The organism is Bacteroides sp. 14(A) (genome assembly GCF_000526555.1).
GTDB lineage: Bacteria > Bacteroidota > Bacteroidia > Bacteroidales > Bacteroidaceae > Bacteroides > Bacteroides cellulosilyticus.
In genome coordinates this window covers 865,072-922,742 of the sequence record NZ_JAGH01000002.1, presented here as the reverse complement: position 1 = coordinate 922,742, position 57,671 = coordinate 865,072, and the positions used below count along the sequence as shown (strand labels likewise).

General features: G+C 44.0%; 41 protein-coding genes and 2 pseudogenes (2 of these 43 only partly in view). 11 read left to right on the top strand and 32 right to left on the bottom strand.

Going from position 1 to position 57,671, the window contains the following annotated elements; all coding sequences use genetic code 11:
* The 14 genes from metK to K429_RS0110980 form a co-directional block, all read right to left on the bottom strand.
* On the bottom strand, positions 1–520 hold the beginning of the coding sequence (gene metK / locus K429_RS0111045) for a methionine adenosyltransferase (protein WP_026366965.1). It extends 773 nt beyond the left edge of the window; only the first 520 of its 1,293 coding nucleotides appear in the window; the start codon lies at positions 518–520; the stop codon falls past the left edge of the window.
* A 304-nt stretch (positions 521–824) separates the two neighbouring features.
* Entirely contained in the window at positions 825–2,102 is a 1,278-nt protein-coding gene (locus K429_RS0111040) for a histidine-type phosphatase (RefSeq protein ID WP_026366964.1), read from the bottom strand.
* A gap of 12 nt (positions 2,103–2,114) precedes the next feature.
* Positions 2,115–3,806, bottom strand: coding sequence for a RagB/SusD family nutrient uptake outer membrane protein (locus K429_RS0111035; protein ID WP_026366963.1), 1,692 nt, complete (start codon positions 3,804–3,806; stop codon positions 2,115–2,117).
* Between the two features lie 23 nt (positions 3,807–3,829).
* Positions 3,830–6,805 (bottom strand): TonB-dependent receptor, encoded by a 2,976-nt coding sequence (locus K429_RS0111030; RefSeq protein WP_026366962.1) that lies wholly within the window; start codon positions 6,803–6,805, stop codon positions 3,830–3,832.
* 212 nt (positions 6,806–7,017) lie between these two features.
* Positions 7,018–8,637 (bottom strand): DUF6377 domain-containing protein, encoded by a 1,620-nt coding sequence (locus tag K429_RS0111025; protein ID WP_026366961.1) that lies wholly within the window; start codon positions 8,635–8,637, stop codon positions 7,018–7,020.
* A 93-nt stretch (positions 8,638–8,730) separates the two neighbouring features.
* Complete coding sequence (locus K429_RS0111020) at positions 8,731–9,717, bottom strand: lysylphosphatidylglycerol synthase transmembrane domain-containing protein (RefSeq protein ID WP_026366960.1); 987 nt, start codon at positions 9,715–9,717, stop codon at positions 8,731–8,733.
* Positions 9,718–9,733: 16 nt separating this feature from the next.
* Complete coding sequence (gene folK, locus K429_RS0111015; protein WP_026366959.1) at positions 9,734–10,201, bottom strand: 2-amino-4-hydroxy-6-hydroxymethyldihydropteridine diphosphokinase; 468 nt, start codon at positions 10,199–10,201, stop codon at positions 9,734–9,736.
* Between the two features lie 7 nt (positions 10,202–10,208).
* Positions 10,209–10,544 carry a hypothetical protein gene (locus tag K429_RS0111010; RefSeq protein WP_026366958.1) on the bottom strand — a complete coding sequence of 112 codons (336 nt, stop codon included), beginning with the start codon at positions 10,542–10,544 and terminating at the stop codon, positions 10,209–10,211.
* 11 nt (positions 10,545–10,555) lie between these two features.
* Positions 10,556–11,614 (bottom strand): tRNA preQ1(34) S-adenosylmethionine ribosyltransferase-isomerase QueA, encoded by a 1,059-nt coding sequence (gene queA / locus K429_RS0111005; RefSeq protein ID WP_007211486.1) that lies wholly within the window; start codon positions 11,612–11,614, stop codon positions 10,556–10,558.
* An 18-nt stretch (positions 11,615–11,632) separates the two neighbouring features.
* On the bottom strand, positions 11,633–12,334 hold the full coding sequence (gene truB / locus K429_RS0111000; RefSeq protein WP_007211485.1) for a tRNA pseudouridine(55) synthase TruB: 702 nt from the start codon (positions 12,332–12,334) through the stop codon (positions 11,633–11,635).
* A 3-nt stretch (positions 12,335–12,337) separates the two neighbouring features.
* A complete protein-coding gene (locus tag K429_RS0110995) occupies positions 12,338–13,141 on the bottom strand; it encodes an undecaprenyl-diphosphate phosphatase (RefSeq protein ID WP_007211484.1) in 804 nt (267 codons plus the stop codon).
* A gap of 68 nt (positions 13,142–13,209) precedes the next feature.
* Positions 13,210–13,464 carry a DUF3098 domain-containing protein gene (locus K429_RS0110990; RefSeq protein ID WP_007211483.1) on the bottom strand — a complete coding sequence of 85 codons (255 nt, stop codon included), beginning with the start codon at positions 13,462–13,464 and terminating at the stop codon, positions 13,210–13,212.
* A gap of 90 nt (positions 13,465–13,554) precedes the next feature.
* Positions 13,555–14,436 (bottom strand): ABC transporter permease, encoded by an 882-nt coding sequence (locus tag K429_RS0110985; RefSeq protein ID WP_007216444.1) that lies wholly within the window; start codon positions 14,434–14,436, stop codon positions 13,555–13,557.
* Positions 14,437–14,478: 42 nt separating this feature from the next.
* Entirely contained in the window at positions 14,479–15,381 is a 903-nt protein-coding gene (locus K429_RS0110980; RefSeq protein ID WP_007211481.1) for a bifunctional 2-polyprenyl-6-hydroxyphenol methylase/3-demethylubiquinol 3-O-methyltransferase UbiG, read from the bottom strand.
* A 197-nt stretch (positions 15,382–15,578) separates the two neighbouring features.
* Between K429_RS0110980 and K429_RS0110975 the strand changes: the two genes are divergently transcribed.
* Both K429_RS0110975 and K429_RS0110970 read left to right on the top strand, forming a co-directional pair.
* A complete protein-coding gene (locus tag K429_RS0110975) occupies positions 15,579–17,564 on the top strand; it encodes a DUF3858 domain-containing protein (RefSeq protein ID WP_026366957.1) in 1,986 nt (661 codons plus the stop codon).
* Positions 17,565–17,574: 10 nt separating this feature from the next.
* Complete coding sequence (locus K429_RS0110970; RefSeq protein WP_026366956.1) at positions 17,575–19,464, top strand: DUF3857 domain-containing protein; 1,890 nt, start codon at positions 17,575–17,577, stop codon at positions 19,462–19,464.
* Positions 19,465–19,470: 6 nt separating this feature from the next.
* Here K429_RS0110970 and K429_RS0110965 read toward each other — a convergent pair whose 3' ends face one another.
* The gene (locus K429_RS0110965) at positions 19,471–21,738 is read right to left on the bottom strand and encodes an alpha-N-acetylglucosaminidase (RefSeq protein WP_007211478.1); all 2,268 of its coding nucleotides are present in this window, start codon (positions 21,736–21,738) and stop codon (positions 19,471–19,473) included.
* Between the two features lie 341 nt (positions 21,739–22,079).
* Here K429_RS0110965 and K429_RS0110960 point away from each other — a divergent pair, with 341 nt between their 5' ends.
* Positions 22,080–22,583, top strand: a complete 504-nt coding sequence (locus tag K429_RS0110960; RefSeq protein WP_007211476.1) for a DUF3836 domain-containing protein — start codon at positions 22,080–22,082, stop codon at positions 22,581–22,583.
* Positions 22,584–22,794: 211 nt separating this feature from the next.
* Here K429_RS0110960 and K429_RS0110955 read toward each other — a convergent pair whose 3' ends face one another.
* The 3 genes from K429_RS0110955 to K429_RS0110945 all read right to left on the bottom strand — a co-directional run bounded on the left by K429_RS0110955 (position 22,795) and on the right by K429_RS0110945 (position 26,584).
* Positions 22,795–24,327: a vitamin K epoxide reductase family protein gene (locus K429_RS0110955; protein WP_026366955.1), complete on the bottom strand. Its 1,533-nt coding sequence runs from the start codon at positions 24,325–24,327 to the stop codon at positions 22,795–22,797.
* Between the two features lie 27 nt (positions 24,328–24,354).
* A complete protein-coding gene (locus K429_RS0110950) occupies positions 24,355–24,765 on the bottom strand; it encodes a DUF3244 domain-containing protein (protein ID WP_007216450.1) in 411 nt (136 codons plus the stop codon).
* Positions 24,766–24,841: 76 nt separating this feature from the next.
* The gene (locus tag K429_RS0110945) at positions 24,842–26,584 is read right to left on the bottom strand and encodes a hypothetical protein (protein ID WP_026366954.1); all 1,743 of its coding nucleotides are present in this window, start codon (positions 26,582–26,584) and stop codon (positions 24,842–24,844) included.
* 529 nt (positions 26,585–27,113) lie between these two features.
* Here K429_RS0110945 and K429_RS0110940 point away from each other — a divergent pair.
* Positions 27,114–27,824, top strand: coding sequence for a DUF6266 family protein (locus tag K429_RS0110940; protein WP_026366953.1), 711 nt, complete (start codon positions 27,114–27,116; stop codon positions 27,822–27,824).
* Positions 27,825–27,927: 103 nt separating this feature from the next.
* Here the strand turns inward: K429_RS0110940 and miaB are convergent, their stop codons facing one another.
* On the bottom strand, positions 27,928–29,298 hold the full coding sequence (miaB, locus tag K429_RS0110935) for a tRNA (N6-isopentenyl adenosine(37)-C2)-methylthiotransferase MiaB (RefSeq protein WP_007216454.1): 1,371 nt from the start codon (positions 29,296–29,298) through the stop codon (positions 27,928–27,930).
* 435 nt (positions 29,299–29,733) lie between these two features.
* Here miaB and K429_RS0110930 point away from each other — a divergent pair, with 435 nt between their 5' ends.
* Together K429_RS0110930 and K429_RS0110925 are read left to right on the top strand one after the other, a co-directional pair.
* Positions 29,734–30,177 carry a hypothetical protein gene (locus K429_RS0110930; RefSeq protein WP_026366952.1) on the top strand — a complete coding sequence of 148 codons (444 nt, stop codon included), beginning with the start codon at positions 29,734–29,736 and terminating at the stop codon, positions 30,175–30,177.
* Positions 30,178–30,249: 72 nt separating this feature from the next.
* A complete protein-coding gene (locus K429_RS0110925; protein WP_026366951.1) occupies positions 30,250–31,746 on the top strand; it encodes an acetyl-CoA hydrolase/transferase family protein in 1,497 nt (498 codons plus the stop codon).
* A gap of 300 nt (positions 31,747–32,046) precedes the next feature.
* On the opposite strand, the gene K429_RS0110920 is transcribed toward K429_RS0110925, so the two are convergent.
* From K429_RS0110920 to K429_RS0110895, 6 genes are all read right to left on the bottom strand, one after another.
* A complete protein-coding gene (locus K429_RS0110920; protein ID WP_026366950.1) occupies positions 32,047–35,049 on the bottom strand; it encodes a glycosyl hydrolase family 28-related protein in 3,003 nt (1,000 codons plus the stop codon).
* Positions 35,050–35,057: 8 nt separating this feature from the next.
* Positions 35,058–38,075, bottom strand: a complete 3,018-nt coding sequence (locus tag K429_RS0110915; protein WP_026366949.1) for a glycosyl hydrolase family 28-related protein — start codon at positions 38,073–38,075, stop codon at positions 35,058–35,060.
* 136 nt (positions 38,076–38,211) lie between these two features.
* Positions 38,212–38,931: a DUF3823 domain-containing protein gene (locus K429_RS0110910; protein ID WP_026366948.1), complete on the bottom strand. Its 720-nt coding sequence runs from the start codon at positions 38,929–38,931 to the stop codon at positions 38,212–38,214.
* 20 nt (positions 38,932–38,951) lie between these two features.
* Entirely contained in the window at positions 38,952–40,916 is a 1,965-nt protein-coding gene (locus tag K429_RS0110905; RefSeq protein ID WP_026366947.1) for a RagB/SusD family nutrient uptake outer membrane protein, read from the bottom strand.
* A gap of 13 nt (positions 40,917–40,929) precedes the next feature.
* Positions 40,930–44,349, bottom strand: a complete 3,420-nt coding sequence (locus K429_RS0110900) for a TonB-dependent receptor (RefSeq protein ID WP_026366946.1) — start codon at positions 44,347–44,349, stop codon at positions 40,930–40,932.
* Positions 44,350–44,584: 235 nt separating this feature from the next.
* Positions 44,585–45,598: a FecR domain-containing protein gene (locus K429_RS0110895; RefSeq protein WP_026366945.1), complete on the bottom strand. Its 1,014-nt coding sequence runs from the start codon at positions 45,596–45,598 to the stop codon at positions 44,585–44,587.
* A gap of 134 nt (positions 45,599–45,732) precedes the next feature.
* Between K429_RS0110895 and K429_RS0110890 the strand changes: the two genes are divergently transcribed.
* The 4 genes from K429_RS0110890 (at position 45,733) to K429_RS0110875 (ending at position 50,459) form a co-directional block, all read left to right on the top strand.
* Positions 45,733–46,311: an RNA polymerase sigma-70 factor gene (locus tag K429_RS0110890; protein WP_026366944.1), complete on the top strand. Its 579-nt coding sequence runs from the start codon at positions 45,733–45,735 to the stop codon at positions 46,309–46,311.
* A gap of 307 nt (positions 46,312–46,618) precedes the next feature.
* Positions 46,619–47,113 carry a hypothetical protein gene (locus K429_RS0110885; RefSeq protein ID WP_026366943.1) on the top strand — a complete coding sequence of 165 codons (495 nt, stop codon included), beginning with the start codon at positions 46,619–46,621 and terminating at the stop codon, positions 47,111–47,113.
* Positions 47,110–48,039, top strand: a complete 930-nt coding sequence (locus K429_RS0110880; RefSeq protein ID WP_026366942.1) for a ThuA domain-containing protein — start codon at positions 47,110–47,112, stop codon at positions 48,037–48,039. The genes K429_RS0110885 and K429_RS0110880 overlap by 4 nt, the downstream gene beginning before the upstream one ends.
* 5 nt (positions 48,040–48,044) lie before the next feature.
* Positions 48,045–50,459, top strand: coding sequence for a glycoside hydrolase family 9 protein (locus tag K429_RS0110875; protein ID WP_026366941.1), 2,415 nt, complete (start codon positions 48,045–48,047; stop codon positions 50,457–50,459).
* Positions 50,460–50,693: 234 nt separating this feature from the next.
* On the opposite strand, the pseudogene K429_RS29850 reads toward K429_RS0110875, so the two are convergent.
* The 5 genes and pseudogenes from K429_RS29850 to K429_RS28655 form a co-directional block, all read right to left on the bottom strand.
* Positions 50,694–51,614: pseudogene (locus K429_RS29850) on the bottom strand (hypothetical protein).
* A 145-nt stretch (positions 51,615–51,759) separates the two neighbouring features.
* Positions 51,760–53,181, bottom strand: a complete 1,422-nt coding sequence (gene dacB, locus K429_RS0110860) for a D-alanyl-D-alanine carboxypeptidase/D-alanyl-D-alanine-endopeptidase (protein ID WP_026366939.1) — start codon at positions 53,179–53,181, stop codon at positions 51,760–51,762.
* A 23-nt stretch (positions 53,182–53,204) separates the two neighbouring features.
* Positions 53,205–53,630, bottom strand: a complete 426-nt coding sequence (locus K429_RS0110855; RefSeq protein WP_026366938.1) for a DUF2007 domain-containing protein — start codon at positions 53,628–53,630, stop codon at positions 53,205–53,207.
* 166 nt (positions 53,631–53,796) lie between these two features.
* Positions 53,797–55,155, bottom strand: coding sequence for a dihydrolipoyl dehydrogenase (lpdA, locus tag K429_RS0110850; protein WP_026366937.1), 1,359 nt, complete (start codon positions 55,153–55,155; stop codon positions 53,797–53,799).
* Between the two features lie 71 nt (positions 55,156–55,226).
* A pseudogene (locus K429_RS28655) lies at positions 55,227–55,794 on the bottom strand (ORF6N domain-containing protein).
* 171 nt (positions 55,795–55,965) lie between these two features.
* Here K429_RS28655 and K429_RS0110840 point away from each other — a divergent pair.
* A complete protein-coding gene (locus tag K429_RS0110840; RefSeq protein ID WP_026366936.1) occupies positions 55,966–56,919 on the top strand; it encodes a hypothetical protein in 954 nt (317 codons plus the stop codon).
* On the opposite strand, the gene K429_RS0110835 is transcribed toward K429_RS0110840, so the two are convergent.
* Complete coding sequence (locus K429_RS0110835) at positions 56,891–57,235, bottom strand: DUF4907 domain-containing protein (RefSeq protein ID WP_026366935.1); 345 nt, start codon at positions 57,233–57,235, stop codon at positions 56,891–56,893. The two genes, K429_RS0110840 and K429_RS0110835, sit on opposite strands and share 29 nt — an antisense overlap.
* Positions 57,236–57,257: 22 nt before the next feature.
* A protein-coding gene (locus tag K429_RS0110830) for a kelch repeat-containing protein (protein ID WP_026366934.1) crosses the window boundary here: on the bottom strand, positions 57,258–57,671 show its final stretch. The gene runs 642 nt beyond the window's last position; only the last 414 of its 1,056 coding nucleotides appear in the window; its start codon lies off the right edge, out of view; its stop codon occupies positions 57,258–57,260.

Sequence of the window (57,671 nt, the reverse complement as noted above, 5' to 3'; positions counted from 1 at the left end):
CGTATTCAATAGTTACCTGACTCTTGGCGTCCGGACGGAGATAAGTCATTTCTTTACCTTCGCGACGGATGTCGGCCAACACTTGCAAGATGCGATGTGCCAGGTCGAGCGAAAGAGGCATGTAGTTTTCTGTTTCGTTAGTAGCATAGCCGAACATCATGCCTTGGTCGCCTGCACCCTGCTCCATAGGGTCCTGACGTTCTACACCACGGTTAATGTCGGGGCTTTGCTCATGAATGGCGGACAATACACCGCACGAGTTACTTTCGAACATGTACTCGCCTTTGGTATAGCCGATTTTCTGAATTACTTCGCGCGCAATGAGTTGCAGATCAACGTACGCTTTGGTTTTCACTTCTCCAGCCAGTACCACCTGTCCGGTAGTTACCAGAGTTTCGCAAGCTACTTTCGAACTGGGGTCGTAAGCCAACAGTTTGTCAAGCACAGCGTCCGATATTTGATCGGCCACTTTGTCGGGGTGTCCTTCTGACACCGATTCGGATGTGAATAAATATCCCATACTTCTAAATTAAAGAATGAATAATTAAAGAATGAAAAGCGGGGATCTGGTGGTGAGTAGACATGCATATCCCGATGCTCGGAGCATCGTCAGAAAAGGATGTGTTTTAGCATTTTTTTCTGTGGTTGCAAGCTACTCAAATCTTTCCACATTTCATTTTCGGGTGCAAAGATAAAGGTTTTCTTATGAAATAGCATATAAACAGGAAAGCATTAACATTATATTAGCAAAAGAAGTGTACCGATATCCCATCGGCACACTTCCCATTTAGTAGTTTCAATATTGTTAACTTTAAAACTGTGCTTTATTTCAATAAGTTCCGGTAGTAACTCTCCACATCGCTCCATTTATAGAAAGGAAACTGGTCGGTCTGTACCGGAATATGTACTTCATGCTCATTATGCAGAATCTTAACCAGAATATCATCCGCACTTCCTTTTTCATTCCGGAAGAAGGCAATCTGCACATTAGCCGCCATAGGGACTACCTTAAAGTCACTCCACACTTTATACACCTCGTAAGGATCATCTACGGCAACATTACAATTCTCTATCTGCATCAATGCCACCAAAGGAATCACATTGCCATCATGCCCGAAGCGAAGGGTAGCGGCTATGCCACCTTTCTGAATAGCCTCATCGGCGCTATCCAGAATATTCCGTAACAATGATTTCGCATTGGCTACAACAATCCCTTTCCCGTCGGCATGATTTGCATTGCCCACATAAAAACGATAATTGATGCACTGCCACAAATCAAACAGCTCCTGGGGCTGAAACAGATCATAGAAGGAAACCTTCGTCTCTGCATTCTGCATATCACTCGCCACCCAGTACATACCCCACATCACTTCCTTCGGATTCACTTTCTTCAGTATGAAACGCTTGTCCTTAAATAAAGAAGCAATCAAGCGGTCGGGATTGGTGTGAACATCTTCAAACTTTCTGTATTCTTCAGCCCACGGACCGTCAGTGGAAGAAGTAAAGCGATTGGACTCGTCCGTATGGTAATTCAAGTAGTCCATATACTTATGGCTGGCTTCATAAGAAATGCGCAGATTGGGATTCAGTTCCTTCAAACGATCACCAAAAGCCACCATACTCATCGCACAACGCAGCACAACCGTAGAACGGGCAGAAATGGAAGGATTGCCCTTAAAGGCTTCGGGAAATGCGGCATACATTCTTTCTGCAATTCCACGATGCTGACGGACACCTAATGGGGTCAGATCACCTCCATGGCCTTCCGCTTCTTCCCACACCTTCAGCAAACGCTGCCGGGTATCTTCTCCCAAGTCGGAAAGTGCACCCTCACGATGTGCTTCTTCAAAAAGGTCGACCAGCCATTTATAATCACGGTCACCAATCAGATAACGGGAACCATGCCGTCCATAGTGGCTTACGTAGAATGGTTTATATCCTTTGGGAGCCCGGGTTTGCGGTGCAAAATCAAGTGGATAGGCCCAATAGACTCCACCCGTTTTCTCAATAGTAGAAAACATTTCTTCTTTGGATGTCTGCGCTCCAAGAGGAACACAGCACATCCACATCATACCACATAACAGTAATTGTTTCAGTCTCATTCTATTCTTCATTTATTGTTTATAACCGTCATTCTGATTCAACGCCGGGTTGTTGGTCAATTCGCTTTCCGGTATCGGGAACAGTTGATACTTGTCGTCCACATCTCCTCCCAGACGGATACCGTTCTTCCAGTCCCAGTTATTGCCTTTCGTATATTTACCGAAACGGATCAGGTCAGTGCGCCTGGTCAGCTCGGATGCCAGTTCTTTCTGACGCTCGCTCAGGATAAAGTTCAAAGAAAGTTCATTGAGGCCGATTTCTCCTGAAACATCCGAACGGACACCGCTCTTCGCGTATTTACCGGACATATACGCTCTGGACCGGACTTCATTGACGTAGCCTAATGCTTCCGTTTCCGTACCATTTGCGCCACGCAAGATAGCTTCGGCAGCCATCAGGTAGGCATCGGCGGTGCGGAACAACGGGAAATCAATAGAGGTATAAGCATCACCCGAAGTACAGAGCTGATCATCCTTGGTTACATTTCTCCATTTGATATAACCATAACCACAGGTAAAGGTGCTGGTCATATTCAGTTCCGAGTCCCAGGTTTCCTTCACCTGATTCGGAAGGGCGGTCATAAACTGGGCACGTTTATCTTTCTTTCCGTTACCCCAGGTATCATTGACATCAAACGCCACATCATCCGCATCAAAGGCGTCTACCAATGTCATCTTGGCACGAACATTACCCCAACCTCGCGAACCGACTCCTGTCTTATACAATTCGTCCATCGGACCATTCACGAAAGCTTTTACGTAGAAGTTTGTTCCGGCTGAACTTTGGGCACGCTGTCCGTCCTGCACCAACCCCCAGATGATCTCCTTGCAGGTTTTGTTATCCGCCAGGAAGATTTCACGATAGTCGGAAGCCAGCGGATAGTGTCCGTCTGTAATTACTTTCTTCGCATACGTATATGCCTCTTGGTATTTATTTTCATGAATCCAGGACTCGGCATTCAGATACATACGTGCCAGCAGGAACCAGTCGGCTACACGGTCAATCCGTCCGTATTCGTTTTCTCCCGGAGCTTTCAGTTCATTCTCAACAGCCAGTAATTCACTTTCCGCATATTCAAATATCTGCTTACGGGTATACTGAACCGGAATTTCCTTCACACCTGTATGTTCATCCACATAGGGCACGGAACCAAACAAATCACAAAGCATGGAATAGCAGTATGCGCGTATAAAACGTGCTTCGGCTCTGTAACCAATGTATTCGTCCTTCATTTCTTCCCAAAGTCCTCTATCCTGTAACTTCCCTTCGGTACATTCGCGCAGCAGCTCGTTACAGTAAGCAATGCTCATATAAAGCCGCTGGTAAGTCCAGGTGACAACAGAAGCATTGGAGGCATCCCATTGCAGGTTCAGGCACTTACGCAGACCGTTTGAGGAAGAAGGCATCAGGAAGTTATCCGTACTCATCTCCTGCAAGTAGAACAACAGACGCACATAACCGGAATATCCTTCATTGGCACCTTCCAAGTCGCCATTGCCGCCATCGCCACCCTGCTGTCCTGTCAGGATCAGAGATGAATAACACTTGGCCAGCACGCCTGTATAGCCGTCCTTGGTCTTATATACCTGGTCGCTCACTAACTGGTTATTATCCAGTGGCATGGTATCGAGGTCACCCAGGCACGAAGCCAGAAACGTGACCAAGAAAAGTAGATTGAATGAATAGGCAATTATCTTTTTCATATCGCATAGTTTTTTTTAATCCGTTAGAAAGTTAAATTAGCACTTAATGAGAATACTCGCGGACGGGGATATATCTCCTTGTCGATACCGCTGTAGATTTCCGGATCGATGCCCGAATAACCGGTAAAGGTAGCCACATTCTGAACACCGAAAGTCAGCCGCAAAGAGCTTGACTGATCCCACAGTTTCTTGAAAGTGTAACCCAATGAGATATTGTCAATCCGGAAGAAGTTTCCTTTCTCCAGGAAGTAGTCCGAATACAGTTGCTGGTTCTGGAAACCTGTAGCTTTGGTTCTGCTCAGGATATTCGAGAAGTTTCCCTGGTCGCTATAAACAGACTGCACATACTGGTCGGCAGCTATGTAGTTATAGACATAGTTGCCGAAAGCCCCGTGCCCGCTGATAGCGAAATCCCAGTTCTTATAGCTCAGTTGGGTATTGAAGCCCAGATAGGATTCCGGCAATGCACTCTTGTTGGTGGCATACTTTGTTTCTGTTGCCGATACGGAACCGTCCGGCTGTACATATTGGCCTTCTATCGGCTTGCCATTGTCGTCATAAGCTTGTTTTGCCAGATAGAAAGTATAAGGGCGTTCGCCTACCATGAATACCTGTACTGTTTTACCGGTGCCCGAAATGGCTCCGGTCTGTACAAAGTTGGCTTCCGAATCCACTACATTCAGTTTTGTGATCTTTGAATCGTTCCAGGTATAGTTCATGCCTACTGTCCATTTCCAGTCTTTGGTATGTACCGGCACTGCATTAATGGAAAATTCGAGTCCTTTATTATCCATTTCACCGATATTCGTGGTAATCACAGAAGAATAGTTGGTTCCCGAAATCACAGGAATCGTATTCAGCAAGTCCTTGGTGTGGCGTTGATAATAGTCCACAGAACCATAGATACGGTTATTAAGGAAGCCGTAATCCAATCCGATGTTATAAGTTTCGGTAGTCTCCCATTTAATGTCGGAGTCATAACCATTCGGACGATACGTATTATACCATTTATCTCCGAACTGATAGCAAGCTTCAGGATAGGATACTGTGAAAGTTGTCATATAAGGATAGTCGTTCAGAATATCCTGTTGTCCGGTCTGTCCGTAGCTCAGACGCAATTTCAGGTCAGACAGAATATCCGAATCTCTCAGGAAAGCTTCCTGGCTGATTTTCCACCCCAATGCCACGGAAGGGAACAATCCCCAACGATTGCCTTTTGCAAAACGGGATGAAGCATCCGAACGCAACGTAGCTGTAATCATATAGCGGTTATCATACGAATAGTTAAGACGACCGTAAAAAGAAAGCAGATAATATTCCGATTCATAATGATTGGGAGAGAAGAGTTCCTTGCCCTCCGGAGAAAAGGTAGTAGCATCAAACTTCTTCCAGAAATGCTGCCAGCCGTATCCGCCCATGGCACTGAAGTTATGCTTCTCATTGAAAACATGAGAATAGTTAGCGTATAAGTCCAGCAGATAATTCCGCTTGTTCTGCTTGGAGTCATAGACAAGACCTGTACCATCCTTCATGTTAGAGGTGTACATCATTCCCGCCAGTTCGGGCACTTCTTTCGAGTATTTACTGGTCAGGACATCGTATCCCAGGTTCATGTTCAGTTGCAAATCTTCCAAATGATGTACCTTATAGTTGAAGGATGCATTACCGATAGAGCGTGTCACTTTATTGCGGATATCCTGCAAGTCAAGCTGCGCCACCGGATTATCCGTCTGGATAGCCATCGGAGAATTACCGTTCATCCAGATAAAATATCCCAACCCCGGATCAGTAGCCGCAGTGGCACTTCCGGTCTTGACCGGACGTGTAGGATCATAGCGAAGCGCGTTATTTACGACGCTTTCATCGACTTTCTTATTATTCTCATAAGACACTTTCAGGTTCAGATCAACCGTGAGATGATTATCAAAAAACTTGGGCGAAATACCTCCGTTGAATGTAAATCTCTCGTAGTTATTGGTACGTATGACACCGTTCTGATTGGTATATCCAACCGAAAGGCGATAAGGAGCATTTTGCTTCACTTTACCCGATACAGAAAAGTTGTGTTCCTGTCCGAATGCCGTCCGATAGATTTCATCCTGCCAGTCAGTCGATGCCGTGCCTAAGGTCACAGAAGCCGGTACTCCGGATACAGTGGGAACAAACTGGCGAAATTCATCGGCAGAAAGAATATCCAGCGTTTCAGTAACTGTACTTACCGACAGGTTCGTTGAATAATTAAAGCGCAAATTGGTATCAGCCCCTTTCTTCGTAGTGATTACAATCACACCGTTCGAAGCCCGCGAACCATAAATAGCCGTAGCCGAGGCATCTTTCAACACCGTAAAGGTTTCTATATCATCGGGGTTAATACCACCAATCACATTGCCACCGCCTTCGATAGTAGAGTTATCAACCGGTACACCGTCAATCACAATCAACGGATCGTTGGAAGCGGAAAGCGAAGCACCGCTTCGGATGCGAATCGTGGCGCCTGTGCCCGGAGCACCGGAACTGGATACTACGTTTACTCCCGGTACTTTACCCACCAGGGCATCCTGAGCGGTTGTGCGCAGTCCTTTATTAAAATCATCCGGCTTAATGGCTGTTACCGAGCCTGTTGCATCCGACTTCTTTACGCTTCCGTAGCCGATGACAACCACATCTTCAAGCATCTCGCTATCTTCCGTCATCACGATCTTCATGTTGGCAGAAGCAGGCATCTCCACGTTTTTATACCCTATATAGGTAATCAGTAATGTAGCCTTAGGATTTGTGATCGAGAGAGTAAAGTTACCGTCCACATCACTGATCGTTCCGTTCGACGTTCCTTTCTCCAAAATATTAGCTCCAATAATAGGCAGATTATCCTTATCGAGGATATTGCCCTTTACAACCGTTTTCTGTGCGGCAACGCTCACACTGAAAACCAAAGCAAACAGTACCCAAACATACCGCCATCTACTTCCAAAAGTTTCCGGATTCTTCTTGTTTTTCATAATAGTTTTAAATTAGTTTATTATACGTGTAACAAAGGTATCGCGTGTCTCATACGATACGAAGCAAAAGTAATTTCAATGGTATAGCAGAACAACTACACGAAGTGGAAAAGTAAGTAAATAAAGAAGAGAACAGAAAGTAACATACTATTTATCAACATATTGACAAATAAGAGTAAAAGAGAAAAAGTAAGATCAAAGGAGATGTAAAACTACAGTTTCTGTACCTGAATTGCCAGATCCTTGCCCGGAATGATCGCTTTATTCCGCATTTTCATCCGGTAGTTGTAAACCGTTTGAAGTGAATAATGAAGGAAGTTGGCAATCTTGGAATTATCATTTATACCCAAACGTATGAGAGCATATATACGCAATTCAGGCGTCAGCAGTTCACCTTCCTTCAGCTGCACGCGCTCTTCTTCCTTCAACAGAGCATTAAACGACTCCACAAAATTAGGAAAGATGGAAAGGAATATAGTATCAAACTTACTGATGAAAAGCTTGAAATCATCGGAAGTGGAAGATTGTCCGCGGAGTGTCTTTGATATATCCGCCATAGAGCCTGTATTTGCAATCTTCAGTAATGCCTTGCGGTCGTTCTCCTGCTTATAGATATATTCGGAACATATATTGAACAGCAACCCGATATATTCTTCCTTGATATGATTTGATTCTTGAATCTGCTCATTCATCCGGGTGAGGTTCCCAGCCATTTCCTGCAAGTGCAGATTCTGTTCAGCCAGCGATTGCTTCACCTTCAGCAGTTTGGTATTCTTCTTACGGATAAAGAAGAAAGCGACAACCAGGGCTATTACCAATATCAGGAGTATCAGAAGGGAAAAGAGCACCCGATTCTCATCAGCCTTAATACGCGCATCATTAGCGGCCTGAATGATGGGGAGATATCCGGCAATGTCAATAAAGCGATAGCGGGCTTTCCCGAAGTTCACATCTTCCAGGGAACATGAAATATAATTATAAGCCCTTGCAATGTCTCCTTCCTGGAAGAGAAGTATTGCCAGATGCTGCAAAGACATATACACCTTCTTGGCATTGGCAATATCAGTCAATGAAGCCAGAATAAGATAATGCCTTGCCTGCAAAGTATCCTGTTTCCCCAAATACAATTCTGCCAGAAGATACTCCATTCTCGCTCTGTCCGAATTATCTTCTGCACTTTGCCCATAATAATCTTCCAGCAGCCGGATAGCCTCATCCCACTTTCCGGACATACTCAGCCGACCGCATTTATTGGTAACATAGCTGGAAGAGTGTGGTTCGCTAATCGCAATCAGCGTGTCTTTATAAGCCTTTATCTGCTGCCAGGCAAGTTGTTTGCCGGGATCATCTATGGCATCATTATAGCAGGATAAGTAAATGGTGTGGTATAGATAATAGAAATAAGTATCCTTTTTTACATCTTCCGTCCGTTTCACTTTGCCAAGCATAATCAACGCATTCTCATGCTTTCCCATTTTGTTCATTACATCGGCTATGTTCATCAGCCCCTGATTGATTAGCGTTTCATCCTTCAGACTTTCTGCCAGTTGCAGTCTCTCCTTTGCGATAATCATAGCCGTATCAATCCGAAATGAACGATATTTAGTGAACAGATTCCCTAATATATCAAACCTGAGTTTATCATCTTCCGCATAATCCAGCGTCCGGCGAATGTCTGCTATTTCCTTTTCCACTTTTTGCTGGTAAACCTCACGATGCTCGATCATCTTATCCAGTTTTAAAAGCAGGGCATCATCGTCCGCTTTGACCGCAGCCCACAGACCGGAACAAATAAAAAGACAAAATAAGATAGAAACAGAATATCTGGACATTAGACTACAGGTTATATACTTCAAGAGCAAAGATATAGATTTTTTCTCTATGATAATCCGTGTACTGCCTCTTTTTAGCAGATAAAAGGCAGCTTACTTCTTATTACCGATCTTTATCAAAGCCATTCCGATGGCTATCCATAATAATTCGCGTATGCGGGTAATCAGTCCCACATAAACGCCCAATGCCGGAGACATGTGCAACCCGTCCACAGCCAATGCCAAACCACCTTCGCGTGCGCCCAGCTGCATCGGAAAGAAGAATATCAGATTACTGAACAAAGAAGAGAAGGCCAGTATCAACACACAGTCCCACCCGTTAACGTCCGGTGTGAAAACGCTTAGAATAATGTATATTTCAAGACTGGAGAGTATACGTGCCGAAAGTTCCAATAGCAAAGAACTATAGAAAGTTATCTTATGCTGGCTATGCAGCAAGGCTATCTGACTATCAATCTGTTCCAGAGTATCTTTTTGCTTCACAACGAAACTATGCGCCCACTTCCTGATAAAGGGTACCTTCTGTAAGAACCGGAAAGTCTTCACCGCCATCCCATTTTTATATCCACGGGTAAAGAAATAGATAGCCAACAGACAAAATGCCCCTATTGCAGTGAGCAATATTGCCATAAAGGTATTCACAGGATACAGGAAGATATATAAGAATATGGAGAGAAACCAGAACCAAAAGTGAGAAAAGATGTGCATCATCACATATAGAATGACCGAAGACGTAGCTTTACTTACGCCTACATAGGGAGTCAGTTCCATAATCCGATACGGTTCACCGCCCATCAGTCCGCCGGGTGTAGCGTAATTTATGGCAAAACCTGTGATCGACAACTTACAGACCTTCCAGAAAGGGACGCTATATTGACGGTCGTCCCTGATTATCAGATACCATGAACAGGTATTTATCAGATAGACAAAGAACCACAACAACATGATTACAGGAAACCAAAAGCCTATGCGCTTCACGTTCTCCCAAATGTCGGAATAATCCATATCCATTGTACAAAGCATAATGACAATGGCGAGTATGCCGAAAAGCAAGAACAAGTTACGGTATTTATTCTTCATTGTAGGAAACCGGTTATTAATCAGTCAGATCACGATAGATATCCCCCAGTGTCTTTCCCAATACCGGGTGTATCACATCGGGCGCAATCTCCGCCAACGGCTCCATCACAAAGCGGCGTTCCTGCATCAGCGGATGAGGCAATTTCAGTGTAGGGGTATCCAGAATAAGATCATCATACAACAACAAATCGACATCTATCACACGGTCACTATACACACCGTTCACCGATTTATGGGTACGCCCCATCTCCTGTTCAACGGACTGGGCTATGGAAAGTATCTCCAACGGCGGAAGTGAAGTCTCCGCACAAACGGCAGCATTCAGGAAAGCATTATCAGAAATAAAACCCCACGGGGCAGTAGTATAAAAAGCGGACAGGGAAACAATCTTCCCTATCCGCTCTTCTATCTTGTGTACAGCAGTCCGGAGATTCTGCTCTTTATCTCCCAGATTAGTGCCGAGACCTATATACACTTTCGCCATCACCAGTCTATTCTATCTTAAATTCCCGTTCCCTATCCAAAGGAACAAAAAATTCTACTTTACCACATTTAGGACAGACATATAGGTCAAAGGCTTCGCGATTCTGGAATAACTCAAACAAGTTTCCCAAAACACCTGTGTTCATTCCTTCATGAAACTCATATTTTCCAGAATAAGCCATCTTGACCTGACAGCGTAAACAATCAATAGACAGGCCTCTACCATCGTTCTCTCCTGCCAGATTCATATCCAATATCTTATTATCCGGAAAGCTATAATTGCAGTTCCAGCAGATCTCAAAGCTATCTTCTACTTCTTCATGGCACTTAGGACATATTTTCACAACTGTACTTTTTACTTATCCGTAATCAACATCGCATCCCCATACGTACCGAAACGGTAACCTTCCTTCAAAGCCACATTATACGCCTCCATTACCTGATCGTAGCCACCGAAAGCGGCAACAATCATCAGCAACGTGGAAAGCGGCATATGGAAGTTGGAAATCATCGCATTGGCTACTGTAAAGTCATAGGGAGGGAAGATAAACTTGTTAGTCCATCCTTCGTATGCCTTCAGGTGACCGTCTGTACTTACGGTACTCTCAATGGCACGCATCACAGTGGTACCTACAGCGCAAACCTGTCTGTTCAGGTCTTTGGCACGATTCACAATGCCGACAGCTTCTTCGTTCACAATCATCTGTTCAGAATCTGTCTTGTGCTTCGTAAGGTCTTCCACATCAATATCACGGAAGTTACCCAAACCGGCATGTAGCGTGATATACGCAAAGTCGATACCTTTAATTTCAAGACGCTTCATCAACTCACGGCTGAAGTGCAGACTCGCAGTAGGAGCCGTCACCGCACCCTCATTACGGGCAAAGATAGATTGGAAACGCTCCGAATCTTCCGCCTCTACAGGACGGTTGATAATGCTGTGAGGCAGCGGAGTTTCGCCCAACGCATACAAAGCCTTCTTAAACTCATCGTGCGGACCGTCATAGAGGAAACGGAGCGTACGGCCACGAGACGTTGTATTGTCGATAACTTCAGCTACCATAGAGTCGTCATCACCGAAATACAGCTTATTACCGATACGGATCTTACGGGCAGGGTCTACCAACACATCCCACAGACGGAGTTCTTCATTCAACTCACGCAAAAGGAACACTTCAATACGGGCACCAGTCTTCTCCTTGTTGCCATACAAACGGGCAGGAAATACTTTCGTATCATTGAAAATGAACACATCCTTATCATCAAAGTAGTTCAAAACGTCTTTGAATTCTTTGTGCTCAATCTCACCTGTCTTTCTATGCAGCACCATAAGGCGCGACTCGTCTCTGTACTTTGTAGGGTGCAAAGCAATCTTCTCTTCCGGAAGCTTAAATTTAAATTGTGACAGTTTCATATCTATTCTTTCTTTAAGTTATTCTTCTGTTTCTATCTCTTGAGCGTCTATCCACTCTTTAAAATCCATCGGATCGAGGCAATCTTCCAGCCGGACATCACCTACACGGGTGCGTTCCAAAGCCGTAAGATGGGCGCCACTGTTCAGCGCTTCACCAATATCACGGGCCAAGGCACGGATATAAGTACCTTTACTGCATACCACACGGATCTTAATTTCCGGCAGATTACATTCCAGCAACTCTATCTCGTCAATCACCAGCAATTTCGGTTTCAACTCTACTTCTTCACCCTTACGTGCCAGGTCATAGGCGCGTTTGCCATTTACCATACAGGCCGAAAAGGCGGGGGGAACCTGTTGTATCTCGCCGATAAATGTCTTCAACGTTTCTTCCACCAACTCCCGCGTGATATGCTCAGTAGGGTAAGTGGCATCTATCTCGTGTTCCAAATCGTAAGAGGGGGTAGTGGCACCCAATTGAATGGTAGCGACATACTCCTTCGTATGATACTGGAACTCTTCTATTCTCTTCGTAGCCTTGCCCGTACAGACAATCATCACCCCTGTTGCCAAAGGATCGAGCGTACCGGCATGGCCTACTTTCAACTTCTTTACTTTCATCCGCCGGCAGATGTGATAACGCGCATGTCCCACAACCTTGAACGATGTCCATCCCAGCGGTTTATTGAAATATAATACTTCTCCTTCTTTAAACTTCATCCGTTATCCTTGCATTTGTGACAGTACGATGGTTACGATACCGGCTATTGCACAATAAACAGCGAAGTATACCAGTTTTCCTTTCTTCACAATATTAATCATCCACTTACAAGCCAGACAACCCGCCACAAAAGCTGCAATAAATCCTATCAGCAATGATAACGTTGAAATGCTTCCGGCAATGTCTTCTCCTTTCATCAACTTGATACCATCCAGCAGCCCTTCACCCAATATCGGAGGCATTACCATCAGGAAAGAGAATTGAGCCAGCTTTGCTTTATTGTCACCCAGCAACAATCCGGTTGCAATCGTGGTACCGGAACGTGAAAGTCCGGGAAGCACCGCACAAGCCTGAGCCAAACCTATAATGAACGCATCTTTCATGGAGATGTTCTCCTTCTGCTTCGGTTTATAGTAATAAGAGAATGACAGCAAAGCAGCCGTTACCAGCAACATGCAACCCACAATCAGCAGGCCTGAACCGAAAACTGCCTCCACCTCATCTTTAAAGAACACACCCACAATGCCGATAGGCACCATAGATATCAGGATATTGATTACATAACGTGTTTCATCATTCATCTGAAACTTAAACAGTCCCTTGAAAATCCATTCGATTTCTTTCCACAAGACCACCATTGTACTGAACACCGTAGCTACGTGCACTACCACCGTAAATGCCAAATTTTCCTCTCCCTGAATACCAAACAATGCCGAACCGATAGCCAAATGTCCGCTACTACTTACCGGCAAATACTCTGTCAATCCCTGGATCAAGCCCAGGATGAGCGCCTCAAACCATTCCATGTAGTTGATTTATAAATTATAATTTATGAATTATGATAGGGGACACATGCCCCTCTGCACATAGCTTTTTATTCTTTTATTCCTTCATTATTCATTTGCTTGTCACGCGGTTTGCGCAATACAGCGTATATCATGAGCAAAAAACCCACAAGACATACCACGGGAGCTACTTTAATACGTCTCGCACTAAAAATATCCGGTTCAAAGTGCGTCGGGGTAGACACCGGACCGGTCATCAGGATAAAACCGATAATCACCACCGCCATTGCAACGGCAAGCAGGATAAAGTTAGTTTTATCGAAAGCAAATTTCTCTTTACTCATCTCTTTATTTATGATTTAATTGTTTACAATTTAACTTCACTCAAAACATCTCTTATTCCTCTATTAACGTATAAGCTGTAATGTTCAATACTATATATAATAAAGCGTACTCGCCTTCATCCGCAGGAACTTATTGATGGACAGGTATGCACAGAACCACGTGATACACACTCCAAATACAAGCACCGATACGGAAACCAGCAACATAACATTGGGTGTGATAACACTGATCAGGTCAGGCTCATACACCACCAACCAATATGCCGCAGCCCACAGAACACCATCGGCAATGACAGCCGCCAACACACCGATCCAGAAGTTACGCCACAGGAACGGACGCCTGATAAAACTCCAACTTGCACCTACCAGCTTCATCGTATGAATCAGGAAGCGTTTAGAGTAAATAGTCAACCGGATGGTATTATTAATCAATGCAAAGGAAATGAAAGCCAGTAATACAGCCAATCCCAACAACATCAAACTGATATTACGGATATTCTCATTAACCATATTTATCAGGTCTTCCTGATAACGCACTTCCTGTACATTGGTATTCTTCTTTATCTCTTTTTCTATTTTGGCAATACTGTCGGTATTCGCATAATCGGAGTGCAGCTTCACTTCGATAGAAGCATGAAGAGGATTGTATCCCAGAAAATCCTGCGGATCTGTCCCCATCGCCTCAATCTGTTCACGAAGCGCCTGCTTCTTCGAAATATACTCCGTAGACCGTACGAATACTTCCTTATCCAGTCTTTTTTGTAACTTCAGAATATCCGTTTCCTTCATATCATCGCTGATGATAATAGAGAAATTGATATTCTCCTTTACATACACAGAAAGATTGTGAGCAGTCAGTACGAAAAACACCACCAATCCCAGCAGCAATAACACCAGCGTCGTACTGATGCTGGAAGTAATGAACTGCATATCAAAATAGGATACGGAATTATTCTTGCTTTTCGTCTTCATGCCTTATCATCTTACCATTTTATCATCTTACCACCTCATATCTTATTTCTGCTTCTTCCTGAATACATAAATCATCGAGCTGCTTCGCTCCTTGCTCGCCAACGTGCTGAACCACGCCAACGTACCACTGAGTATCCCCCGGAAGAAAGACATCGAATGTCCCATATACTTTTCGCTTAGCATCGACACATAGAATGCATCAAACGGCATCGGATGGCGTGCAGCCAATATAAATTCATGCTTTGCTCCCAATCTCTGAATAGTGCCGGGCGTAAAATGCCATAAATGACGGGGAACATCGTAGGCAGCCCAGTGCGCACCATATTTCTTCGCATCATACGAGGAGCAATTGGGCACGGCAATAATCAACACGCCTTTCTCCGTCAACAGGCTATTCAGTGTATCCCACGTTTCATTCAAATGTTCCAGATGTTCCATGACATGCCACAAAGTGATGACATCAAAACTTCCGGGAGCAAAATCCTGTAATGCGGTATCGGGTTTCACATCCAGACCGAAATGTTCTTTGGCAAAAGCACGCGCCTGCGCATTCTTCTCCACTGCTTCCACCTGCCAGCCCCGCCGCTTCATGGTATCGGCAAAATATCCTGTTCCCGTACCGATATCCAGCAAACGTCCTTCTTTCCGGTGTGCTTCACGAGCCACCAGACGTGCCTTGCGCCCCAACATATAACCACGCACCCAATGGTACGCCTTATTCATAAGACCCTTTTTCGTATCAGAATGGGAAATATAATCGGGAGTCTCATAATATTTGCCTATCTCAGCCTCCACAGGAAAATCTTGCGTAAAGAGAAAGTCGCAATCCTGACAGCGGCACAGATAAAATGCCTCGCTGGAAGCATAATGGTCTATGCAAGTCATAGCACGCTCTATATGCGCACTACCACATACCGGACAGACTTTTATGGTGAGTTTATTCATTGAACGTTCTGCAATAATGAAGTGCAGCCTGAACTGAACAGACCGCACTATACCCGAATTTGGTGCAAAATAACAAATAAAAAGTGACGCATCGGGCTTTCTTTAAGGAGATTTAATAAAAGAGAAGTTTAAACACTTGTTTTAAATAAAAAAAACATATATTTGTCGGTACAAGAACACTTCAATCACATACTATCATGAAAAACGCTTTACTCTCCTTACTTTTTTGCTTCTGCTGTTTTCAGCTATTCGCTGACGGACAAACTATTCTACCGAACCGGAAATTCGGCAAACCTACCATGGAAGAACTGAACATGGCTGTTTATGAACCCGACTCCAGCGCCACCGCCGTTATCCTGTGTAAGCTGACTGACATCAGTTATAAATGGGGAATAGAAAGCTTCCGGCTGGTTTCTGAGTATAAAGTAAAAATAAAGGTACTCAAACCGGAAGGAACCTCCTATGCCGATGTCATCATTCCCTACTACGAACTGCCTAATAACGCCATGAAAGAAAATATAATCGGACTGGATGCCAGCGCCTACAACCTGGAAAACGGAAAAATTGTACGTACCAAAATGAAGAAAGATGTAGTTTTCAAGGAGCGTGTGGGCGAAAGCCGGATGAACCTGAAATTCTCCATTCCGCAGGTGAAAGCCGGAACGCTGATAGAGTATGAATACCGGGTAGAGTCCGATTTCTTCTTCAGTATCGACAGTTGGAAAGCACAAAGTGATATTCCTATCTTATATACCGAATATAATGTCACCATACCCGAGTATTTCAAATTCAACATAGAGATGCACGGTGCAGAAAAGCTGGAAACCGTAAACGAAAACGCTTCCCTCAACTTATCCATCGGATCGCAATTGCTCCGATGCTCCGGGACGCATCTGAACTTCCAGGGCAACCAACTCCCCGCTCTGAAAGACGACAGTCATGTGTGGTGCGCGGATGACTACTGTACACAAGTAAACCTGGAATTGCAGGGAATTGATTTCCCCGGTTCCCTCTACAAATCGTTCACCCAAAGCTGGGAACAGATTGACGAAACATTACTGAAGGACTCGGACTTCGGTAGCAGACTGAAAATGAACAATCCGTTCAAAGAAGAAATGACTGCCCTGCATCTGGAACAAATGAAGGGAGCGGACGAAAAGATATGTGCCATCTACACGTTTCTGAAAAACAAAGTGAGATGGAATGAGAAATATGCCTTATATAGCAAATCACCCAAGCAAGTGCTGAAAGAAGGCACAGGCAGCAATGCCGACATTAACTTTATCCTTATCAGCATGCTGAAAGATGCCGGAATACCCGCCTATCCGGCAGTAATGAGCCGCCGGGATATGGGCATACTTCCTTATAGCCATCCCAGCATCCAGAAACTAAATACATTTGTCGTAGCCATCAGCCCTACAGACAGTACTCTGGTTTATCTGGACAGTTCCGTAGAAAATGGCTACCTTAATGTCCTCCCTCCTGTACTGATGACCAACCGTGCGCGTATTATCGCTCCGGACAATCACAGTCAGTGGGTCAGTCTGGAAAATGTAGGGGCAAACCTGCTGAGATCAAGCGTGAAGGCCGGAATTTCTTCTGAAGGAGTTGTTACAGGCACACGTGAAACTGTTTATATAGGTCAGTATGCCTCCCGTTTGCGTAACAAATACCGCACAGCCAAGGACAGTACCGAGTTTGCCAGCAAACTGGCTTCCGAAGAAAACATACAGGTGAAAAAACTCCAGATGGAAGGGAGAACCCACTTCTCACCGCAAGTGTATGAACTGGTAGAATTTGAAAAGCAGTACACTGTTAACGATCAGTTCATTTACGTCAATCCGCTTGTATTCCTGCATGTCTCCGAATCTCCCTTCAAACAGTCGGAACGGAAACTTCCTGTAGAATTTCCCTACACAGATCAGGTGTCCCTGACCATAAATCTGACCATTCCGGAAGGATACACAGTCGATGAAAAGCCGGAGAATCAGAGATTGCAGACAAGTGACGGACAAGTGCTTTGCCGATATATAATCACGCAACAGAATAATCAGGTCACACTCAGGTATTCTTTCCGGTTGCAGAAGCTGCTGTTCCTGCATACTGACTATCCTGAACTGCAACAATTATGGGAATTGATTGCCAAGAAGAATAATGAAATGATGGTTTTAAAAAAACTGTAACGCGGAAATTATGAAAATGAACAAATTATTTTTCGGTCTCCTGCTACAAGCCGCCTTTTACTCCGGCAGCCTGTACGCTCAAGCAGATTTGCGTACCGACGCATACTCTATCATACAAGATGCCGTAACGGATATCGTATGCAGTTCATCCACCGATGCCATCCAGAAAGAGAAACGTGTGATACAGGTATTGAATGAAAAAGGAAAAGAAGATGCCTCCTTTGTCTGTCTGTGCGACCGTTTTTCCTCTCTGAAAAAATTCTCCGGAGAAGTTCGGGACGCCTCCGGCAATGTGATCCGGAAAATTAAAAAGAGCGAACTGAAGATTACCGAATATTCAGACGGCCTTGTCAGCGACGACTATTACTATTTCTTCGAATATACCCCGTCACGATATCCTGTTACCATCACTTACGAATGGGAGATAAAGAACAGCGATGGACTGATCGGCTACCCCAGCTTCGTTCCGCAAAAGAGTTATAACCAATCCGTTGCGCAGGCAAGTTACCGTATTCTGACTCCGGCTGACAATCCTTGCCGTTACCGGGCCATCAATATGCAGGCAGAAGTCAGACAGCAACAGACAGCTGACGGAAACTGGCTGACAGAAGTCAAAGTCCAGTCTCTACCCGCTATCAAAAAAGAACCTTACAGCCCTTCCCTATCCGAATTGCTGCCCCGTATCTATTTCACTCCCCTGAATTTCTCTTTCGAAAGAACTAAAGGGAGTATGGAAAGCTGGCAATCGTATGGCGAATGGCAATATCAGTTATTGAGTGGAAGAGACCAACTGCCCCCGACACTAAAAGAGGAATTACAAAAACGGACGGCAAACTGCAATACCCCGTATGAAAAAATAGCCGCAATCTATCAGTATCTCGCATCCACTACCCGCTATGTCAGCATACAGCTAGGAATCGGAGGGTTGCAACCCATAGCCGCCGCCGATGTAAACCGCACCGGCTTCGGAGACTGCAAAGGACTATCCAACTATATGCGTGCCATGCTTACAGAACTGGGTATTCCATCCGTTTACACCGTAATCAGCACTACTAACAGGCGTTTATTAGCCGACTTTGCCAGTGCCAATCAAAACAACCATGTCATCTTACAAGTGCCGTTACCCAATGATACGCTTTGGCTGGAATGTACCAATCCTACTTTACCCTTAGGCTACGTACATCATTCCATTGCAGGGCACGATGCTCTACTCGTTGGTCCCAACGGCGGAACTCTTTGTCAATTGCCAACGTATGCGGACTCTCTGAATACACAAGTCAACAACACCCTCGTAACCCTGCAACCGGATGGAAGTGCAAAAGTAGAAGTTAAACAAACTTCCCGCCTGTTTCAATATGAAGACATGGCATCCATTATCGACATGGAGCCTGCCCGGCAGAAAGACTGGCTACGCTCCGACATCAACCTGGTACAGGCTAAAGTCGATGCCATCCGTGCCAACGAAATCAAGCAGAAAGAGCCTCAACTGGATATCTCGTACACCATCGAAAGCGAACAATATGGAAACAAAACCGGAAAACGCCTGTTTATCCCGATCAATATTTTCCACAGAAGCTTTTACAGTCCGAACAACCAGGGAGAACGCACTCAAAGCATTCAAACCAATTATGGCTATCTCGATATAGATAGCATCAGCATCCGCCTGCCGGAAGGATATGAAATAGAATCATTGCCTAAACCCGTTGATCAGGAAAGTAAATTCGGCAAATTCCGGTCTTCCATTACCTTGGGCGACGCAGGCAATGTTTTTATCGTTCATCGCCTGCTCTATTACCAAGGCAATTACCCCAAAGAAGACTATACCGATTTCCTGGATTTCCGCAAAAGTATCGCTACTCAATACGGGGCAAAAATAATATTGAAGAAAAGTGGGGAGTAACTACTATTACTCCTCACCGACATTTTCATAAGTACGTTCTTCCTTGATTTCTCCCACACCCGAAAAGTCCGCATAATATTCACGAGACAGTTTCAGGTATTTATCAAACAAACGACGGGTAACGACCAATTCATCCCCATGAGTGACAGGTGTTCGTGCTTTACCCGTCTGATCCACATAGGCAAGTTCCCATTCAGCAAGCCGGTTGTAAAAGTCGTTTGCACGGAAATCTTCTCTACCGTAAGCCAGGGATAGCCCTTCCTCCTGGTAATCAGTACCTGCATCCAAATGTCCCTGTAACATTGTATAGAATTTCTGCCAGCGAGGCAAATAATACCCGTTAATCAAACCTGCCCATTCCCTCCATGAATAGTCAAATATACGCGGATCACCATCAGCCCCCCAAATAGTAACCAATGAAGTTGCATCACGTTCCATCAGATCCTTTTCCTCTTTAGTCTCTCCCCAACTGCGGGCTTCAGTCAACCATCTGTCAAAACTATATTCGCTACGTGTATAAAGCAGTTCATCCATATCTCTCAATAATTCAAGAAAACGTCCTGAGTGCAAGGCAAAGGCCGCCTTATCCTTGGAAGCAAATGCTTCTGCCGCCTTTTTGTGCACTAATTGCCCCAGATTAGTCATCATCTGGCGTTGCACATCTACAATATCAAAACGATAAGGTTTGGAAAATGCCAGTTTATCAGCATCCTTCAAAAGCTGCGACTGAGCCCGAATCACCAACATCGGTTCATAAGGAATACCCAAACCCGCATTCGGGCCAGACTTCTTTACATTCAATGCCGGACGAGCAGCTACAATAGAGCTCCTTTCCGTTCCATTCGTACCCCGACGATAAGGACCTTCCAACAGGTACATCCACGCTTTTCCGGCAGCAGCAGATTTCGCTCCATACCGACGTTCGGCATAAGCAGCAAGCCATGCCTGCAAAGGAATACTATCAGCATGATTGGGCATTTCAAAAGCCAGTTCATAGTAAACAGGATTCTGCTCAATGGCCTCCATAAAAAGTCCGGACCCGCACACATTCGGATAACGCGCCTTCGCTTTCTGATACTGGTTAGAAGCCAGTAAAGCTAAATCGCCATGCATATTGATACGCCCGCCAAAATTGTGAAGATTACCAGCTATCACAGGATATCCCCAACCACCGTTAGCAGCAGTTTTCGATCCGTTTAAGTCCAATATCAGTAAAGATTCCTTAGGAACAGCTTTCACTATATCTTCCCGCATACTCCATGCTTGCATCACCCACAAAGCTCCCGCATCAAATGTCTGGAAAAGCTTATGTATGGTCTGTCCCACCCCTGTCAGATATTCAGGTGTATCTATCGGAGGAGCGCTCTCGTGAAAAGGATCGGCTGCGTATACCCCATAGCTACCAAACAATTTATCCTGCTCTTCCAGAAAAGCCAAGCCCATTTCATGAAACAAAGGGTCAGTCGGGTCTAGTTGAGCAGTACCGTCAAAACCACACCACTTCCGTTTCATACTGATTTTGGCTTGCGGATATTTAGCTTGCAATTCCCGTGGAACATATCCCGAAAAACCCTGCTGAATAGGTTGCATCCCTAATTCCAACTGACGCGCCAATATCTTTTTACCCAATATGACATGCTTATCTATCACCGATTTAGGCAAAGGACCACCATAACTCTGAATATTCTGCATCCACTGCCATGCCGAATGTCCCGGTCCAGTGAGAAAAGCCCGGGCTTCTTCTTCCGTGAAATTAAAACGTAACAGCGTATTATACCATACACCATCCAGCCCTACAGAAAACAAAGGCATATTGATAGCATTCATCGCCATGTAGTCCAGTTCTTGTTGCCAACGTTCCCAATTCCACCACGCCGCAGTATAGCTTACCGTACAATAGTTCATGTAAACGCGATATTTACCATTAATAATCCTCCGTTCTTTATTCGCAGGCTGTGGCAATTTCGCAGGCAATTTCAATTGATTACCAAACCAGGATACATGGGCATGGCACGTATACTTCAAATACCAGTTGAAAGCAGTTGCCAAGGAGACCGCATTGTTTCCCCGCAGGATAATTCTCTGCCCGTCACCATCCACTTCATAAACATCACTTCCATTTTCCGGCTGTATCATCTCTAACCGATACTGCGAAGCATAACCGGGAGTAACCCGCTCTATCAGGTCATACACTGCCTTTTCCGACGTTCCGCCACCCCATACGGGCAAACCACTGAAACAAATAAATAAGGTAATCAAACAGAAATTCTTCATAGCATATTATTTTGGAGACAAAAATAGTTGCGTTATCGATAAAAGGATATTGATAATGTACCAAATGTTTGAACTCATGTCTCAAAAGGAATAAATATTTTGTTTTATTCCGGTCACTGTTCGATAATAAGCGGACAACTGTCCGATAATGAACAGCTTACTATTTCTATTATTTGCTGATTTTCAACCACTTATTACTTTGGCACAGGAATTGACTATTATTAAGCGAAAGCGGTCAGCAAAAAAAATAAAGATTATCTGCCACTTTTCAGCAAGTAGTTCCGTCTAACAGATAAGAGCGAAAGCCAAATAGAAATAGTAACAATTAAAAAATAAAGATTATGAAAACTACAAGTTTATTTAAAGCAGTCGCATTGGTAGCTATTATGGTAGCAAGTGTTCTCAACTCCGAAGTGAAAGCTCAGGACGGTTTCATAACAAATCAAGTGATGAACGGCGAATTAGTCGCATCCAAAACTATCTTCAAACAAGAAGGCTCTTATCTGCAACGCCACATGCAATACACTTTTACTTATGACGACCAAAACCGTCTGATTAGCAAAGAAGCATCCAAATGGGATGGTGCAAAAGATGCGTGGGTACCCTATTTCAAGATGACTTACCAGTACAGCGATAATGAAATAACCATGAATTACGCCCGCTGGAACGAATCTCACAAAGCTTATGATGAAGCCGTTCAGAAAAGTGTATACGAACTGAATGACGCAAATATGCCGACGGCTTACAAAGCCTACAAGCAAGACAATAAGAATAAATCAGATTGGACTCTGGTTAACCACAAGCAGATGGACTTCACGACCAATCTATTAGCAATTGCAAAGTAATAAATATAGAAATTAAAGTTAACAATTAGTTGAAAAGCACGGGCCGGGAGGCTCGTGCTTTTTTAGTTATCCGATTACAAAACAGCTATAAAGCACCTATTACCGTTATATTGAATACTACTATTACTGAAGCCCAACTTCTGTTGAGCTTCAGTAGCAAATAAACAAAGTTAAGGTTCTGGCTATTAATTACTAAATCTACAATAAATCTTTATGTCAATACATATCTTAAATCTGATAATGGGTATACCTCCGGCACATAATGCTTATTCACTATGACAGAAGGGGTTTTACTTATCTTTTGTTCCCGACAATATATCTGTTGTTTTGTCCACACATCACGCACCTCAGCCGTTATACTATATATACCCGCATCTTCCATGTGCCTGTTTTCATACCACTCCCCCAAAAGCTCTATTGCTCTATCCCAACCGACAACGTAATAAGCTGCAATAATAACCTGGGCAATTTCCTCACCCAACCTATCATTTGGAAATGTTACCAATACTAATGACACGGGAACACTTGAAGCAATTTCTACCATATGACGATGAACACTTGCACAATTCTTGCAATTGGGATTAGTCACTATCATCAATTCATTACTACCTTCTTTTTGATTATGCAATGCAATATCCCGACTTACCATTTTCCCGATCTGAGGTTTTAATGCCAACAATATTTGAAAAGTTTCCGGGTTAAGCAGGCTGCCAAAATATTTTTTTAAAGTAATCCTTTCCTTCTCTCCGGTTTGTATGGCTCTCAACTGTAGTTCAAAAATCAAACAGATATACCCTATGACCACAAATGCGAAAAGTGAGGATAATGACAGCTCCATTACAAAATCATTTTTCAATATATAAAGAGCTACCGCACTACCCCATACCGCAAAATCAGCCAATACACAAAGCATGCAGGCTTTACGCAAAATAAAAACCTGATAAATAATAGAGTATAAAGAAAGCGTCACGGCTACAACACAACATACAACTGAAATTATATAAAAATCATCCTGCCGGATAAGCGAGAATAGATAAAGAGGCGCAAAGTATAGCAGAGATAATTCCCCTAACCCTGCTATACTTGCCCCTTTAGAGTGAAACACTTCATTGCAATTCACTATCTTACCGATATTACAGAATCGCTCCATGAATTCCCCGTTCACCCGCTCTTTGTAGAGGATGGCGACAGATACGAGTATTCCAAAAAACAATACAGATAAATAGAACATAAAGGCAAGCAACCGACTCTGACAAAACGCAGTCTGGAGTCCCAATATCAGGACAAAGAGCAAAGCAATAATAAATCTATAACGCAATAAATAAAATACGATATTTCTCATTATATAAAATTGCTCGTTCGGTGTTGCTTCAGTAGGTTCTCCCAATAAGACTGTACCTGTCCAATGCTGTAGAAACTTGTCTACCTTTACATGTCGTTTACCACCCTCTCCATTGATAAATTCTACGATGAAATCGTCCTTTTTCGTCACAACACAAAAAGATTTTTTGTCCACCTCAAGCATTGTGATAAAAGGAGTTTCCAGTTTTAAAAAGTAATCACGTGACAGGAGCCGAAACACCTCATTCTTTATATGAAGCGCATCCAGTGCATCACTGATACCGCGCATACCGCCTCCCAACGGAGTACTAAGCAGGCGATGTACAGTATCTCTACTTACCTTTACAGACAATGTCCGCAGATAACGATAGAGTACGACACTGATATTATCAGCCCCGGTCATGATTACCTTCGTTTATCTATCAGGATATTATAAAGAAAAAGTGCCTTCTAAGGAGGTTCCGTCAGAAATAACCTCTATTATATATTCTCCACTATCTTCTCCGTTCAAATCAATAGAAAAGTTTGTAGGACTAAGAAGCGTCTTTGAACAAACAGTTTTCCCTGTAGTTTCATTTATAACACTGATTGCAACAGTAGGGAATACTTTTTCAAAATAAACAGTTATTTCTCCATTATCCAAGTAAGCATACACCGGTTGGAGAACAACACTACGAGTTTTGGGAGCATCTTCCGGACTGGTACTACTACTTTGTCCACTCATGTCCCTGTCATCACTTTTTTGTGTAAACACAATCTCTTTAAATCCAAAATCCAATTGTGCTTTCACTGAGCTACCTAAAACCAAAAATAGAAATAAAATAGATAATACTCTTTTCATAATGCATAACTTTTTGTTTGATGCCGCTAAACTACAAAAGTCCATGCGAAAAGAGTGTGTCACAAGTGTGCCACCCCTATATTTTGCGCAAGATTTCTTTAAATTCACTGTTTTGTTCAACGCCAATCCGTTCACATAAAGCATTCTTTTTCCGATAGAGTGTTCTTCTGGAAGAATGCATCAAATATGCTAAATGAGCAAATGGAAAATCTGTCAAACTTAAACATACTAAATAGAGTTCCTCTTTGGATAATTGATACTTAACATGAAAACGTGAAATGGCATTATTCCACTGGGAGTCCATGCTGACAATTAATTCCTGCCATTCCTGATCGCTTATTTCTTTATCTGATGCATCTTTATCCAGATGATCTTTTATAATTGCCTGCATTTTTGCATAAAGTGGTGAATGTAGGAAGGCCTCTTTCACCAAAGCTTTTCTCCTTAAAACCATTTCATCCAGTTCTACCCGTATTTTTTCCCTTTGCTCTTCATCAATCCGGCAAGAAGCTAACTCTTTCCTTAGATTTTCAATTTCCAGGTCTCGTTGGGTTATCTCTTCCTGTAGACAAGCATAATGTTGACTCAAGTCTTGGTTTACTTTCTCTAATTGCTGATTATTCTTTTGCAGCAAATCATTTTTTCCCCGATATTGTTTATTTTTTCTATAAAGAAAGAAAACAATCATGATAACTATAATCGTTATCGGTATAAAAACACACAAATATATATTTAAGCGTCCTTTATAATACAACTGATGGAGCGTTATCTGGGCGTCGGTTTCCGCTTCAACAATCTTATCAGTTACTACATTCCCACGGGATTGATATAAGCTATCCTTATATGCAGAACTATATCTTTCCAGTTTCATAGACAAGACTGCATTACCTTGAATCATTGCTATATCCGCCAAACGCATATAGGCATCCGATCTTCTCCCGTAATCCTTACTTACCAGACTCTTGTTTAAATAAAAAGTTGCAGAATCATATAGCCCAACCCTATAGTAAGCATCTCCCAAAATAAGAAAAGCTTGATAGGCTCGTGTAGTATCCTTTCGCAGGGAAAGATTAAGTTTTGCGTAAAAGAGAGCCTTTTTACCTTGATCCATTTTACTATATAGACGACTTAATGTAGCTGAAACATCAGCTTTGATCGCTTTATTTTCAATTCTATCTACCACTGTAAAAGCATCCAGTAACTTTTGTTCAGCAGTACCAAAATAATCATTACCTTTCATAAAGGCAATAGAACCCTGCCTGGATAGAGCTTCTGCCCAAAGAGTAGTATCTTTTAATTCTTGAGCAATGTCCTCCATTAACTGATATACAGAATCTGCTTTTTCCTTGAAATTCTGTATATAATAAATATAGCCAATATTATTGTATATCAATCCCAATTGCCGTTTTTCCACAGTTTCCTTCGTCAAAGATGCAGCTATAAGATATTCCCTGAGTGCCTCTGCCTGACGGTTCATGTCTCTATACACACATCCCCAATAATAGTGTGCACTTGCCCGCATCTTTGCATCCCCCACTTTATCATAATGTGCAACAGCGTAACGTATCAGCGAATCATCTACCTGTACAACATAATTTTTATCTCTTGCCTGTGTCAGCAACAGCGCATAATAGGCACTATCAGCCGGTGAGGCAAATTCCTGAGTAGAGATATTCTGCAAAACAGACAAGGCACTATCCGGCAGCGACCGCATAAGGGAATCTGCCCATATCAATTGCTTGTTATTGCTTTGCCGGGCTGTACAGGCCAACAGCAAAAAAGCAACTAAAAAGAGTATAATAGCTTTAGTTTTTCCCATTCTATAAGTCATCTACTGAGTCCTTAGTTGGACAAAGATAATGTTTTCCGGCCAAAGGTGTCAGATGTTAGAAGAAAGAATAGACCAAAATCAGAAAAAGTAGCCAATCTTACTTTACATTGCCTCCCCCTCATACCCGGTTCGTACCTGGCTCGTATCCGGTTCGCTATTTGTACTTCTGTATAGAAGCGAAAAAGGTACGAATCGAGTACGGAGAAAAAGAGTTTTTAACCAAAAACGGAACATAATAGTAGTGGATTATCTCCGTGTGAAACGTCAACTGCATACAAGAGTCAGAAAACCGTTTATAAACAATACATTATCAATACATTACCACTTTTCAGAAAAATTCTTGAACGCTTATGGCAAAAATGGCAGGTCGAAAAGAAAACTTTCCCATACCTTTGCCAACGCAACGAGAACCAAACATCGCTGCATACTGAACAACACGATGAAGATTGCTGCAGAAGTCTTTTTAGCAAGTTCACAAAGAAAACTAATTTATTTACAACACAAAAAAGAAAAAATTATGGGAACAATTAAACAAGGAATCCTCGGAGGATTCTCAGGAAAAGTAGGTACAGTAGTAGGTAGTACATGGAAATCGGTACATTATATGCGTGCATTGGCGGTAAGTTTCAGTGATCCACGCACCGAGAAACAGAAGAATCAACGCTCTAAATTTACAGCAGCTGTTAACTTCACAAAGGCAATGACACCCTTTCTGCGTTTTGGATACAAAGAATTTTCCGGACAGCAATCAGCATTCAATGCTGCCGTATCGTATATTCTGAAACATGCAATGAAAGGTAGCGGAACAAATGTCTCAATTGACTACAACAAAGCTTTGGTGACACGTGGCAGTCTGGTACCCGCATTGGATGCCACAGTAACCGTAAACGAAAGTAAAGTAACTTTTGCCTGGACCGACAACAGTGGAATGGGTGACGCAACAGTTACAGATGCCGCCATGTTACTGGCATACAACAAGGACAAAGGAATGGCTGTTTATGATATAGCAGCAGCCACACGCTCCGATGCCAAGGCAGAACTGAAACTTCCCGCCAACTGGAAGGACGATGCACTGGCCATTTACCTCGGTTTCTGCAACGAAGACGTCACAAACGTAGCTAACAGCGTATGCTTGCAAGACACTCCAATAAGTGGAGGTTCGGAAGGCGATGGCTCTGAAGGCGGTGGCTCAGGCGATGGTGGCCTGGATGAGAACCCATTGGGATAAACTGACGGCAAACGGCCGGGATTGAAAAAGAAAAGGGAAGCTGAACGGAACTAAATTCTCCGGCAGCTTCCCTCTGTTTATTTCTAACTATAATGATAATTTCTTACTTTACCTCTTCTCCCTTTAGTGTTGCTGAACTAGCTTCTGTAATTTTCACCATTACAAAATCACCAATACGGTGCGTACCACGGTCGAACACCACGACACGGTTTTGCTCCGTACGCCCTACAAGCTGTTCACGCGAACGCTTGGAAACTCCTTCCACCAGAACTTCATATGTCTTACCAATACAGCGGGCATTAGACTCGGCGGAAAGGCGGTTTTGCAGAGCAATAATCTCATTCAACCGACGTATCTTTACCTCTTCGGGTACATCATCCGGCAAATGCTTGGAAGCATAAGTACCCGGACGCTCAGAATACTTAAACATAAAAGCTGAGTCATAAGCACATTTCTCCATCAGAGAAAGGGAAAGCTGATGATCTTCTTCCGTCTCGGAATGGAAGCCTGAGAAGATATCTGTGGATAAACCACAATCGGGAACAATGCGATGGATAGCATCTACACGGTCCAGATACCATTCACGGGTATATTTACGATTCATCAGTTTCAAGATACGAGAACTTCCACTCTGTACAGGCAGGTGGATATGTTTACACACGTTGGGAACCTGTGCAATGACTTCCAGCGTTTCGTCACTCATATCCTTGGGGTGCGAAGTAGTGAAACGGACACGTACACCCGGCGCAGCCTCAGCTACGGTACGGAGCAGCATAGGGAAAGTTACAACTTCTCCGTCCGGTTTCTCAAAACGGTAAGAGTTGACATTCTGACCCAGCAAAGTGACTTCTTTATAACCTTTCGCCACCAAGTCGGACACTTCATTAAGAATGCTTTCCACATCACGGCTACGTTCCCGTCCACGGGTATAAGGAACAATGCAGTAGGTACAGAAATTGTTACATCCACGCATAATGGATACAAACCCGGAAATGTGATTACCGCAAATACGCGAAGGGATAACATCCCGATAAGTCTCAGTGGTAGAAAGCTCTACATTGATTGCTTTCTCGCCCGCCTCCACAGCAGCAACCAAGTCAGGAAGAGTAAGATAAGCATCAGGACCTACCACCAGATCAACATGATGATTAGTGATCAGATCATCCTTTACCCGTTCGGCCATACATCCCAATACTCCCACAATCAAATTGCGTTTCTTCTTTTTGAGCGAATAGAAAAATTCCAGACGATTGAGAATCTTCTGCTCAGCATTGTCACGAATGGAGCAAGTGTTCATAAACACTGCATCCGCTTCTTCCAGCGTATCAGCCGTTGAATACCCCGCCATCTGCATCACAGAGGCAATAACTTCACTGTCCGCCACATTCATCTGGCAGCCATAGGTTTCAATGAACAACTTCTTGTTGTCATCAGCAGTTGCAGATTTAAAGTCTGCTCCCGTTACTTTTTCCATAATTTCCTGTTTTTATGACTCACCACGGATTATGCGGATTAACACAGACTATCTTCCCCAATGAGAAGTTTACAGAAAACTCAAAAAACATCTGTGTCAATCTGTGTAATCTGTGGTGAAAGAATTTCAGCTGCAAAGATACGCCTTCGACATTAAATTACAGATGAAAAGGCGAAAAATAACACCCAATAGTTAGGAAATGAGTTGTTTCTTATAATTAATGTTAATAGAACGAACATTTTCGAGACTGTTATTTGGCATAAAGGATTTTATTTCACAAATTTGCGTAATGAAAGAAACATTAGATTTTTTCATAGTTAAGGTTTAGGTTAAAAAAAATAAGGGGAGCTGTGAAGCTGCCCTTTTTTCATGCCTAAAAATTGGCTGTTATTCAGATAAATTAGTTACCTTTGGCGGTGAAAAACTTAAATGAGTATGGATGGTATCTTACAGTTTCTGTTAATCGTAGGCATAATTGTTATCGGAGTTGTTAAGCAGTTCAAGAAAGAAGCAAAGAAGAACGCTGAGAACAGGCCTGCTATGCCTGTGCCGGAAAATGATATTGACGAAAGCGCATTACCCATTCCTGAAGCCTGGGGAAACACATATGGCGGATTTATTCCCGAAGGTCCCGCCCCCAAAATACCCTCCGTTCCGACAGAAAAAGAAGAATATCAATTCTCTGCTTCAAAACATATTTTTGGAGGAGATTCTACAAATACATCTCCCAAGCATACCACAACTCATCCGAAACAGAAGATTTCTCCTCCTCTGTCCACTCCGCAAAAACCTGAAACCGATTCCGAATACTCCATTCATTCGGCAGAAGAAGCGCGGAAAGCCATCATCTGGTCGGAAATACTACAACGGAAGTATTGAATAAGTGGAGAGTTAAAAAAGCTTTTCCGGTAATTTATGAATTTTCACATAGGAAAAATAACTAAATACATTATGGCATTCAATTACATCTCGGCAGCGGAAGCTGCAAGCCTGATCAAACATGGCTACAACATCGGCTTGAGCGGATTTACTCCCGCTGGAACAGCCAAAGCCGTTACGGCAAAATTAGCAAAAATAGCGGAAGCTGAACATGCAAAAGGAAACCCTTTCCAGATAGGAATCTTCACAGGTGCCTCTACGGGTGACTCCTGCGACGGTATACTATCACGCGCCAAAGCAATCCGCTATCGTGCTCCTTACACAACCAATTCCGATTTTCGTAAAGCAGTAAACAGCGGAGAGATTGCCTATAACGACATCCACTTGTCTCAGATGGCACAGGAAGTTCGTTACGGTTTCATGGGCAAAGTAAACATTGCCATTATCGAAGCTTGCGAAGTAACTCCCGACGGCAAGATTTATCTGACCGCAGCCGGTGGTATCGCTCCCACCGTTTGCCGCCTTGCCGACCAGATCATCGTGGAACTGAATGCTGCTCACAGCAAAAATGCTATGGGACTGCACGATGTATACGAACCGCTTGATCCGCCTTACCGCCGCGAAATACCTATCTATAAACCAAGTGATCGCATCGGTCAACCGTATATCCAGGTAGACCCGAAAAAGATTGTAGGCGTTGTGGAAACCAACTGGCCGGACGAAGCACGCAGTTTTGCCGAAGCCGATCCGTTGACTGACAAGATTGGTCAGAATGTAGCCGACTTCCTGGCTGCGGACATGAAGCGCGGAATCATTCCGTCAACCTTCCTGCCGTTGCAATCCGGTGTAGGCAATATCGCTAACGCTGTGCTCGGTGCACTGGGACGTGACAAGACCATCCCGGCATTCGAAATGTACACGGAAGTTATTCAGAATTCCGTAATCGGATTGATCCGTGACGGTCGCGTGAAATTTGGTAGCGCTTGCTCACTCACTGTAACAAACGACTGTCTGCAAGGTATTTATGATGATATGGACTTCTTCCGTGATAAACTGGTGCTCCGCCCGTCGGAAATCTCCAATAGTCCGGAAGTTGTACGCCGTCTGGGAGTTATCTCCATCAACACGGCTATCGAAGCTGACCTCTACGGAAACGTTAACTCTACACATATCGGCGGCACGAAAATGATGAACGGTATTGGCGGAAGCGGTGACTTCACACGCAACGCTTATATTTCCATCTTTACTTGTCCGTCCGTCGCCAAGGAAGGTAAGATCAGCGCCATTGTTCCGATGGTATCTCACCACGACCATACAGAACATGACGTAAACATCATCATTACTGAACAAGGCGTTGCCGACTTGCGTGGTAAGAGTCCGAAAGAACGCGCACAGACCATTATCGAGAATTGCGTACACCCCGACTATAAAAATATTCTATGGGATTACCTGAAATTGACAGATGGTAAAGCCCAGACTCCCCATGCCCTCCGTGCTGCATTAGGAATGCATGCTGAACTGGCTAAAAGTGGAGATATGAAAAACATAGACTGGGCACAGTACAAGTAAGCTACGAGCTATAAGAGGTTTGCAATGTTACAACGTAGCCACCTGTAGCTCGTTTTTCCGGGATATTCAGTAAATGCCCAAAAAAATAATCAATGGCATGTGTAAATGACTATTTTTTCGTTTCACATGCCATTTTCATTATCCTTTCTTCCTTGGATGTTCCAAATAGCTCCGTATGGGCATGAGGTTTCGGGAGTCCCCATAGGCTACTCCATTTTAGAATATAGCTTCATGTCACGCAGCTTTAGCCTGCCTGTTTTTGATTTTATAACATTTTCTGAATATCCCTACTTATACTGCCTAACGTATATTAATCCCATAGAAAGAACTTGAGGTAGTAACAAAAAGCATATTCTTCTGTTTTCCACCGATTGCCAAGGAGATAGGACGTTCCTCCATCTGTATACGTCTCTGCTCTTTACCATATTTGTCATAGACGAATATTTCCCCATCAGCAACATAAACATTTCCGTCAGCATCAGTCACATTACTGTATTGACCATATGGGCATACAACTCCTTGCTCTGTCAAGCTACCATCCTGACCAACGGAAAGTTGTACTGTCGTTTTATTCATCTCATTCACAATATAAACCGGTTCGTATTGACCGGGAACTGTAATAGTTAAAGCACAAGAGCGTCCCAAATCATAGGTCTCTGGAATAATTGTCACACCATCAGGAGCAATGAAACTATACTCGGGCATACTAGCTACTATCTTGTTAAAATCACTCCGCCAACGACTGGAAGGATGGATGACCCGCTCTATCCGCTTCACATCGGCCGTAATAACACGCGCCATCGGTTTCATGCTGGCATCCGCCTGATTTGGATTGAAAGAATATCCCAAAGCACTCCATCCGCTATTACCCCAACCACTGTACATCGGGTTATCATCCGGCAGACGGGAAACCGTTTCTTGCTGTCCGTTCACCAGATAGCCAGGCTGTGGATCGTAGCGAAAAATCACCAACAGATTATCTTGTGTATCCGTAGCCAATGTGAAAGGTTTCCATGGATAATCCGCTATCAAGGTGATTTGCTCCGTATCTGCCGACCATTTATAGATTTTTTTCAGACGATTCTCGCAGAAGTAAACGTTCCCCCGACTGTCGGCAGTTGCTCCAGTGGCAAGTTCAAAGCCAGAAGCCAACTTTACCGGCTTGTCAATAACGCTGACAAAAGGACGGTAACCCCTTTCTCTGCCCGAAATAGTAAGACGGGCAAAATCCCAGGAGTAGACCGGTAATGCCTTATTCACATCATATACCGGAAATTCAATAACCGGTAACACTTGCGTATAGTTGTGCATATTGCGAAAAACAATATTCTCGCAATTCCAAATGCGAAAGCCTACTTCTTTCGGCATAAAAGCACGGATAACACGATACATCCATACGTTTATCATCTCGATATTCTTACAGCCCGACATCTCCGCCATATGGCAATCTACCCCTTCACGGCCTTCTTCTTCAAACTGAAAAGCATAAATCTTCCAATTGGATACATTATGAAAACGGGCTTCGGTACGCATGTGGTGTTCCAAGGACATGGCATAGATGCGTCCCGGTGTCTCCGTCTCACTGATATACAGTCCAGCAGCAGCATACGTACTTGCCGTCCAGATATCCTTAAGAGTACCACCCCCATTGTTGGTCACCCACAGACTCCAATACTGGTTGTCCCAAGCAAGGTCCCTACCGGTTTCCATAACGGGAGAGGTAGGAGAACTGATACGGCGTTCACCACTCCGGTAAGACTGTTGGCCCGGAGCACTCGGAACGGGTTTCCACAAGGTGCCGTGACCTCCTACAAACTTAACATCATTCAGATAAGAGCGTTCACCCGCCATCCACTTACAACCCACAGCACGGTAGTTGTATGCACCGGTGCTTATACCTATACCATTCAAGATATCATCACCGCCTTCAGAAGACTCTACCAAAGGAACGGGAGTACCGAAACCACTGAATGCAGGCTCACTTTCTTTTAAAAGCAACTGGGTACCGAAAGGATGCATCCCTATAAGCTTGGTTCCAGGCAACAGCTTCAAAGTTCGTGTCAGACGATACCAGCCTTGAGGAATATAAATGTTTTTATATAGGGAGATAGCCTTTTCAAAAACATCCGTATCATCTGTCTCTCCATCACCTTTCGCACCCAACTCACGGATATTCACCCAAGTTTCCATAGCAGGTAGAGTAGGCAGGTCCTTATGAAGCGCAGCCGGAATACTTGATACGGGTTCTATCTCGCAAATTTCCTGAAAGGAGGAAACGGAATTCAAATCCTGATAGACCAAGCCGTAAGTAAACTCCTTTACTCTATATAGTTTTGACTCGCCAATGATTTTCTTTTCGTTTTGGGTATAGTCCACCAGTACGGGAACATTCTTGCAGTCAACATTCACCAAATTCAGTTGCGAAAAAGTATTCCCTACTACACTAACCTTGACGCCTGCTTCGGAAACATTCTCCCACAGAGAGTTCTCCACATGGAGACGGTCTGCCAAGTTCTCTACCATTTCAAAAGCTACGGGAGTATTCTTCACATGCATGTTGACAATGGCAAAACCTACCTCCTTTGAATAGACAGCCGCTTTTTTCTGTCCCTCAAAGTAGGTGTCAACCATCATCATGGGCCATCCAGGAGAAGTCCTTGAAGAAATGATACCATATTCACCACCATAAAATCTGACGTCTTCTAACTCATTACCCACATCATAGATACCTGCCTTTCCATCCCCTATCCTAATATCACAATGATTGATGAATCCATGCTGGGCAAAATGAGCACGGATGGCAATGGCTTGTGGATTACCTTTTGCAATGTGGAAATCCACATTGGACACTGCACTGTAAAAAGTACCGGCATTGGCGTCTGAAGGTTCACGCCCCTCCTGCGCCAGTCCACCGGTGAACCATACCATATAGTTCCGGGTAGTTTGAAAACCAGGAGTACCGGCTCCTAAATATATCACCGGACGTTTTTTCCCATATCCAATCAAACGGACAGAGGAGGGTATCTGTACTGTTCTGCTGATACGGTATTTACCTTCAGGCAAAAACAGTATCCCAAAGTTCTTTTCACGCTTTACCCTATTGATGGCCTCCTGAAGTGCATCGGTCACATCCGACTTTCCATCCGCCTTAAAGCCATAGTTCTCCGGAGTGAAATAAAATGCCTCCGGATCATCCGGTCGTTGGGTATAAACAGAATGACCACTTGCTGCCCAACCTACCGGTATGCTACTGGCAATCAAACAGATTGCCAACAGAAATCTGATTGTCTGGAAATATTTCATCGTCTTTGCTATTTAATACGCACACCAAAGAATTTAGAACGGCCCGTAATGAACAATGTATTGCCATCCTTACCGCCGAACCGTAATGTAGAAGGACGTTCAGGAACATGAATCATTCCTTTCTTCTTGCCTTCCTCATCAAAAATATAAATTTCCCCATCCGCCACATAGAGGTTTCCTTCCTTATCTACCGCCGAGCCAAATTCCCCCTGCTCCACAAAGTACTTCAGGTTGGAAAGTGTACCGTCATTGGCAACATCTATCTTCACCATTCTGCGGTCATACTCATCGGATGTATAGAAAGGTTTACCGGGGTAAGCCTCCAGCAAAGAAGAGCTACGTGACAAATCGAAGTAATGAGGTATGATGGTTTTACCATCCGGTGCTAAGAAACACAACTCGGGTACATATACAGATACTTCATTAAAATCATGGAAGTCTCTCCAACGGTTGGAAGGATACAACGCCTTATAGACATTCTTTACTTGTCCCATCGGGACAAGTGGCAGCAATTTGATAGTTTCTTCCGGATTTTCAGGGTCAATGGAATAGACTTTCATGGTATAAGCAGAATTGCCATATCCACTGAACGAGGTACCTTTAGTATCAGGCATTACCGGCATCTGTTCAGGTTTCCCATCAATCAGATAGTTTGGCTGAGCATCATAACGGAACAAAACCAAAAGATTGTCTTCAGAATCAACTGCCAGATTGGAGGGTTTCCATGGAAAATCGGCCAACAATGACAAACTGTTCGTCTCTACAGACCACTTAAAAATACGACGCATCCGGTGGTCACAGAAATAAATATTTCCTTTACTGTCACTTGCAATACCTTCGGCAAATTCAAAATCGGAAGCCAATCGGTTCACTTTACCTATCTCATTGTCCAACGGCTGCTTGTGCGGCTCCTTGCCGGTCACAATCAAGCGGGAAAGTTCCCACGGACGGATATCAATATCCTTGTTCACATCAAAAACTGCAATATTATTGGTATATTTTATCTGAGAATAGTTATGCAAGTTCAAGAATGCAATATTTTCACAATTACGAATGCGAACAGAACTGTGGTAAGGTTCATTGATACGGATTACACGAAACATATACAAGTTTGCAAATGTCATATCTTTACAGTCATCCATCTCGATAGGTTGGCATTGTATGCTTTCCACAGACTCTTCTTCGGTCTGCATGCAATAAACTTTCCAATTTGCCACTTTATTGAAACGTACTTCATTCCTTACATGATGTTCGATGGACATGGCATAGATACGTCCAGGAGTGGACGTGTTCTGCGCATAGAACCCACTGGTGGCATATGTGCTTGCTGTCCAGATGTCTTTAAAAGTTCCACCGCCATTGTTGGTGACCCACAGACTCCAGTACTGATTGTCCCATGCAAAATCCATACCGGATTCCCTAACCGGATTGTCCGGTGTACTAACACGTGCAGGACGTCCCCACCAACCTCTCGGAGCCTCTACCCCAGGTTTGGGTTTCCACATGCCTCCATGTCCGCCTACAAACTTCACATCGTTGATATATGAATCTGCATTTGCCATCCACTTCACACCTACAGCGCGATAGTTATAGCCACCGGTATTGATGCCAATGCCCGTCAGCATATTCGCACCGCCTTCCGAAGATTCCACCATCGCTTTCGGACCGCCAAAGCCGCTAAACGCAGCAGTACTTTCACTCAGCCGGAATTGCGTGCCAAAAGGATGCAAACCTATTAACTTGGTATTGGGTTTCATCTTCAATGTTTCGGTGATACGATACCAACCCTGCGGTACATAGATATGATCATACTTATTGATGGCCTCTTGGATAACTTTCGTATCATCCGTCTCTCCGTCTCCCTTTGCTCCCAGTTCACGAAGGTTGACCCATGTTGCCATTGCAGGCAAAGCAGGGATGTCCATCAGTTGGGCTGCCGGCATCTTCTGCATTGGCTCAACATCGACCAATGTTTCATATTCCGGCATGTCCAGCATATTGTCCATCTGTAAACCGTGGTCGTATGATTTCACTTTATAGATTTTATGAGAGACATTTGTGACTGTATTACTTCGGGTATATTTTGCCAATGCCGGCACATTCTTGCAATATACATTGCGGAAAGTAATCTGATTGTTGCTGTTGTTCTCGTTGGTGATTACCACCGCCGGACCGCTTACGTTCTCAAAACAGCTGTTTTCCAGAAACAATTTGTCGCAATAATTAGGATCAATGTCAAATACAGTCGGCACATTCTTGGCATACAGATTCACCATTGCCAAACCGGATTCCTGACAACGAAGTGCTGCTATACGTTGTCCCTCAAAATAAGAATCAACCATCATTACCGGCCATCCCGGAGAAGATTTAGTGGTATAGATACCATAATCGCCTCCATAGAAAGCCACATTTTCCATTTCATTACCGACATCGAACAATCCGGCTTTGCCTTTACCTATATATACTGCAATGTAACTAATAAAACAATGTTGTGCATAATGGGTACGCAACGCAACAGCATGCGGATTGCCGTCTTCTATCCGAAGATTAATATTGGACATCGCGCTATAAAATGTACCAGCATTGGCATCACGGGGAGCTGCTCCTTCTTCTACCACTCCACCGGTAAACCAAAACATATATTTCGCTTTTCCCTTATCCGCAGAGGCTTCTTCTTGAAATCCCGGCGAATTCTTGGCAAGAATAAATTCCGGACGTTTTTCCCCATACCCAATCAGGCGAATGGCACCGGGTATATAGATAGTCTTACTGATTTTATATTTTCCTTCGGGAATAAAAAGAATACCAAAGTTCTTTTCCTTCTTCACTTGATTAATCGCTGCCTGCAAAGCATCCGATACATCCATCTTGCCATCTGCCTTTATCGGATAGTTCTCGGGGGTAAAATAAAATGCTTCGGGATCATTGGGTTTCAAAGGATAGATAGAGTTCAGTTCTACCGCATAAAGTTGCCCACAAAATGCTACCAATAACAGCATCCACAAAAGGTTTCTCAGCTTTTTCATAATAAAACTATTATCAAATTAATTATTACAATAAAGGCGCTCTGTTCTTCCAACGGACAGAACGCCTTCTTTTATTAAAACATAAAAAATTCAGCTAAAGCAAACATACGAATTTTATTAATACGTCCACCTTTCTTTAGAAAGGTATAGCAACCAACGCGCTATAATTATAACGTATTGTACCGACATTCGGAATATCTGCTTTCGCGCCAATACGGAAGTAGTAGTTCTTACCAGTATATTTGAAAGAACTCTGGTTGGCAGCGATATCAATTGTCAGCGTATAAGTCTGAGACGAATCTATATCAACCGGAATGCCAAAATCCACCTTATCGGTACCACCGCTCAATCTAAACTTTACAGAATTGCCTACCCACATATCCGAGAAAGCAAATAACTGGAGAGAAGCGAGTTTCTCATCACCCTTTCCGCCTTCCAATGAAAAAGTGGCAACAATCTGATTACCATTCTTCTCAATTTTCGGATTCTTGATGCGAATATAAGGAGTCACCTTGAAATCCTTGGTATTGTCACCCTTCTTCACTACTACATCTTTTTCTACAAAGGCATAGCAGTTGTTGTTTTCCATGCGAATGTCATACGTTGCGGCAAATACCAAATCATTGCGGTATTCGCCCGTATTCATAATTCTCCAGCTTTGGTCTTGCGGATTTTCGAATCCCAATTCCACGACTTTCAATTCACCTCCTTCCTGAACATCCATTCCGACCAGTTCACCGGTCTTGCCATCGATGATAGAACCGTGAATGGAAGCATTGGGGGCTTCGTAATTATCTATTTCACAAGATGTCAATGCAAACAAGCAGCATGAAATCAATAACAATATCTTCTTCATAATCTTCTAAGATTTTAGTATTAATAACCAGGGTTCTGAACTAAGCCATTTGTAGCTGTTCCGGGAATGCTCCGATAATAGGACTGAGCAGTAAAGGTGCGCCCGTTTTGTTTCTCATCGCCGTGAAAATTGGCACGAACAAAGATATACGAAGGCGTATCGGTGCGCAAATCAATCATCGGAACAAGAGCCGAACGCATACCGCTGTTATAGAATATGTGATTGTCGCGACGACGAACCATATCCCAAAAACGCTTTCCTTCAAATGCCAATTCCACACGACGTTCCTTCAACACATTTTCCAAAGTAAGCGGGATGTTGTCTTTGTGGGCGGCACGATGACGAAGTGCATTCAGCAAAGTGGCAGCCTTGGCACGATCGCCCTTGCCGCTTTCGATTACAGCTTCTGCGTAATCCAGATAGATTTCTGCCAGGCGGATGTCGATAAACGGAGTCGTCACAGAGTTATCACGGCTGGAGAGAGAAGAGAATTTCTCTTCTTCCATGTACTTGCGTACAGAAAAGCCGGTAGTAGTATAATTGCCGTTTTCCGAGTTACCAATATTACCAAAGCCCGAATAACCACTCGTACCTTCTGCACCGAAAGCAAAGTAGGTTTTTCCGTCTTTGCCTTGTGCTGCCAAGTTATTATAAACAGCGACCTCCCCGTCGGACTGAACCAGACCACCTTGCATGATGATGGGTACGCCTGCATACGTGGCTCCGGGAACAATGATACTGGCCTGCAAACGGGCATCTTTATTCAGGAACGGGTCAGACAAACTGCCATACCGTATGTAAGGGTCACTGGATTTTATATTACCCGGCAACTGAATATTGGGTACATTGGTTTCTTTACCATCCGTACGTGTTTTGATAGGAGCACTTTTGCCGGTACCGTCATCGGTATAGTCTTCAAACAAATCGACCAAGTCGAGCGTGGGACTGAAACGCCCGTAACGCAAAGCACCCGGATTCACCTGCGCCAGACTGTAGAACAAGGACCAACCATGGCCAGAACGATTGTTATTGACCGAACCGTCTACATAGCCGCGAGCCAACAATACTTCATCCACCGGTGTGGCCTGAATGAAAAGCTTTTGAAAGTTCTCGCAAGCTTCGGAAACAGTTGCCGGATTCGCTCCATATAAAGAACCTCCGTAGTTGCTCAGAATCTCTTCGGCAGCCTCAATACATTCGCCATAGAAATAATCAGCTTCGCTCTTGTCTATGCCGACCAGTTTTTGTGCAACCGCCTCGCCTGCCAGCGGAGCTTTGTCCCAGTATTTTGCCAAAGAAGCGGCAAACAAGGCTGTACGCGACTTCATACCCAATGCACCCCATTTCGTAAATCGGTAGCCATCGTGGCTTGTAGGAAGTTCATTGGCCACTTCACCAAATTCCTTGATAATGAACTTCCACGTATCCGCTTCCGTGCTACGGGGCACCTTCAATGCCTCCGGATTGCCCGGCACGTAGTCGCCATCCTGCACACGGTCGATGATAGGTACACCGCCATAACGCTTGGCCAAACCGAAATAGATATAAGCACGGGCAAAACGGGCCTCGGCAATCATGCGAGTGGCGTCTTCTTGGTTCAAGATGCCTTTCTCCAACGAAGATTTTACCGTTTCTATAAAAATATTTACCTGCCGAATGTCGCTGTAAGGCCAATAGTCAAAACCCTCTGTGATGTCACCTCCACCTTCGCTGCGTGCCGCTTCATCGGAGAGGAAAGCAATGTTAGAAGTGCCGTTCACACCGTCGTAGTTACGGGCATTGAACCCCGTATTTGGGCGGAAAGTAAAGTCTTCCATCGGTACTGTAGAATACACATTAGCCAGCAGAGCCTTCATTCCACCATCAGTTTCGGTCAGTCTGTCTCCCGACACCTTGTCGAGAGGTTCCAATTCCAAGAAACTATCACAACTTGAAAATCCTACAAGAGCACAAAGTGCCAAGGCGGATAATATGTTTTTTTTCATAACAATCTAAGCGTTAAAAATTAATATTCAAACCAATGTTATATGCTTTCATCAACGGATAGGCCAAGCTGGCACCCCAGTCGCGTTCTTCACGTTCGGGGTCTGCATCTTTCAGCAAGGAATTACAGAATGTCAAAAGGTTGAAACCATTTACAAAAACACGAAGGTTACTAATGCCCACCTTACGGGTAAGGTTCTTGGAAAGCGTGTAACCTAATTCCAAGCTCTTCAGACGCAAGTAAGTAGCATTCGGATTCCAGAAAGGAATGGCACCCACACCCCAGCTGTTACCATTGTCTTGCGTACCAGTAAAGTCACGACGCAAAGCGGGGAACTTACCCGATACCCACTGAGTGGAAGGGCTATAAGGGTCGTCGGTAACATTGGCTGTATGCCAACGGTCCATGTACTTCTTCATCAATGTGGGATTGGTTTTAGAACCATAACCGAATACGTCGTCGTTGGCATAGCCGATGACATAGCCGGCAGCACCTTGGAACAGCACATTCAAGTCGAAGTTTTTGTAAGTAAATCCTAAATTCAAGCCAAACTGATAAGGAGGATTGGCTCCGGCACGGCGCGATTCGGGTAACTGGTCTTCGTATGAAATCACCCCGTCACCATTACGGTCAACAATACGGAATGCACCGGGAAGCATCATAGAGTTACCATTGCTACCGCCATAAAGAGGAGCTGTTTCAAATTCGGAGATGGATTGGAACTGTCCGTCAGTCTTCTGAATCCACATACCGCCACCACTATGATTCCACATGCCACCGATAGTACGGTTTTCGTACCCATTCAGAAAACGGTCCATCGAACTCTGGTAAGGAGAGTGTTCCACTTTCAGGTATTTGTAGCGGGTAAACGAATAGTTGGCACTGATGTTATAACCCCAGTCCTTACCAATCTTGCCACGTGTACCGATTTCAATTTCCAAACCTCTGTTCTCTTCCGAATTGATGTTTTCATTAGGAAAGCTTGCACCGAAGGTATTGGGAATATTTTGAAGACGACTTGCCAACAAACCATCGTTGACACGGCGATAAATCTCAACCGTACCAAACAGTTTGCCGTCCCACAAGTCGAAATCCACACCAAGGTTGGTCGTCTTCGTCACCACCCATGACAGGTTGTCAAGAACAACTCCCGGAGCCACCATACCCATCGTCAGTTTATTGCCATCGAGCACATATCCTAGATTGCCTTGTGTGTATCCGGCTACATATTGGAAAGCGTTACCAGCATCATATCCGCTCTTGCCGTAAGAAGCACGAAGTTTCAAATTGGACACAAACGGCAACTTCCCCTTCATAAACTTTTCTTCCGAAATACGCCATCCGGCACTTACAGAGGGGAAGAAAGCCCAACGGTGTCCAGGTGCATAGCGATAAGAGCCGTCATAACGTCCGACAACTTCCAACAGATACTTGCCCGCAAAGTCATAATTGGCACGTACCAAATATGCCGCCAGACGGGTTTCATTACGATAACCACTGTTGGTTGCCGTGCTGGCATCGGCCTGATTCAATATGTCATTGCTGAAATAACCATCATACAAACGACGTCCGTACAATTCATCATAGCGACTACCTGACGCTTCGACAACTCCCGTGACATTTACATTATGCTTGCCAAAACTGTTCATGTAGTTCACCTGCGCACGTCCATAAAGTTTCTGGAAAATGCCCATGGTATTCTGATAACGGTTTTCACCGTAAGTTTTAGTGGGTTGATTGGTAAAGTAATCGTACAATTGATAAGACTTCTGCAACTCGGAGTTGTTGCGGTTGTTGCCATTGAAAGAACCCAGAACTCCGATACTCAAGCCATCTACGAAAGGTACTTTCCACGTCAAATCAACATCTGCCGAATAGTTCACACCCCGATTACGGCGGTAACCGTCTTTGTCGGGATTGACCAAAGCTGCCGCATTCTTACTTTCAGGAGCAATATCCGAATAGTGGTCAGTAGAACCAATGGCATAAGGACCTACTCCACGGTCGTTCACCAACAAGGTCTTGAATGTCCACATAAAGTCTTCTCTGGGGCGTTGTGTCTGATCCCAACGTCCGGCAACTTTTACATTCATGGTCAGTCCCTTGGTCAGTTCGGCTGTCAAATTGGAACGGAAGGTGAAACGTTCGTAATACTGAACGCCACTCTTCAGCAAACCATTATCCCGATTGTAGCCGGCACTAACGAAATACTTCACTTTGTCACTGCCACCGCGTACAGAAAGGGTATGACTGGTAGCAAAAGCCAACTTATTCATATACAGGTCAATCCAATCCCAGTCGCGATAACCGTCCACTCCATTCTTATATTTATCCAAAATGTCTTGTGAATAGACCTCGGCTTTCTTTCCGTTGCGGCTCATTTCGTTCTCCATCAGACGGAACGTGTAGGCATCTACCGTCTCTTCCATACCCGTGGCATGCTTCATTCCGAACAATCCGGAATAAGAGACACGTGTCTTTTCAGAAGCTCCCTGCTTCGTAGTGACGATGATTACACCGTTGGCCGAGTTCATACCGTAGATGGCCGCCGAAGCATCTTTCAGGATGGAGATATTCTCAATGTCTTCTGAATTGAGCTGGGCAAATTCTTCGTATTCGCGCGTCACACCATCGATAACAATCAACGGATTGCCACCGCCACGAATGCTGATCATATTGTCGAACGTACCCGGTTCACCGGTTTTCTGACGAATCATAAGTCCCGGCATCTTACCTTGAATATTATTGATAAGGTTTTCGCTTTTGGTAGTCTGAATTTTTTCCGAGGAAATGGCAGTCACTGCACCCGTCAATGATTGTTTCTTCTGTACGCCATAACCAACTACCACTACTTCTTCCAGTACTTCTGCATCTTCTGCCAATACGATTTTGAAAGAAGTTTTGCCTCCGACACGGATTTCCTGAGTCTTATAGCCCACATAACTTACAACAAGGGTAGCATCCCGCTCCACATTATTCAACGTAAAATTTCCATCTACGTCGGTAATGACTCCGTTGCTGGTACCTTTCACTAAGATACTGGCACCGATAACCGGCTCACCGGTTGCATCGACCACAGCACCTTTCACCGTCGCAGCCTGCAAAGTCGTCTGTACTTCATCAGCTCCTATAGCTTTATCATAAAGGATTATATTACGGTCCAACACCTTATAGCCTATATTAGTCCCTTTGAAGACATCGTTCAGAACCTTAAATATCGTTTTGTTATTTGCTCGGACCGATACACGACGTCTCACATCAATCTGCTTGTTGTTGTAGAAGAAAACGAATTCAGTACCCTGTTCCAATTCCGTCAGTACTTCATCAACGGTCTTGTCCTCAAGAGTAATGTTTACCATTGTTTTTTGAGCATAACCATCATTGGCCAAAGCCATACCAACCAAGCAAAACAGCATAAATAATGTGCATCTCATAGCAAGAGGAATTTTTTTCATGCATCTCATCAGGACACTTTTTGCCCTAAATGATTGGATACAATAGTGTTTTTTCATAATTTTGTATTGATTTCTAGTGAAAAAATAAAGTTACTTTATCTGTTGCCAAACAGATATTTAAAAGTTACTGTGTTTCATGCAGGAAAATGCGCCAACATTTTCCTGCATGTTTTTTTAAACGGACTTGTGCTTCATCATACTACTTTTTAAAGGGTTAATAAACTTCTATTACTTGTCTCTCGGCATTCACATCGCCATCCTCAACAAATCTGAAATGAATGTTCGAGGATATTCGGAAATGCTCCAATATACGTTCCAGACGTTGCTTAGTAAATGTAGCCGTAAAAGAACTCTGCTTCAATGAAGCCTTTTTCAGAATAAACTCCACATTGTATCTTTTACTCAGACTCTTCAATATTTCTTCAAATGGAGTGTTTCTGAAAATCAAGTATCCATCTTTCCAGCTTGTTTCCACGTCTACATTGGCTTTTTCCACAACGACCTTTTCCTGTACTATATCATAGACTACCTTTTGCCCCGGCTGCATCATCACGTCATTCCTCCCGCCATTATTTACATAGGAGAAACTGACTTTACCCGAAACCAAGGTGGTCTGTACCTTCTTGCTCTCTTTATAGGCCTCTATATTGAACTTCGTTCCATGTACCACTATCTTGGATTTGTTCAACGTACCGACGATGAACTTCTTTTCATCTTTTGCCACGGAAAAGAAGGCTTCACCCACTAACTTCACTTCCCTTTTATCATCGGCAAATTGGGAAGGATACCGCAACAATGACGATGAGTTCAAAACGACTTCCGTTCCATCCGGCAATTCAACAGAGGTAGTCATTCCCGGATTTGTCCTGACCTCCATCATCTGTATCTCTTGCCCATCTCTACTCCAATAAAGGATAGACCACGATATCACCAAAGGAATGAATAAAATGGCGGCCGCCCGTTGCATCCCTCTAAATAATACCTGATACCTATTGACTTTTTTCCGCTCCATCTTCCGATGTACATCCTCCAGAGCTTTCTTTACATCCAACCTGGATGAAATCTGCGCCATGTCCACTGCCAGACCGATTGTCTGAACCTGCCGGGCTATCCTTCTGTTCTCTTCGGATGCCTCCAACCATTCCTCTACCAGAATAGTTTCGTCCTCCGTCGTATCTCCTTCATAATACCTAAGAAGCAAATTTTCCATTCCCTCTCTTTTTACCATATTCTTTATTGCTAGCTTTAACTATAAGACTAACGAGCAAGAAGAACTCCTAAATAAAAAGCTAAAAATATTTATATACTTAGAGTATAATAAGAAAAAAAACTATTTTTGCCCAACAATAATGAACTACCACCATGAAAAATACACCATCAGAAGATACATCTTTATTATTTGCCATGCAGAGAGGAGACAGAAATGCTTTTGATATGTTATTTCAGAAATATTACTCTGTACTCTGCACTTATTGCTATCGTTTCGTCCGGTTGGAAGATGCAGAAGAGATTGTCCAAGATGTCATGCTATGGCTCTGGGAAAACCGTGAAAGACCCGTTATTGAATATTCGCTCAAGCAATATCTGTTCAAAGCCGTCTATAATCGTTCCATGACCCGGATTACCCAGAATGAAGTGAAACAACGCGCAGACGCAGCTTACTATGAACGAATGGTCACCATGCTGCAAGAGGTAGATATCTATCAAATCAACGAATTAAGTAAACATATACAAAGGGCTATCAACGAACTGCCACCTACTTATAGAGAAGCTTTCATCATGCATCGTTTCCAGAATCTGAGTTATAAGGAAGCTGCTGAGCTGCTCAATGTTTCTCCTAAAACCGTAGACTACCGCATCCAGCAGGCTTTAAAGATATTAAGAGTTAAGCTGAAAGATTACTTGCCACTGATGTTGATACACCTGCTTACTTCGCATTAGTGCCGTCCCCAAGCGGAATACCCCCATACCTTGCAGACTACATATAAGGACTCATCCCTAAAGAGTATAGGACTGAATGATCAAAACACCCGGATGTATTGCCCTAAAACATCCGGGTGTTTTAATGGAAAAAATACGGATGTTGTAACCTTTCAGTATACGAGTCAAACAGGTTCAGTCCTGACAAGAAATACAATGAGTCCCTATACATTCCATGTTCATTAATTATTCTAAAAAAGGTTAGGGAAAAGCCCGGCTCGCCGGTCATATAAGAAAAAAGCAACAAAATTATTATCATAACCTCAAAATGCACAGAATGAAAAAATTGATTACCCTATTGCCAGTACTTGTGTATGCCCTCCATACACAAGCACAATTTTCAGTGACAGCCCATCAGGAAGGATGGGACAATATTCCTCCGCAAGCACAAAAGCCGGGCTTTTTCTTCCAGCAATCCGTATTTGCCAATATGGACGGAGATGAAGCCCTCGAAGAAGTAATGCTTTTCGGACGGGACAACGGACACTATCCCACTTTCGACCTATTCAAAGCATACTATGTAATCGTCGATAACTATACTAAGGAAATCCAATATATCTCCGACGAGATTTATGTCACCGACAAGTACAATCTCCTTGTAGAAGACCGCAACAATGACGGTATCTCCGAACTCTACATATCCTACTTCAAAGACGGAAAGTTCAGTGTAGACGAACAAGACTACAATCTGCGCGCAACACGCTGCTATGACCGTATAGAATGGAACCCAACTGGCAAAAACTTTAAATCTTCCGGAAAATGAGAACAAGACTGACACTTATCCTGGTGCTCCTTATTTATATAGGGATTGCCACGCACACGCACGCACAGCAAAAAAAAATAATCAAAACCATGATGATAGCCGGTCAAGACGGCAGCCATTACTGGCAAGGCGCCTGCGAAGCCATGAAGCAGATATTGGAAAACAGCGGAATGTTCAAAGTGGACTTTGCCTTTACACCCGACTTTGGTGGAGACATCGCTACCTTCAAACCCGATTTCCACCAATATGATTTAATCGTCATCAACTACGGCGGAGCTACATGGACAGAGTCCGTACGCAAGAAATTCGAGAAATACGTTGCCGATGGAGGTGGTGTTGTAGTGATACATTCTTCCGTCGTCCCGATGACCGACTGGAAAGAATACAACGAGATAATAGGCATGGGAGCTTGGGACGGACGAAACGAAAAAGACGGTCCTTATCTGTACTGGAAAGACGGGCAGTACGTCTACGACTACTCTCCGGGGTATGCCGGCTACCACGGATTGCAGCACGAAACCGTCATAGAACACCGCGCTCCCCATCATCCTATCCTGCAGGGATTGCCACCTCAATGGAAACACTTCAAGGACGAAATATATACCCGCCTTCGCGGTCCGGTAAGGAACATGGAAATATTGGCCACCGCCTACGAACGCGGACGCCATGAACCACTGATGTGGACAGTAAGCTATGGAAAGGGCCGCATATTCGTCGACCTCCTGGGACACTGCGGCAACGACCCGAACATGATTTACTCCATGCGCTGCACCGGTTTCCAGGTGACCTTACTCCGGGGATGCGAATGGGCTGCCACCGGTGCCGTTACCCAAGAAGTTCCGGCAGATTTCCCGCTGAAAGATACTTATACATTACGTCCAAAGTTCAAGGCTCCTTTTCATGCTTACCCTGAAACCAAACACTGAATACCATGAAATACATCATTCGAACACTGTTGCTAGCATGCTGTTACATGCATGCACAAGCACAAGTTCCGTGGAAACCCGATACGGAACTGGAGAAACAATTACAGCAAAGCAATCATGTACACCGTATAATGAAAGCCAACCCAGCACACGCCGGACTGACGCGCTGGGAAAAGAAAGAGGTCTTGAAAAGCAGGGTACTCCCTCTTGCAGAAGATTTCGGTTCTTTGCGCCACACCGGACCCGGAACCATACATATAGACCAGAAAGTTACTGTTTCGGGTAAAGGGAGTATACGCCTGGACACTCCTGCCTCCCTGGGCAAGAAGAATCCAACGAACCGGAATTACGCCACTCCGGAGATTATCCGTCCCCTCGACCGGGAAGACTTGCGGGAATACAACCGCTTTTCCGTTTGGGTATACGTGGATGCACCGGGCGTTTATCTGACCTTTGCCGGATCCACCCTATATAATGAAGGAGAAAAAATCATGCCGACTCCCGGACGCTTCGAAGGACAACACTTTGAAACAGTCTATCCTAACAAATGGCAGCACATCATATGGGAGATACCGGACCTATACCGTGACTGTGTCACCGGCTTTTCAGTAAACATCATGCTGGCGGGTGCCCCTGCCGGAGCCAGCGAGCACATGAGCCTATATATAGACGACATGCGCATCGAAAAGGTAGAAGTGGAAAACAGCAGGGGATTCGACCTGCGAAAAGATGCAATGGCCTACTGCCACAGCGGATACAAGCCAGGAGCACGCAAGCAGGCTTTGGTACAGAACGTGAAGGAAAAAACTTTCTACCTGCACGATGCCGCCACGGGGCAAATTGTTTATCAAGCTATGGGCAGCCCTCTGAATCAAGACAAGAAGCAGGACAAAGGATTTCTGGTACTGGACTTCAGTAGTTTCAATACACCCGGGCAATATTACCTTTCCATTGGCGACGTGCAATCAAAACCTTTCCCTATCGGAAATGATGCCTACCTATCCACTGCTTGGCACACGCTAAACTTCTTCTTTTCCGAACGTTGCGGTTTCGACCAGCCCAGCATTCATCAGGAATGCCATCAGGATGTATTCGCCTATCACCCCGACGGGCGAAGCATGAGCATTGCCGGAGGATGGCACGATGCTGCTGACTTGACCCAAGGAACGGGAAACACAGCCGAATCGTGCATCGCCCTCCTCGAAATGGCCGGCGCCGTACAAGGCAAAGACAGCATCTTCTACGAACGCTTACTGGAAGAGGCACGTTGGGGAGTGAACTGGATTCTGCGTACCCGCTTCGGCGACGGTTACCGACTGAGCGGACTGATTATCGGCATTTGGACAAAGAATATCCGTGGAGACAAAGACGACATGCAGACAGAAGCGCGAAACACGCCTACGGACAATCTGAAAGCCGCTTCTAGTTGCGCACTCGCCGCTCCCCATTTTGAAAAGAAGGATCCGGTATTTGCACGGTGGTGCCGGAACAGTGCAATTGAGGACTTCCAATTCGCTATCGACCTGCTGGACACGGAAAGAACAGAAAAGAACGAAACCGAGCTCTGTGCCCTGACCACCGTCACAGCCATGCGTTTATACCGCTTTACACGAGATACTTACTATCTGGATTGGGCGACCCGACTAGCACGTACCGTCATGGCCGGCCAACAGCTGGAAAAGCGCACCGACTGGAAAATCCCCCTGCGAGGCTTCTTCTATGAATCTTCCCAAAAGAAACGCATTCTGGCTTATTATCATCAAAGCCAAGAACACTTGATGGTAGAAGGACTCTCAATGCTACTGACAGAGGCCCCCACCCATCCGGACGCCCCGTTGTGGCAGACATCTTGTGAAGCCTATGCCGACTATCTACGCAGGATTTCACAACTGATTGAACCTTATGGTATACTGCCAAGCGCTGTATATGAAGTGGATAATACCAATTATAAAAATCTGTACCACGAAGGCGAGCAGGTAGGGCTTCCCAGCTTGGAAGAATACAATGCACAAGTGCGCAACGGTATCCCTCTCTCACAGAATTTCTACCTGCGCCGTTTCCCCGTTGCCTACCAGTTCAGGGGATTCCACGCTGTTGTCATGGGCAAAGCCAAGGCTGCCTTTATCCTTGCACGCCTATTCAATGATAAAGTACTAAGGGATATTGCAACCCGCCAGATAGAGTACATATTGGGCTACAACTCTTTTGCCATGAGTACCGTTTATGGAGACGGATATGACTACCCGCCACTGTACGGAGCCTATGCCGGGGATGTAGTGGGAGCCGTGCCCGTAGGAATCGAAACATTCGAAAATGATGACGAACCCTATTTCCCTATGCAGAACAACTGTACCTATAAGGAAATTTGGACGCACACCACCGCACGCCTGATGTGGTGCGTAGCAGAACTGTTCAAATAATCAACTTATCATTCATTCCACAAATCAGGATATCGCCCCATGTCCATGAGCATTTTCCGGGATATTCAGTAAATGCCCCAAAAAAATAATCAATGGCATGTGTAAATGGCTATTTGTTCGTTTCACATGCCATTTTCATTATCCTTTCTTCCTTGGATGTTCCAAATAGCTCCGTATGGGCATGAGATTTCGGGAGTCCCCATAGGCTGCTCCATTTTAGAATATAACTTCATGTCACGCAGCTTTAGCCTGTCTGTTTTTGATTTTCTCCGTCATCAATACGGCGCTCGATGTATGTATCCCGAAAAATATCCATAGGATTTCCGTTTTCCTGTTCCGTGCCTTGACCTTTGTCAGGGAGTAATGCTGCTGGTGTGTACCGAAGCTTCCGGCCAGACGTGTTACACGCTCCCGGCTGAGATGAGAACGTAGTATCTGCCGCAACTGCTCATCCTTTGCCGCAAGATAGGACGGACATAATTCCGGTCTATGCTGACTATGCGGTCACATATATTCTTTCCACTGTCAAAAAACTGTTTCTGCTGTACGAACACCTTGCGTATGACAGAGAGGCGTCGTTGGTTATCAGGAGTATGCATGAGCCGCTACCCATGGGGGAATTCAGCTCATCTGTCTGTCAAAGAAGCTTTCCAAGCAGGTTTATACCGGTGAGATATGTGACTTTCGTAACAGGTGATATCGGTCAGACATACATACAGATTGCCCAGATAAGGACCCCAATGTTTGGCAAGCACAACCTGAAGGGAATCAACATCCAGTTTACCGGCAAGTTCCTGACGGATGGCACTTACAATCTTATAATTGATTATCAGACGGGAAAGAGCAATCAGAATACCGCAGAACAGTTAGAAGTGGATATTCCCGTTGAAATGTTCCGCCAGGTGGCGGTTTGACAATCCGGTATAAGATTTCAGGACCATCAGAGCTATTTTGCCACTAGCAGAAAAAATAGCTTTTCCTACCCAAAGGGGAATCTTTAATACCCATCTCTTTGGCAAGGAATGAAAATGGGAAAAGTGAGTGAAGACGACCTAATTCACTGCATGCAAAACTTTTCTGATAGTTTTGCAGAATATCAAACTCTGTAAAGCCTAACGTAGGCTGAATCTCAATTATATTTCGTATCTTAACCATATCCACTGAAAAAGAATTTCCCCCGTTTGGGCTGCCAAACCTGAAATTTTGGGGAATACCCAAAGATACAAAAGAGCCAACTAACTCGCAATGGATTAGTTGGCTAATTTTATAACATTTTCTGAGTATCCCTACTTATAGCCCATCACCTTATCACTTCATCGCATACCGCATCCTGGAAAGCACGCGCCTTAGCTCCCGAAAGAACATTTTGATTCATAATGGCAAAAGCAACCTCATGCCCATTTGCCATACGCAAATAACCCGCCAGACAATTAATAGCCGTAAAGGAGCCTGTTTTGGCATGTACGTTTTTATAAGAAGGAGTTCCGCGTTTCATACGATACTTTAATGTCCCATCTACTCCACCAATAGGCAAGGCCTTATATAATTTCTGAAAAACATCCGTACGGGAATAGGCAAACTTCAAGAAAGAAACCAGCAGATCCGGAGAAATATAGTTATAGTTAGAAAGTCCGCAACCATCTGCCAGATTGTAGCGGGCAACATTTTCACCCAAAGCCTTTACTTGTTTACGGATAGCAGAAAGTCCGTCTTCATCCGAAATCCTCTTTTTTCCGGTGCTTTGTGCACCCAGGCGACAAAGCAAAGCCTGCGCATTCAGATTATCACTTTCTTTCATTATCTGATTGACAACATCCTGGGTAGAGGTTTCAAACAAGGCCATTTGTACCGAAGTACTATCTTTCAACAATTCATTAAAAGAATAGTCGTCAGGACAACTGATACCTTTTGCCCGCAAACGCTCAAGAAAGGTATGCATAAAGAAATCCTGAGAGGAATAGATATTAACCGTACCTATCCGCTTACTTTCCACATTTCCTTTTACAACTACGTTGTTACCATTCTGTAGCCAATCCCGGGAAACCCCGAAACGCCCGGCAGCAGGAGTACGGGATTTGGTTTCATTCGTTACGGTATAATAAGAAGAGACAGGAACACAATCGAGACTTGCCAAGTACCCCCTTTCGCCGGGAGAAGCCGTAACAGTGACCAGACCTTTATTCAGCATCAATGGCGAAAGATAAGGTTGATAGGAGGCAGGTGTATCATCCCAAGCCCAACCGCTTCCCCAATAAATGGAGTCTTTCATAGAAACATCTCCATATACATGGCCCGATATCACCGAGAATGGGAAACGACTTACCGCATTTACCAATGAATCCAGAGCTTCATCATCAAATTCAGGGTCATATCCACCCACAACATACAAATCACCTTTCAGCGTATCTTGTTCAATCACGCCCTGATACCATACTTCTGTTTTAAAAGGATCATCCGCATCCGGATGGGCAAGGGCGGTAATAGTAGTCAGCAGTTTCATAGTAGAAGCCGGACGAGAGAGCTTATCCGCCTGATAAGTGTATAAAAACTTCCCGTCAGTCAGGTCGTATATGGATATGCCAACGTTGGAGCCGACAGGAAGTTGATATTTAATCAAGGTATCCAGACGGGAAGAGAGGCCCTTAGCAGCCGTATTTTGTCCCCATACGGTTACAGGAATAAACAAGAGGGAAAGAACAAGAGACAACAGATATTTTTTCATGCTAATTTAGTTACTGACACTTATCACACTTCTGCCGGACGGAATTCCGCAACCGGTTTTTCAAATTTTCCTCCACAGGCATGGCAGACATATTCCCAATGATTGTTCCCCGGAGGAGTTGCTGCTAATAAAGAAACAATAGCCGACATAATGGCTCTCACCCGATGCTCTTTCTTCAACACAAATTTAATATCAGATGAACCGCAAAAAGGGCAATATTTCAATTGTTCCGGAATCATTTGGTTTTGCTCCAACAGGCGAACAGCAGCCTCGTAATCCGCTTCATCGACCAGTATATCTACTCCAGCAATGTTATTAATATATCCACGCAGCAACGTGGACATATTCTCATTATGAAGAAGAGAAGAAATACCTTCATTCTCTAACGCTCCTTGAATGATGTGTGCCTGGGCTGCATCATTACAAGTCATCAATTTTACAGTTTTCATTGTTCTAATCTTTAAGTTGGCAAGGAAACATATATCCATCGCCTTTAAGTCCTGAAAGGACGCAATCAGATATATCTCAATTTCGTCCTTTCAGGATTCAGGATGGACTCTTGTGTATAGAGCCTATGATATAAAAGTCTTGCAAGTTGTTTACAGCACTTTAGTACTACAACGCTTCTTTAAAAATCTCTGAAACCGTGGGATGCGGGAATACTATTTTCTTCCAGGCTTCGGTAGTCAGTTTCAGTTCGATAGCCATACCTGCCAGAGTGATAATTTCAGAAGCCGGATTACCCAGTATGTGTGCTCCTAATATGGTCTCATCATCTGCTATCAGAAGTTTACAAACGCCATTCACTCCTTCGTTCTCAGCAACAAAACGACCGGAGTAAGCCATCGGGAGTTTTACAACACGGTAATTAATACCTTTCATTTGCAGACTTTCTTCCGTCTGCCCTACTCCTGCAATCTCCGGATTGGTATATACCACCCCGGGAATAGCCCAATAGCTCATAACATCCTTCTGGCCAAGTATGGTATGCACAGCTACTTCTGCCTCACGCACGGCTGTATGTGCCAGCAAAGAGAAACCCGTCAGATCACCACATACATATATGCCCGGAACAGAGGCCTGCATACATTCGTTCACACAGATATTTCCCCGTTCAGTCCTTCGTAAATCCAGGTTTTCGAGCCCGAATCCTTTTATCACCGGACGACGGCCTACGCTCATCAATAATCTATCAGCCAATACAGCACCTGCACCTTCCGCATTCTCATAACTCACCTGTACCTGTGGTTTCCCATCATCGGAAGAAGCCTCAGCAATAGATATCACTTTTGTACTAAGCATAAACTTAATTCCACGTTTGGCATACTCTGCACGCAGCATAGCAGAAAGTTCCTTATCCATGCCGCCCAGAATTTCATCAAGCATCTCTATCACAGTGACCTGTACACCCAGACTATTGAAGAAAGAAGCAAACTCGATGCCAATCACTCCACCACCGATAATGGCAAGTGATGCGGGAAGCTCCTTATTATCCAAAGCGTCGCGATGCGTCCAGAAAGGTACGGTATCCACACCGGAAATAGGCGGAACGAAGGTTTCCGAACCCGTACAAAGAATCAGGTTTTCACATTCATAAGTTTCGCCACCACACTCCACGGTATTCTTGTCAATGATGGTAGCCTCTCCCTGCACGATATTTACACCATGTGCCGTCAGTTTGCCTTTAACGCCCAGCACCAGCTTGCGCACTACCTTCTGTTTGCGGGCAATAATCTTCGGCAAGTCAAATGAGACTTCGGAGACATGCACTGCATATTTGGAAGCATAACGCGCGGAATCATACGTCTTTGCCGAATACAACAAAGTCTTAGTAGGGATACAACCTTCATTGAGGCAGACTCCACCCAAATTTTGTTTCTCGAACAACACTACACTCAATCCGGCTTTTCCGGCTGTTTCGGCAGCAGTATATCCAGCAGGACCTCCACCGATAATGGCAACTTGGTATTTCATAGTCTTATTTATTAGTATACTTGTAAACTGCCTGCAAGTTAATAAAAACCTCTCTTATCTGCACAAAACAATTATCCTTTCTTTGTCTTTTTCACCGTACGCTTCATCTTTAAGGCATATAAATTCAGCTCTATCGAAGATTCGGTTTCTGTTGTATCCCCTTTCTCTTCTACAGACAATAATTCGTGAAGTAACTCACTGCTGCGTTGAGTCAATGTTTTCTGTTTACCTTCATCTGTTTCTGTTGACAAGATATTTAGATTGCGGGAGAGTTCTCTTAAATGGGCAAAAGATTCTATAATGGCAAGAGTCGTAGCCGTAGCCCGGGGGACTTTTCAAAACGGTAGCAAGCATATAAAGCCCTTTTTCAGTGAAAGCTTTAGGCTCCATTGTAGCATGCTTTAATGTTTTGAACCGGTCGAAATTTTCGACCAGTTCCTGTTTTTCAGACACTTGTAAAGAGACAAGATATCCTTCCGGGAACTTATCCGGATTATTTCTCACCGCTTCATTCACCCTTTTCGTTTCTACTCCGTACAGTATTGCCACATCTCTATCCAACAGGACTTTTTGCCCTCTCAGTTCTATTAGACATGCTTCTATTTCCTGTTCCCTGATGACTTGTAATTTGTTTTCCATACTTTATATGTATTTTGTTGATTTAAAGACCTACAAGGTACAACTAATATTCTACAAAAAGTATCACCCCCTATCTTTTTCTTGCTAAAAAAACATACCTTTGTTTGCAGTATTTTCCAATAAAATACGTCTATAAACAAAAGCTATTTAAACTAACGAAACTAAAGATACATGAAACGAACGAACGTACTCCAAGCGCTAATATTCTCCATTGTCATCCTTTTCGGCGGAACAGCCTGTGATAATGCAAATGATGAACGTTTCTCTTCTACAGAAGAATTTACTGTCGAAGGCGATGCAAGCTCCATAGAGATCCCGATGACCAGAACCAACTGGATTGTGGCTTCCGTTATGTATCCGGATGGAGGCATCATGACAGATGAGAATGGGTATCCCTTAAAACTGGAGGGTATGGGCACCGTACGCTTCCATTGGGGCAGCATCACCCGCGACAAGGCAAAATCCCTGACTATACAACTGAATGATAACTTTGCAGGGGAAGAGCGCAGATTGATTCTCAAACTGAGTACCGAACAAGGACTTTACTCAGAACAAATATTCATCCAGCAGAAGATATGCACCAATTACTATCAGATAGAATCCATCACTTACTCCCTGGATGAATTTGATGGAGTAAGAGAAGCCGGAACAAAGCCTTGGGGAATCACCAGGATAGACAGAACCGGTAGCGGAGAAGAAATAAAGAAGACTTCCTTTTTCCCCTTCTACAATGCTTTTACTGAATATTACTTCGATACCTATACCGGCGAATATCCCAAGGAATGGATGAATCCCGAAGGAGAAAGCCGCTATGTGGATATGCCGGGAAACATTGTAGACGGACAAATTATCTTCGAGCAAGAAAAGCAGAAATACACCGACAGAGGAATGTACAGAGGTGAATTAAAAGATATTAGTTTCGAGATGGACATGGTCGGCATGAAGCAAAACAGATATCAGGCTGACATCTATTATAAAGCCTTGCAAGTTAGTTACACTATGACCTTGTCAAGGCCCGGCAGCGACACAAAGAAAATCATTACAGGGAAACTGCTAAAGAATTACCCTTATGATTGTTCTCCTATACGCCATGAGGTCAGCGACCTGCCGCCGGAAGACGCATAGACGGTAAGTTTTCAACAATCTCCTCCCGGCTCACGGCAGGAGGTTGTTTCTCCGCTAACTTGCGACACACCAATGTACCTATTTTCAAAGCATCTTCTTCTGATGTAAAAGCTGTCTTCTCACCTATGGCAGGTATATAAGGCTGATAAATCAGTGTATCTGCCCCGTAAACCACCACATATCCATATCCCCCTTCCACTTGCATGGAACGGCAGGATAACTTTTCTCCGGCGGCATTCGTACGCCCGGAACAATAAGAAAGGCATACTGCCACAAGGGACAGTACACCTATCTTCACAATAAACATCAGCTTCATAAATCTTTATATAGAAAAAGCACTAATCAACATCTTCCTGCTCATAAGGCAAGAGCTCATAGACATCATCAAAATAACTGGTTCCCGAAGATCCCGACAGTACAAAACCCCGCTTACCTGTGGAGAAAGACACCGCATAAGAACGTGATGAACCTCCGGAACTGACATTATGCACATTCGTCATCGGCGTATAGTCATCATCAGAATCACCATACCACAAATCCTCTTCAGGATCATATACCCAATAATCACTGGTCACCCCACTACGGGTTCCTGTTGCGATATATCCCCTACCGTCTATGACGAAAGATACGGTACCCGCACGGGTAATGGCATAATCGTCGTCATAATCTTCATCACTATCATTATTGGCAATGTCACGCAACTGTTTCCAATCGTTACCGTCGAACTTCCACAAATCGTCTACCAGAGTACC

Coding starts and splice junctions, on each gene's coding strand:
- K429_RS0110985 (WP_007216444.1), bottom strand. CDS start 14,436: ATGAAGACGAAAAGCAAGAATAATTCCGTATCCTATTTTGATATGCAG.
- miaB (WP_007216454.1), bottom strand. CDS start 29,298: ATGGAAAAAGTAACGGGAGCAGACTTTAAATCTGCAACTGCTGATGAC.
- K429_RS0111030 (WP_026366962.1), bottom strand. CDS start 6,805: ATGAAAAACAAGAAGAATCCGGAAACTTTTGGAAGTAGATGGCGGTAT.
- folK (WP_026366959.1), bottom strand. CDS start 10,201: ATGGCGAAAGTGTATATAGGTCTCGGCACTAATCTGGGAGATAAAGAG.
- K429_RS0110995 (WP_007211484.1), bottom strand. CDS start 13,141: ATGGAATGGTTTGAGGCGCTCATCCTGGGCTTGATCCAGGGATTGACA.
- K429_RS0110900 (WP_026366946.1), bottom strand. CDS start 44,349: ATGAGATGCACATTATTTATGCTGTTTTGCTTGGTTGGTATGGCTTTG.
- K429_RS0110960 (WP_007211476.1), top strand. CDS start 22,080: ATGAAAACTACAAGTTTATTTAAAGCAGTCGCATTGGTAGCTATTATG.
- K429_RS0110855 (WP_026366938.1), bottom strand. CDS start 53,630: ATGAAAACTGTAAAATTGATGACTTGTAATGATGCAGCCCAGGCACAC.
- K429_RS0110990 (WP_007211483.1), bottom strand. CDS start 13,464: ATGAGTAAAGAGAAATTTGCTTTCGATAAAACTAACTTTATCCTGCTT.
- K429_RS0110980 (WP_007211481.1), bottom strand. CDS start 15,381: ATGAATAAACTCACCATAAAAGTCTGTCCGGTATGTGGTAGTGCGCAT.
- queA (WP_007211486.1), bottom strand. CDS start 11,614: ATGAAACTGTCACAATTTAAATTTAAGCTTCCGGAAGAGAAGATTGCT.
- K429_RS0110945 (WP_026366954.1), bottom strand. CDS start 26,584: ATGGGAAAAACTAAAGCTATTATACTCTTTTTAGTTGCTTTTTTGCTG.
- K429_RS0110975 (WP_026366957.1), top strand. CDS start 15,579: ATGAAAAACGCTTTACTCTCCTTACTTTTTTGCTTCTGCTGTTTTCAG.
- K429_RS0111020 (WP_026366960.1), bottom strand. CDS start 9,717: ATGAAGAATAAATACCGTAACTTGTTCTTGCTTTTCGGCATACTCGCC.
- K429_RS0110910 (WP_026366948.1), bottom strand. CDS start 38,931: ATGAAGAAGATATTGTTATTGATTTCATGCTGCTTGTTTGCATTGACA.
- K429_RS0110840 (WP_026366936.1), top strand. CDS start 55,966: ATGAAACGAACGAACGTACTCCAAGCGCTAATATTCTCCATTGTCATC.
- K429_RS0110940 (WP_026366953.1), top strand. CDS start 27,114: ATGGGAACAATTAAACAAGGAATCCTCGGAGGATTCTCAGGAAAAGTA.
- K429_RS0110970 (WP_026366956.1), top strand. CDS start 17,575: ATGAAAATGAACAAATTATTTTTCGGTCTCCTGCTACAAGCCGCCTTT.
- truB (WP_007211485.1), bottom strand. CDS start 12,334: ATGAAGTTTAAAGAAGGAGAAGTATTATATTTCAATAAACCGCTGGGA.
- K429_RS0110950 (WP_007216450.1), bottom strand. CDS start 24,765: ATGAAAAGAGTATTATCTATTTTATTTCTATTTTTGGTTTTAGGTAGC.
- K429_RS0110965 (WP_007211478.1), bottom strand. CDS start 21,738: ATGAAGAATTTCTGTTTGATTACCTTATTTATTTGTTTCAGTGGTTTG.
- K429_RS0110925 (WP_026366951.1), top strand. CDS start 30,250: ATGGCATTCAATTACATCTCGGCAGCGGAAGCTGCAAGCCTGATCAAA.
- K429_RS0110905 (WP_026366947.1), bottom strand. CDS start 40,916: ATGAAAAAAAACATATTATCCGCCTTGGCACTTTGTGCTCTTGTAGGA.
- K429_RS0110920 (WP_026366950.1), bottom strand. CDS start 35,049: ATGAAATATTTCCAGACAATCAGATTTCTGTTGGCAATCTGTTTGATT.
- K429_RS0110930 (WP_026366952.1), top strand. CDS start 29,734: ATGGATGGTATCTTACAGTTTCTGTTAATCGTAGGCATAATTGTTATC.
- K429_RS0110835 (WP_026366935.1), bottom strand. CDS start 57,235: ATGAAGCTGATGTTTATTGTGAAGATAGGTGTACTGTCCCTTGTGGCA.
- K429_RS0110885 (WP_026366943.1), top strand. CDS start 46,619: ATGCACAGAATGAAAAAATTGATTACCCTATTGCCAGTACTTGTGTAT.
- K429_RS0110880 (WP_026366942.1), top strand. CDS start 47,110: ATGAGAACAAGACTGACACTTATCCTGGTGCTCCTTATTTATATAGGG.
- K429_RS0110890 (WP_026366944.1), top strand. CDS start 45,733: ATGAAAAATACACCATCAGAAGATACATCTTTATTATTTGCCATGCAG.
- K429_RS0110895 (WP_026366945.1), bottom strand. CDS start 45,598: ATGGTAAAAAGAGAGGGAATGGAAAATTTGCTTCTTAGGTATTATGAA.
- K429_RS0110915 (WP_026366949.1), bottom strand. CDS start 38,075: ATGAAAAAGCTGAGAAACCTTTTGTGGATGCTGTTATTGGTAGCATTT.
- K429_RS0110875 (WP_026366941.1), top strand. CDS start 48,045: ATGAAATACATCATTCGAACACTGTTGCTAGCATGCTGTTACATGCAT.
- K429_RS0110955 (WP_026366955.1), bottom strand. CDS start 24,327: ATGACCGGGGCTGATAATATCAGTGTCGTACTCTATCGTTATCTGCGG.
- lpdA (WP_026366937.1), bottom strand. CDS start 55,155: ATGAAATACCAAGTTGCCATTATCGGTGGAGGTCCTGCTGGATATACT.
- dacB (WP_026366939.1), bottom strand. CDS start 53,181: ATGAAAAAATATCTGTTGTCTCTTGTTCTTTCCCTCTTGTTTATTCCT.
- K429_RS0111040 (WP_026366964.1), bottom strand. CDS start 2,102: ATGAGACTGAAACAATTACTGTTATGTGGTATGATGTGGATGTGCTGT.
- K429_RS0111035 (WP_026366963.1), bottom strand. CDS start 3,806: ATGAAAAAGATAATTGCCTATTCATTCAATCTACTTTTCTTGGTCACG.
- K429_RS0111025 (WP_026366961.1), bottom strand. CDS start 8,637: ATGTCCAGATATTCTGTTTCTATCTTATTTTGTCTTTTTATTTGTTCC.